The 56,828-nt window shown below is 70.4% G+C and carries 53 protein-coding genes and 1 tRNA gene (2 of these 54 only partly in view); 10 read left to right on the top strand and 44 right to left on the bottom strand.

All coding sequences use genetic code 11. The features are described from left to right. Both J2Z79_RS00560 and J2Z79_RS00555 read left to right on the top strand, forming a co-directional pair. Window positions 1–251, top strand: the final stretch of a protein-coding gene (locus J2Z79_RS00560; RefSeq protein WP_209464895.1) for a hypothetical protein. 3,448 nt of this gene lie to the left of the window's left edge; 251 of the gene's 3,699 nt are visible here — the last part of the coding sequence; its start codon lies beyond the left edge, outside the window; it ends in the stop codon at window positions 249–251. 4 nt (window positions 252–255) lie between these two features. Then, a complete protein-coding gene (locus J2Z79_RS00555) occupies window positions 256–939 on the top strand; it encodes an ABC transporter ATP-binding protein (RefSeq protein WP_209464894.1) in 684 nt (227 codons plus the stop codon). A 151-nt stretch (window positions 940–1,090) separates the two neighbouring features. Here the strand turns inward: J2Z79_RS00555 and J2Z79_RS00550 are convergent, their stop codons facing one another. From J2Z79_RS00550 to J2Z79_RS00530, 5 genes are all read right to left on the bottom strand, one after another. Continuing rightward, window positions 1,091–1,801, bottom strand: coding sequence for an HAD family hydrolase (locus tag J2Z79_RS00550; protein WP_342589394.1), 711 nt, complete (start codon window positions 1,799–1,801; stop codon window positions 1,091–1,093). Between the two features lie 12 nt (window positions 1,802–1,813). After that, entirely contained in the window at window positions 1,814–2,572 is a 759-nt protein-coding gene (gene scpB / locus J2Z79_RS00545) for an SMC-Scp complex subunit ScpB (protein ID WP_245301782.1), read from the bottom strand. Next, the gene (locus tag J2Z79_RS00540; protein ID WP_209464892.1) at window positions 2,569–3,348 is read right to left on the bottom strand and encodes a segregation and condensation protein A; all 780 of its coding nucleotides are present in this window, start codon (window positions 3,346–3,348) and stop codon (window positions 2,569–2,571) included. Before J2Z79_RS00540 ends, scpB begins: the two co-directional genes overlap by 4 nt. Before the next feature lie 84 nt (window positions 3,349–3,432). After that, window positions 3,433–4,059 (bottom strand): site-2 protease family protein, encoded by a 627-nt coding sequence (locus tag J2Z79_RS00535; protein ID WP_209464891.1) that lies wholly within the window; start codon window positions 4,057–4,059, stop codon window positions 3,433–3,435. A gap of 6 nt (window positions 4,060–4,065) precedes the next feature. Continuing rightward, window positions 4,066–6,729, bottom strand: coding sequence for a CBS domain-containing protein (locus J2Z79_RS00530; RefSeq protein WP_209464890.1), 2,664 nt, complete (start codon window positions 6,727–6,729; stop codon window positions 4,066–4,068). A 111-nt stretch (window positions 6,730–6,840) separates the two neighbouring features. Here J2Z79_RS00530 and J2Z79_RS00525 point away from each other — a divergent pair. The 3 genes from J2Z79_RS00525 to J2Z79_RS00515 all read left to right on the top strand — a co-directional run bounded on the left by J2Z79_RS00525 (window position 6,841) and on the right by J2Z79_RS00515 (window position 8,656). Beyond that, window positions 6,841–6,915: transfer RNA gene (locus tag J2Z79_RS00525), tRNA-Val, on the top strand. A gap of 71 nt (window positions 6,916–6,986) precedes the next feature. Continuing rightward, the gene (gene purE / locus J2Z79_RS00520; protein ID WP_209464889.1) at window positions 6,987–7,484 is read left to right on the top strand and encodes a 5-(carboxyamino)imidazole ribonucleotide mutase; all 498 of its coding nucleotides are present in this window, start codon (window positions 6,987–6,989) and stop codon (window positions 7,482–7,484) included. Further along, window positions 7,481–8,656, top strand: a complete 1,176-nt coding sequence (locus J2Z79_RS00515; protein ID WP_209464888.1) for a 5-(carboxyamino)imidazole ribonucleotide synthase — start codon at window positions 7,481–7,483, stop codon at window positions 8,654–8,656. Before purE ends, J2Z79_RS00515 begins: the two co-directional genes overlap by 4 nt. A gap of 129 nt (window positions 8,657–8,785) precedes the next feature. On the opposite strand, the gene J2Z79_RS00510 is transcribed toward J2Z79_RS00515, so the two are convergent. The 9 genes from J2Z79_RS00510 to J2Z79_RS00470 all read right to left on the bottom strand — a co-directional run bounded on the left by J2Z79_RS00510 (window position 8,786) and on the right by J2Z79_RS00470 (window position 17,272). After that, window positions 8,786–9,991 carry an ABC transporter permease gene (locus tag J2Z79_RS00510; protein WP_209464887.1) on the bottom strand — a complete coding sequence of 402 codons (1,206 nt, stop codon included), beginning with the start codon at window positions 9,989–9,991 and terminating at the stop codon, window positions 8,786–8,788. Then, entirely contained in the window at window positions 9,988–11,697 is a 1,710-nt protein-coding gene (locus J2Z79_RS00505) for an efflux RND transporter periplasmic adaptor subunit (RefSeq protein WP_209464886.1), read from the bottom strand. The genes J2Z79_RS00510 and J2Z79_RS00505 overlap by 4 nt, the downstream gene beginning before the upstream one ends. Before the next feature lie 100 nt (window positions 11,698–11,797). Further along, a complete protein-coding gene (gene lysA, locus J2Z79_RS00500) occupies window positions 11,798–13,129 on the bottom strand; it encodes a diaminopimelate decarboxylase (protein WP_209464885.1) in 1,332 nt (443 codons plus the stop codon). A gap of 150 nt (window positions 13,130–13,279) precedes the next feature. Continuing rightward, window positions 13,280–13,804: a stage V sporulation protein AE gene (locus J2Z79_RS00495; protein ID WP_342589385.1), complete on the bottom strand. Its 525-nt coding sequence runs from the start codon at window positions 13,802–13,804 to the stop codon at window positions 13,280–13,282. 179 nt (window positions 13,805–13,983) lie between these two features. Beyond that, window positions 13,984–14,133 carry a hypothetical protein gene (locus tag J2Z79_RS00490; protein ID WP_209464884.1) on the bottom strand — a complete coding sequence of 50 codons (150 nt, stop codon included), beginning with the start codon at window positions 14,131–14,133 and terminating at the stop codon, window positions 13,984–13,986. A 72-nt stretch (window positions 14,134–14,205) separates the two neighbouring features. Next, window positions 14,206–14,973 carry an RNA polymerase sporulation sigma factor SigF gene (gene sigF, locus J2Z79_RS00485; protein WP_209464883.1) on the bottom strand — a complete coding sequence of 256 codons (768 nt, stop codon included), beginning with the start codon at window positions 14,971–14,973 and terminating at the stop codon, window positions 14,206–14,208. 7 nt (window positions 14,974–14,980) lie between these two features. Beyond that, window positions 14,981–15,430, bottom strand: a complete 450-nt coding sequence (spoIIAB, locus tag J2Z79_RS00480; protein WP_209464882.1) for an anti-sigma F factor — start codon at window positions 15,428–15,430, stop codon at window positions 14,981–14,983. A gap of 31 nt (window positions 15,431–15,461) precedes the next feature. Next, on the bottom strand, window positions 15,462–15,800 hold the full coding sequence (gene spoIIAA, locus J2Z79_RS00475; RefSeq protein WP_209464881.1) for an anti-sigma F factor antagonist: 339 nt from the start codon (window positions 15,798–15,800) through the stop codon (window positions 15,462–15,464). A gap of 176 nt (window positions 15,801–15,976) precedes the next feature. Further along, window positions 15,977–17,272: a D-alanyl-D-alanine carboxypeptidase family protein gene (locus J2Z79_RS00470; protein WP_245301780.1), complete on the bottom strand. Its 1,296-nt coding sequence runs from the start codon at window positions 17,270–17,272 to the stop codon at window positions 15,977–15,979. 163 nt (window positions 17,273–17,435) lie between these two features. Here J2Z79_RS00470 and J2Z79_RS00465 point away from each other — a divergent pair, with 163 nt between their 5' ends. Then, the gene (locus tag J2Z79_RS00465; RefSeq protein WP_342589384.1) at window positions 17,436–18,200 is read left to right on the top strand and encodes an ABC transporter ATP-binding protein; all 765 of its coding nucleotides are present in this window, start codon (window positions 17,436–17,438) and stop codon (window positions 18,198–18,200) included. After that, window positions 18,197–19,750, top strand: coding sequence for a hypothetical protein (locus J2Z79_RS00460; RefSeq protein ID WP_209464880.1), 1,554 nt, complete (start codon window positions 18,197–18,199; stop codon window positions 19,748–19,750). Before J2Z79_RS00465 ends, J2Z79_RS00460 begins: the two co-directional genes overlap by 4 nt. Before the next feature lie 729 nt (window positions 19,751–20,479). On the opposite strand, the gene J2Z79_RS00455 is transcribed toward J2Z79_RS00460, so the two are convergent. Together J2Z79_RS00455 and J2Z79_RS00450 are read right to left on the bottom strand one after the other, a co-directional pair. Next, entirely contained in the window at window positions 20,480–21,064 is a 585-nt protein-coding gene (locus tag J2Z79_RS00455) for a protoglobin domain-containing protein (protein ID WP_209464879.1), read from the bottom strand. 45 nt (window positions 21,065–21,109) lie between these two features. Then, complete coding sequence (locus J2Z79_RS00450) at window positions 21,110–22,210, bottom strand: NAD(P)/FAD-dependent oxidoreductase (protein ID WP_209464878.1); 1,101 nt, start codon at window positions 22,208–22,210, stop codon at window positions 21,110–21,112. 123 nt (window positions 22,211–22,333) lie between these two features. On the opposite strand from J2Z79_RS00450, the gene J2Z79_RS00445 reads away from it, so the two are divergent. Next, entirely contained in the window at window positions 22,334–23,299 is a 966-nt protein-coding gene (locus J2Z79_RS00445; RefSeq protein ID WP_209464877.1) for a PepSY domain-containing protein, read from the top strand. A gap of 219 nt (window positions 23,300–23,518) precedes the next feature. Here the strand turns inward: J2Z79_RS00445 and J2Z79_RS00440 are convergent, their stop codons facing one another. The 18 genes from J2Z79_RS00440 to J2Z79_RS18720 form a co-directional block, all read right to left on the bottom strand. Continuing rightward, a complete protein-coding gene (locus J2Z79_RS00440) occupies window positions 23,519–24,700 on the bottom strand; it encodes a phosphopentomutase (protein ID WP_209464876.1) in 1,182 nt (393 codons plus the stop codon). 129 nt (window positions 24,701–24,829) lie between these two features. Continuing rightward, window positions 24,830–25,714, bottom strand: a complete 885-nt coding sequence (gene xerD / locus J2Z79_RS00435; protein WP_209464875.1) for a site-specific tyrosine recombinase XerD — start codon at window positions 25,712–25,714, stop codon at window positions 24,830–24,832. 234 nt (window positions 25,715–25,948) lie between these two features. After that, window positions 25,949–27,064 (bottom strand): alanine dehydrogenase, encoded by a 1,116-nt coding sequence (gene ald, locus J2Z79_RS00430; RefSeq protein ID WP_209464874.1) that lies wholly within the window; start codon window positions 27,062–27,064, stop codon window positions 25,949–25,951. Window positions 27,065–27,286: 222 nt separating this feature from the next. After that, the gene (gene spoIIM / locus J2Z79_RS00425; RefSeq protein ID WP_209464873.1) at window positions 27,287–27,931 is read right to left on the bottom strand and encodes a stage II sporulation protein M; all 645 of its coding nucleotides are present in this window, start codon (window positions 27,929–27,931) and stop codon (window positions 27,287–27,289) included. Window positions 27,932–27,987: 56 nt separating this feature from the next. Further along, the gene (locus J2Z79_RS00420; protein ID WP_209464872.1) at window positions 27,988–29,208 is read right to left on the bottom strand and encodes an endonuclease Q family protein; all 1,221 of its coding nucleotides are present in this window, start codon (window positions 29,206–29,208) and stop codon (window positions 27,988–27,990) included. Window positions 29,209–29,242: 34 nt separating this feature from the next. After that, window positions 29,243–29,761: an NUDIX hydrolase gene (locus J2Z79_RS00415; RefSeq protein ID WP_209464871.1), complete on the bottom strand. Its 519-nt coding sequence runs from the start codon at window positions 29,759–29,761 to the stop codon at window positions 29,243–29,245. Further along, on the bottom strand, window positions 29,758–30,843 hold the full coding sequence (gene buk / locus J2Z79_RS00410; protein WP_209464870.1) for a butyrate kinase: 1,086 nt from the start codon (window positions 30,841–30,843) through the stop codon (window positions 29,758–29,760). Before buk (J2Z79_RS00410) ends, J2Z79_RS00415 begins: the two co-directional genes overlap by 4 nt. 84 nt (window positions 30,844–30,927) lie before the next feature. After that, complete coding sequence (locus J2Z79_RS00405; RefSeq protein WP_209464869.1) at window positions 30,928–31,995, bottom strand: Glu/Leu/Phe/Val family dehydrogenase; 1,068 nt, start codon at window positions 31,993–31,995, stop codon at window positions 30,928–30,930. A 33-nt stretch (window positions 31,996–32,028) separates the two neighbouring features. Then, on the bottom strand, window positions 32,029–32,871 hold the full coding sequence (locus J2Z79_RS00400; RefSeq protein ID WP_209464868.1) for a bifunctional enoyl-CoA hydratase/phosphate acetyltransferase: 843 nt from the start codon (window positions 32,869–32,871) through the stop codon (window positions 32,029–32,031). Continuing rightward, window positions 32,868–33,953: a butyrate kinase gene (gene buk, locus J2Z79_RS00395; protein ID WP_342589383.1), complete on the bottom strand. Its 1,086-nt coding sequence runs from the start codon at window positions 33,951–33,953 to the stop codon at window positions 32,868–32,870. The genes J2Z79_RS00400 and buk (J2Z79_RS00395) overlap by 4 nt, the downstream gene beginning before the upstream one ends. Before the next feature lie 7 nt (window positions 33,954–33,960). After that, the gene (locus J2Z79_RS00390; protein ID WP_342589382.1) at window positions 33,961–35,034 is read right to left on the bottom strand and encodes a Glu/Leu/Phe/Val dehydrogenase dimerization domain-containing protein; all 1,074 of its coding nucleotides are present in this window, start codon (window positions 35,032–35,034) and stop codon (window positions 33,961–33,963) included. A gap of 889 nt (window positions 35,035–35,923) precedes the next feature. Continuing rightward, window positions 35,924–37,987, bottom strand: coding sequence for a sigma 54-interacting transcriptional regulator (locus tag J2Z79_RS00385; protein WP_209464867.1), 2,064 nt, complete (start codon window positions 37,985–37,987; stop codon window positions 35,924–35,926). Between the two features lie 107 nt (window positions 37,988–38,094). Then, the gene (gene spo0A, locus J2Z79_RS00380) at window positions 38,095–38,880 is read right to left on the bottom strand and encodes a sporulation transcription factor Spo0A (protein ID WP_209464866.1); all 786 of its coding nucleotides are present in this window, start codon (window positions 38,878–38,880) and stop codon (window positions 38,095–38,097) included. 110 nt (window positions 38,881–38,990) lie between these two features. Then, a complete protein-coding gene (gene spoIVB, locus J2Z79_RS00375) occupies window positions 38,991–40,337 on the bottom strand; it encodes a SpoIVB peptidase (RefSeq protein ID WP_209464865.1) in 1,347 nt (448 codons plus the stop codon). A 266-nt stretch (window positions 40,338–40,603) separates the two neighbouring features. Then, a complete protein-coding gene (gene recN, locus J2Z79_RS00370; protein ID WP_209464864.1) occupies window positions 40,604–42,394 on the bottom strand; it encodes a DNA repair protein RecN in 1,791 nt (596 codons plus the stop codon). A 16-nt stretch (window positions 42,395–42,410) separates the two neighbouring features. Beyond that, window positions 42,411–42,860: an arginine repressor gene (gene argR, locus J2Z79_RS00365; protein WP_209464863.1), complete on the bottom strand. Its 450-nt coding sequence runs from the start codon at window positions 42,858–42,860 to the stop codon at window positions 42,411–42,413. 130 nt (window positions 42,861–42,990) lie between these two features. Further along, complete coding sequence (locus J2Z79_RS00360) at window positions 42,991–43,842, bottom strand: NAD(+)/NADH kinase (RefSeq protein ID WP_209464862.1); 852 nt, start codon at window positions 43,840–43,842, stop codon at window positions 42,991–42,993. A 91-nt stretch (window positions 43,843–43,933) separates the two neighbouring features. After that, window positions 43,934–46,810: a helix-turn-helix transcriptional regulator gene (locus tag J2Z79_RS18720; RefSeq protein WP_342589393.1), complete on the bottom strand. Its 2,877-nt coding sequence runs from the start codon at window positions 46,808–46,810 to the stop codon at window positions 43,934–43,936. A gap of 195 nt (window positions 46,811–47,005) precedes the next feature. Between J2Z79_RS18720 and J2Z79_RS00350 the strand changes: the two genes are divergently transcribed. Together J2Z79_RS00350 and J2Z79_RS00345 are read left to right on the top strand one after the other, a co-directional pair. Beyond that, window positions 47,006–47,464, top strand: coding sequence for a hypothetical protein (locus tag J2Z79_RS00350; RefSeq protein ID WP_209464860.1), 459 nt, complete (start codon window positions 47,006–47,008; stop codon window positions 47,462–47,464). Between the two features lie 21 nt (window positions 47,465–47,485). Continuing rightward, entirely contained in the window at window positions 47,486–47,677 is a 192-nt protein-coding gene (locus J2Z79_RS00345) for a hypothetical protein (protein WP_209464859.1), read from the top strand. A gap of 78 nt (window positions 47,678–47,755) precedes the next feature. On the opposite strand, the gene J2Z79_RS00340 is transcribed toward J2Z79_RS00345, so the two are convergent. From J2Z79_RS00340 to nusB, 10 genes are all read right to left on the bottom strand, one after another. Further along, complete coding sequence (locus J2Z79_RS00340) at window positions 47,756–48,010, bottom strand: hypothetical protein (RefSeq protein WP_209464858.1); 255 nt, start codon at window positions 48,008–48,010, stop codon at window positions 47,756–47,758. Window positions 48,011–48,061: 51 nt separating this feature from the next. After that, window positions 48,062–48,805, bottom strand: a complete 744-nt coding sequence (locus J2Z79_RS00335; RefSeq protein ID WP_209464857.1) for a TlyA family RNA methyltransferase — start codon at window positions 48,803–48,805, stop codon at window positions 48,062–48,064. An 82-nt stretch (window positions 48,806–48,887) separates the two neighbouring features. After that, entirely contained in the window at window positions 48,888–50,828 is a 1,941-nt protein-coding gene (gene dxs / locus J2Z79_RS00330) for a 1-deoxy-D-xylulose-5-phosphate synthase (RefSeq protein WP_209464856.1), read from the bottom strand. Window positions 50,829–50,830: 2 nt separating this feature from the next. Then, entirely contained in the window at window positions 50,831–51,436 is a 606-nt protein-coding gene (locus J2Z79_RS00325; protein WP_209464855.1) for a hypothetical protein, read from the bottom strand. A 926-nt stretch (window positions 51,437–52,362) separates the two neighbouring features. Beyond that, window positions 52,363–53,256 carry a polyprenyl synthetase family protein gene (locus J2Z79_RS00320; RefSeq protein WP_209464854.1) on the bottom strand — a complete coding sequence of 298 codons (894 nt, stop codon included), beginning with the start codon at window positions 53,254–53,256 and terminating at the stop codon, window positions 52,363–52,365. 18 nt (window positions 53,257–53,274) lie between these two features. After that, a complete protein-coding gene (gene xseB, locus J2Z79_RS00315) occupies window positions 53,275–53,499 on the bottom strand; it encodes an exodeoxyribonuclease VII small subunit (protein ID WP_209464853.1) in 225 nt (74 codons plus the stop codon). Beyond that, a complete protein-coding gene (gene xseA, locus J2Z79_RS00310) occupies window positions 53,496–54,731 on the bottom strand; it encodes an exodeoxyribonuclease VII large subunit (protein ID WP_209464852.1) in 1,236 nt (411 codons plus the stop codon). The genes xseB and xseA overlap by 4 nt, the downstream gene beginning before the upstream one ends. A gap of 13 nt (window positions 54,732–54,744) precedes the next feature. Beyond that, a complete protein-coding gene (gene folD / locus J2Z79_RS00305; RefSeq protein ID WP_209464851.1) occupies window positions 54,745–55,608 on the bottom strand; it encodes a bifunctional methylenetetrahydrofolate dehydrogenase/methenyltetrahydrofolate cyclohydrolase FolD in 864 nt (287 codons plus the stop codon). A 19-nt stretch (window positions 55,609–55,627) separates the two neighbouring features. Further along, complete coding sequence (locus J2Z79_RS00300; protein ID WP_209464850.1) at window positions 55,628–56,599, bottom strand: Kae1-like domain-containing protein; 972 nt, start codon at window positions 56,597–56,599, stop codon at window positions 55,628–55,630. Beyond that, window positions 56,571–56,828, bottom strand: partial view of a transcription antitermination factor NusB gene (gene nusB, locus J2Z79_RS00295; protein WP_209464849.1) — the 3' portion only. Its footprint extends 204 nt past the window's final position; 258 of the gene's 462 nt are visible here — the last part of the coding sequence; its start codon lies beyond the right edge, outside the window — the gene reads right to left on this strand; it ends in the stop codon at window positions 56,571–56,573. The genes J2Z79_RS00300 and nusB overlap by 29 nt, the downstream gene beginning before the upstream one ends.

The raw sequence follows: 56,828 nt of genomic DNA, 5'->3' as shown, positions 1-56,828 counted from the left end.
CGCATCTGGCGCGGGATACCGGGTTTGCGCTGGTCCTGTACCTGGAGGAACAGGCAGGTCCCGAGGCGGTACGCAGGCTTCTGGAGCGGCTGGCCGGCCATCCGGTCGACCCCGTGGGGACCGGACCGGATGTTGAGCCCGCACGGGGCGCAAGGGCCCTGCAGGCCCTGGAGCAGATGACGGGCAAGCGCGTGGCGGAGCTGGAGCAGGACTTCCTGGCCTGGTGGAACCAGCGGATCGTGAGGAGGTAGTCCCATGGAAGGGTTGGCCATCGAGCTGAGAGGCGTGACCAAACGCTACCGGGGAGGCGGCGCCCAGGACCTGCTCATCCTGAACGGCGTCGACCTGGAACTCGAACCGGGCGGCAAGCTGGCCCTGGTGGGCCCGTCGGGCAGCGGCAAATCGACCCTGCTGTCCCTGATCGCCGGCCTCGACCTGCCCACATCCGGCACGGTGCGGACCGCCGGCGTCGACCTGACCAGCGCGCGGCCGGCGGAACTGGCGCGCTTTCGCTTCCAGCACGTCGGGATGATCTTCCAGCAGCACCATCTGATCCCGACGCTCACGGCCCTGGAGAACGTCATGCTGCCGTGTACGCCGTGGAAGGTGGACTACCAGCCCCGCCGGCGGGCCGAGGAACTGCTCACGCTGGTCGGGCTGAAGGACCGGATGGCCCACCTGCCGGCCCAGCTCTCCGGCGGCGAGCAGCAGCGGGTCTGCATCGCCCGTGCGCTGATGAACCGCCCCACCGTCCTGCTGGCCGACGAGCCCACCGGAAACCTGGACGAGGCGTCCGCCCGCGAGGTGCTGCGGCTGATCCTCGACCTGGCGGAGCAGTTCCGCATGGCGCTGCTCTTTGTCACCCACGACATGCAGCTGGCCCGCAGCTTCGGCCGTGTGGTCAGGCTCTACCAGGGAGTGCTCCATCCGGTGACGTAGGTCGGGACCATCGACGGCACGTCACCCGGGAGAAGGGTGCGTGCGGGGTGCGTCAGGACCGGACGCCCCTAAGGCGGATCACGCGCGAGAGTGAGCGCCTGCCCGCACCGGGCATAGGGCGCTCACTCCGCAATGGTTACCGGCCCGCCGCCTACACCGCCACAGGGAACCGCCTGGCCAACAGGGCCGGCAGCTCATCGATGCGCTCCAGGCGGACGTAGTTTGGATCGGCCTCGTCCACCTCCAGGTGGTCGTAGGCCCAGGTGTGCACGTCGAGGTGATAGGCGGTGACGCCCACCGCCAGCGCGGGACGGATGTCCGAGTGCCGCGAGTTGCCCACCACGAAGCAGCGCTGGGGGTCCCGGCCGCCCATGTACTCCCGCAGCCGCTCGGGCGTCTTCTCCAGGACGACCGCCTGCCGGTGGATCCAGGGGCTGAGGCCCGACTCGCGGATCTTCCGCCGCTGGATGGGCTCCTCGCCGGCGGTCCAGATCGTCACCTCGAACCCGGCGTCGTGGAGCCAGCGGAGCGTGTCGGCGGCCCCGGGCAGCAGCTCCTGCTTGGTCTCGTAAGGGATGGCGCAGAGCCGCCGCAGTTCCCGTTCGAGCTCCGGGTCAACGGACTTCCCGGCCCGATCGGCGAACTCCCGGCAGCAGGCCAGCCAGCTCGTCGCCAGCGACTCCTTCACCAGGCCCATCCGCCGGGCAACCTCGACGTCCAGCTCCGCGCCGCGCCGGGCGACCTCCGCCCGGTCGAAGCCTGTGTGGCGGGCGATGAGGTCGCTGGCCGCGTCCTCCACCTCCCGGAAGTAGCGGATGTTCTCCGCGATCGTGTCGTCCCAGTCGACGAACGCATGCCCCACAAAACCCAAGCGCTAGCCCTCCTCTGTACCGGCCCGGGAGGCCAGCCCCTCCGAGGCGCCTTCCCCCTCGTGCGCTGCCGATACCCCGCTCTCCGGCGCACCTGCCCCTTCGTGCGCTGTGGCTTCCTCAGCTGTATCGCCCGCCGCGACCGGCTCACCGTCTGACGCACCGTCCCCCCGGCTCGCGTCGCCCCCCTCACCCTCCGGCCCGTCCTCCGCCGCGCCGCCGGTCCGGGTGGGCAGGATCAGGCCGGGCTCGGACGTGTCGAGGGAGACCGGCGGCAGGTCGCTCAGCTCCTTCAGCCCGAAGTACTTCAGGAACTCCGGGGTCGTGCCGTAGAGGATCGGCCGGCCCGGCGCCTCCTTGCGGCCGACGTCGGCCACCAGGCGGCGCTCCAGCAGCGTCTCCAGGGCCCGGTCCACCTTGACGCCCCGCACCGCCTCGATCTCCGCCCGCGTGATGGGCTGACGGTAAGCGATGATCGCCAGCGTCTCCAGTGCGGCGTGGGAGAGCCCCCTGGAGCGGGGCTGCAGCAGCCGCTCCACGTACTCCGCCGCCTCGGGCCGGGTGGTCAGCACGTAGCCGCCGGCCAGCTCCCGGATGGCCAGCCCGCGCCCGGGCGCCTCGTAGTCTTTCTGCAGGTCCGCCATGAGGATGGCGGCGTCCTTCTCGTCCAGGCCGATCACCTCGGCGATGCGCCGGATCGTCAGCGGCTCCGGCGAAGCCAGCAGCAGCGCCTCGAGAATCATCTTGCCGTGGTTCCAGATCATTCGTCCCCGGGGCCTCCCTCGGCCTCATTCGTCTGCGATTCCGCGCGGCGGATCAGGATCTCGCCGAACAGGCGCTCCTGCACCACCGTCACCTTCCGCTGCCGCATCAGCTCCAGCAGGGCCAGGAAGGTGACCACCACCTCGAGCCGCGAGCCGCCGCGCGCAAACAGGTCGCGGAAGCGGATGCCCCCGGGCGAGCGGGCAAGGCGGAAGCGGATCTCACGCAGCTTCTCCCTGAGCGGGATCTCCTCCCGGGGCACCTCCCGCCAGTTCCACTCTTCCTTCAGCACTTCCTGGAACGCGCGCACCAGGTCGAGCAGGTCGAGCCCCTCCAGGGGAGGCGGCCCGCCGGGCTCCTCGACGAACAGCCCGCGCGTGTAGACCCGGAACATCTCCTGCTCCCGGTCACGCAGCTGCTCGGCCACGGCCTTGAACTGGCTGTACGCCACCAGCTGCCGCACCAGTTCCTCCCGGGGGTCGGCCTCCTCCTCGGCCTGGGCGTCCTCGACCTCCGGCCGGGGCGGCTTGGGCAGCAGCATGCGCGACTTGATGCCCAGCAGCGTGGCCGCCATCACCAGGAACTCGCTGGCCCGGTCGATGTCGATGTCGGCCAGGTCCTGGATGGCCTCCAGGTACTGCTCGGTGATGCGGGCAATGGGGATGTCGTAGATGTTCATCTCTTCCCGCCGGATCAGGTGGAGCAGCAGGTCCAGCGGGCCCTCGAAGTTGGCCAGGTGGACTACGTACGGCTCCGGCCGGGCGGTCAGCCGATCCACATCCGTTACCCCCTCTCGCGCCCAATACGCAGCGGTATCATGCAACCCATATATTTTACATGTTCCGCAACCTGCCTGGCAACGTCAGAGCAGGCGCCCGATCGGCCAGGCCACGAAGGTCACGGCACGGTAGATGGCGTTGTAGACCGGTGCCAGGTCGAGGATGTCGGTGGCGAACAGGATGATCAGCAGCAGCGGCCCGAACCGGTACAGGTTGTGAACGAGCTCGTGCGAACCCGCCGGCAGGAGGTACTGGGCGACGCGGAAGCCGTCCAGCGGCGGGATGGGCAGCAGGTTGAACCCCACCAGGATGATGTTCATCGTCATCGCGAGCCAGAAGGTCCCGCTGAGCACCGGGTGGGACCAGCCCAGCATCCCCCTGTTGGCCATGGTGTAGAGCAGCAGGAAGATCACGGCCAGGATGAAGTTCATCGCCACGCCGGCCAGCGACACGGCGATGTCGCCCAGGATGCGCGGGCGCAGCCGGGCGGTGTTCACCATCACGGGCTTGGCCCAGCCGAAACCGGCCAGCAGCAGGAGCAGCGTACCGATGGGATCCAGGTGGGCCAGGGGGTTGAGCGTCAGCCGCCCCTGCAGGCGCGGCGTGTCGTCCCCGAACCAGGTGGCCACCTGGGCGTGGGCGTACTCGTGGAAGGCGAAGCCGATCACGACCCCCGGAACCGACATCACGATCTGTTGCAGGTCAGACATCCCCGTTCACTCCTCCTGCGCTGCAAACCGCCTCGCCAGGGCCAGCTGCGTCTCGCGGTCGGGCGCGTCGCCGGAGAGCCGGGCCGACAGCACCCGCTGCAGGATCCGCCCCACGCGGGGGCCTGCGGGCACCCCCAGGGCCTGCACGTCGGCGCCGTTGATCTCCAGCCGCACGTGCCGCCACTCCCGCCAGTAGGCCGCCACGCGCTCCCCGCCGCCCAGCAGGACGAGGAGCAGGAGCCCTTCCGCCGGCCACTCCGCCAGCGCGGCCACGATCGAAGCGGCGTCGGCATGGGGCGCCACCATGAGGTCGTGTGCGATCCGCCAGCCGGCCAGGACCTGAAGGCACGCCTGGTTCTCCGCCCGCTTCAGCCTGAGCCGCTTGACGGCAGCCACCCCGGCCGAGAGCGGCAGGCGGTGCAGCAGGACCAGCAGCTTCACGAGCCAGAGCTGGCTCAGCCGACAAAGCTCGGGCTCCGCCTCGACCAACCCGTCGACCGCGTCCACCAGCCCCTGTACCTCGGGGTCCAGGGGCACGCCGGGCAGGAGGGCCTCCAGCACGCCCAGCTCGGCGAGCATCTGCAGCGCCCCGCCGCAGCCCTGCTCCTGCAGGAGCAGGAGCAGCTCGTTGCGCAGCCGCTCGCGGCTCACCCGGGCCAGGAAGCCCTCGGCGACGGCCGCCCGTGCGCACGCCTCGGTCTCGGGCTCCAGGCGGAAGCCGTACCGGTGGGCGAAGCGCACCGCCCGGATCAGCCGGGTCGGGTCCTCGACGAAGCTGAGGGTGTGGAGGATGCGCACCTGCCCTGCAGCCAGGTCCTTCAGGCCGCCGAAGAAGTCGATGAGCCCCGAGGGGCCGGACGAGCCCAGCCGGATGGCCATGGCGTTGATCGAGAAGTCCCGCCGGTACAGGTCCTCGTGCAGGTCGGCGTGCTCCACCCTGGGCAGGGCGGCGGCGTGCTCGTAGAACTCCCGCCGGGCCGTGGCCACGTCGATGCGGGACGGCAGGGCCGGGTCATCCGGCTCCAGGTAGATGTGCGCCGTGCCGAAGCGCGGCACCTCCTGGACCCGACCGCCCAGCTCGCGGGCCAGCGTGTGGGCGAAGGCGATGCCGTCGCCCTCCACCACGATGTCGAAGTCGAGGTTGGGCCGGCCCAGCAGCAGGTCGCGCACAAAGCCGCCCACGGCGTAGACGGCGACGCCCTCCTCCTCGGCCACGCGACCCACGGCCCGCAGCAGCGCCCGGATGCCGGCCGGCGCCGCCTCCACCGCCTCCCGGGCCATCTCCACCGCCCGGTCGCGCAGGTCCTTCGGGTCGTCGGGGGCCGCATACAGCCTCCTGTGCCAGCGGGGCGCCGGCGCGCCGTAGATCAGGCCGAGGATGTCCGAGCGGGTGATGATCCCCACCAGGTTCCCCCCGTCCACCACCGGTACCCGGCCGATGTCCCGCTCGATCATCAGCTCCTGGACCTCGTCCACCGGCATGTCGGGCTCCACCGTGATCACCCGGGACTTCATGACCGACTTGACCGGTGCGTGCTCCAGGCCGTGGCGGCGGGCCTTCTCCACGTCGCGCAGCGAGACGACGCCCACCAGGGCGCCCTCGCCATCCACGACGGGCAGGCCGGTGTGGCCGTGGCGGAGCATCAGCCGCTCGGCGTCGCGGATGGGCTTGGTGGCGACGATCGTCTTGACGGGCGCGGACATCACGTCCCGGGCCATGAGGGGCCGCTCGACGCCTGCGGGCAGTTCCGCCTCCAGGCGCCGGGCCACCTCGGCCAGGGGCTGTCCCTTCACCACGGCCGAGGCCGCCGCCGGGTGGCCGCCGCCGCCGAAGGCGCCCAGGATCCGGGCGGCGTCCACCCACGGGACCGATGAGCGGCCGATCAGGTGGACCCGGTCCTCCATGCGCACGGCGGCGAAGAGCGCGGGCACGGGCTCCAGCTCCAGCAGCCGGTGGATGACCAGGTTGAGCCCGCCCACGTACTCGGGCACCTCGGCGACCAGCAGCCGGATCCGGGCGCCGGCGACGTTCACCCAGCGCGCCCGGTTCTGCAGCTGCTGCAGCAGCGTCTGCTGGCTGGGGGTGAGCGAAACCTCCATGAAGCGGGCCGCGGCCTGCAGGCTGGCCCCCCGGGAGAGGAGGAACGCGGCGGCCCGGGCGTCCCGGTCCGTGGTGCCCAGGAGGCTCAGCGAGCCCGTGTCGGCGTAGATCCCCACCAGCAGCGCCGTGGCCTGGAACGGCGTGAGGGGCGCGCCGGCCTCCTCGATCAGCTCGGCGAGCAGCGTACACGTCGCGCCCACCTGCGCCCGGACCTCGAGCCGCCCCTGCAGGTCGTGGGCCTCGGGCGGATGGTGGTCGAAGAGGTGCATCTCAACGCCGGAGAGCGCCGGCCGGAGCGGGCCGAGGCGGGCCGCGTCGGCAGTGTCCACGATGATCGCCCGGCGCACCTGGGCGAGGTCCACGTCCTTCGGGGTGTAGACCCGCAGGTTGTACCGGTGCAGCGAGATGAACTCGGCCGCCATCGGGTTGGGCGTGCCGGGCAGCACGATGCGGGCCTGGGGGTAGAGCACCTGGGCCCCCACGGCCGCGCCGATCGCGTCGAGGTCGGTGTTGGTGTGGGGCACGATGATCTGCATCAGGTCGTCCGTCTCCCGGAAGCGCTGTCGCACGGCGCTTGATCTTGATCGGAGAGTATTCTGCTACACCTCGCACAAACCCTGCCCGCGATTTCCAGATGCCCTTGCGCAGCGGACGAGCTTGCGTTATAATGAGCAGGCACTGGGCGGTTAGCTCAGCGGGAGAGCACTTGCTTCACACGCAAGGGGTCACTGGTTCGATCCCAGTACCGCCCACCAGATTGCTGACAGCGGCCGACCGGGGCCGCTGTCAGTCGTTATGTCCGCCGAAGACGGGAGGTCAGCAGGAGATGGGGCAGATGGAGAAGGCGCGGCCGCTGGTTGGCATCATCATGGGCAGCCGCTCCGACCTTGAGACCATGCAGGACGCGGCCAGGGTGCTCGATGAGCTGGGCGTTCCGTACGAGATGAAGGTCGTTTCGGCCCACCGCACGCCGGACGCCATGTTCGCGTACGCCGAGTCGGCGGAGGGGCGCGGGCTGAAGGTGATCATCGCCGGGGCCGGCGGCGCGGCGCACCTGCCGGGCATGACCGCCGCGAAGACCACCCTCCCGGTCATCGGGGTGCCCGTGTTCACCTCCTCCCTGCACGGGCTGGACTCCCTGCTCTCCATCGTGCAGATGCCCGGCGGCGTCCCGGTCGCCACCGTGGCCATCGGCAAGGCCGGGGCCAAGAACGCGGGGCTCCTCGCCGCCCAGATCCTGGCGCTGCAGTACCCCGAGCTGCGGGCGGCGCTGGCCGAGTACCGGGCGTACATGCGCCAGATGGTGGAGGAGAGCCAGCCATGATCCTCCCGGGCGGCGTGGTGGGCATTGTCGGCGGGGGCCAGCTGGCCCGCATGTCCGCGCTGGCGGCCAGGGCGATGGGGTACCGGGTCGCCGTGGCCGACCCCGACCCGGACTGCCCGGCGGCGCCCGTCGCCGACCGGGTCGTCGCCGCGTCCCTGGCCGACCCCGATGCGGTGGCGCCGCTGGCCGACGTGGCGGACGTCATCACCTACGAGTTCGAGAACATCGATCCGGCCGTACTGGAGCGGCTGGCCTCCCGCCGGCCGGTTCACCCCCGGGTCGAGATCCTGCGCACCTGCCAGCACCGCATCCACGAGAAGCGGGCCATGGAGCGGCTGGGCATCCCCGTCGCCACCTGGCGCCCGGTGGAGTCGCCAGCCGACCTGGAGGCCGCCCTGGCGGCCGTCGGTCTGCCCGCGGTGCTGAAGACCGCCACCATGGGCTACGACGGCAAGGGGCAGGCGGTCGTGCGCACGCCCGCGGAGGCGAGGGCCGCGTACGCCAGGCTCTCCGGGCACGCGGCGGCCGAAGTCGGCCGGCCACTTGTGCTGGAGGGGCTCGTCCCCTTCGCCTGCGAGCTCTCCGTCGTCGTCGCCCGCAGCGCTTCCGGCCAGGTGGCCGCCTTCCCCGTGGCGGAGAACATCCACGAGCTGAACATCCTCGCCTACTCCATCGTGCCGGCCAGGGTCAGCCCGGCGACGCAGGCGGCCGCCAGGGACCTGGCGGTGCGCATCGCCGAGGGGTTCGGGCTGGTCGGGCTGCTGGGCGTCGAGATGTTCTGCCTGCCTGACGGCAGCCTGCTGGTCAACGAGCTGGCGCCGCGCCCGCACAACTCGGGCCACTTCACGCAGAACGCCTGCGCCACCTCCCAGTTCGAGCAGCACATCCGGGCCGTCTGCGACCTGCCGCTGGGGTCGGTGGACCTGCTCAGCCCCGTCTGCATGGTGAACGTCATGGGCGAGGACTTTCCCCTGGCCCCCGCCGCCGCGCTGGCGGACCCGCAGGTGTACCTGCACCTCTACGGCAAGCGGGAGGCGCGGCCGCACCGGAAGATGGGGCACCTGAACGTGCTCGGCCGCACTGCCGATGAGGCCCTGGAGCGGGCCCGTGCGGCCAAGGCGGCCATCAGGGGGGAGCAACCGCTGACAGGGTCATCCGCCGGGCTCAGCTGATCGCGGCCCGGCTCTATGGGCGTGGCGAATCCGCAGGGTAAGGAGACGATGCGGGGCGGTGCACATCGGTGCACCGCCCCTGATCTTCGTCCGCGCACGGCCTGCCCACCGCGGGCCGTACCCGGTGGCTTACTCGTACCGGAGCGCCTCGATCGGATCCATGCGGGCCGCCTTCACCGCCGGGTAGACGCCGAAGATGAGCCCCACGGCCGCCGAGAAGCCGAGCGCCAGCGTGACGGCGTACAGGTCGAGGGAGAGCGGCGCGTCCAGGTAGTTGGCCGCCACCGTCACCGGCCCGGCTGCGAGCAGGATGCCGATCGCGCCGCCGATCAGGCAGAGGGTGAGCGCCTCCACCAGGAACTGCATCAGGATGTCGCGGCGGCGGGCGCCGATGGCCTTGCGCAGGCCGATCTCACGCGTCCGCTCTGTCACGGAGACCATCATGATGTTCATGATGCCCACGCCGCCAACGACCAGCGAGATGCCGGCGATGGCCGCCATAACGCCCGTCACGATGGAGAGCACCTGGTTGAACTGGTTCATGAAGTCCGTCCAGATGTGCGCCTCGTAGCCCGTTCCCGGGTAGATGCGCTCCATGACCTTCACGGCCAGGTCCTTCACCGCGACCGGATCGGCGCCCTCGCGCACCCGCACCGTCAGGTGGTAGTAGCTGTTCTGCCCCGTGGCGCGGGTGATGTAGCTGCGGGGGATGTAGAAGTCGCCGCCCTGGCCCCCCAGCAGCTGTGACAGCATGCCCGTGTTGGGGGCGATCACGCCGATCACCCGGAAGGGGTAGCCGTTGACCATCAGCTCGATGCCCAGCGGGTCGACCCCCTCGCCGAGCAGGTAGGAGAGCCGGTTGGCCGAGACGACCATCACGCGGTCGCCCCTCCGGATCTCCTCCTCGGTGAACCAGCGGCCCGAGGCCAGCTGGATGTTGAGCAGCGATGCGGTGTCGGTGCCCGCACCGCGCACGTAGTCCCACTGCGTCTCCCGGTGGAAGGTGATCTGCACGCCCATGCCGACCTGCGGGTCGATCACCTCGATCTCGGGCAGCGCCTCCTTCAGGAGGGCGATGTCCTCCTCCCGGAAGGAGCGCTGCTGGGCCATCTGCTCGCCCTCCGGCGTCCAGCCGCCGGTGGCCAGGAGCTGGAACACGCCGCCGTTCATGGCGTCCAGCTCCGCCTCTACGGCCTGCTGGGTGCCCCGGCCGATCGCGATGATGGCGATCACCGACCCCACGCCGATGATCAGGCCCAGCATTGTCAGGGCCGAGCGCAGCTTGTTGGCCCAGAGGGCCGAGAGCGCCACGCTGAAGGTCTCCAGCAGGTTCATCGCGCCACGCCCCCCGTCAGGAGGCCGAGCGGCACCGAGATGGCCCGGCCGGGCACCACCCGGCCCCGGCGCACGCCACCGGGAACCACGCCGGGCCCCATGCCCGGGCCGAACCCGCCCATGCCGGGCATACCCTGGATGCGCACCACGTCGCCGTCCTGCAGCGTCTCAATCAGCCCGAAGGGCGCGGTGACGATCATCTCGCCCTCCTCGAGGCCGGAGACCACCTCGACCTCGCGGTTGGTCACGAGGCCGGTCTGGATCGGGCGCAGCTCCACCTGGTAGTCCTTGACGACCAGCACGTAGGCCTGCCCGCCCTCCTCCTTCACCGCCAGCAGGGGCACCACGATCACGTTCTCCTTGCGGGAGGTCTCGATGCGCATCTCCACCGACATGCCGCTCTTCAGGCGGCCATCGAGGTTCTCCACCTCGCCCCGCACTTCAAACGTGACGTTCTCACCCATGTACATGCCGCGGTAGCCGTCCATGCTCTGCGACGTCTGCTGGCCCACGCCGGTCACCACGCCCTCGAAGCTGGCCAGCGGCAGCAGGGCGGACGTCACCATGATCTGCTGCCCGGGCTCGAGGCTGTCCAAGTCGACGGCCTCCACCTGGCCCACCAGGGTCATCCGCTCCATGTCGCCCACGCGGGCGATCAGCGCACCCTGCTGCACCGGGTCGCCGTCCTTCGCGCCCACGGCCAGCACGGTGCCGGGCGCTGTCGCCTTGATCGTCATCGACTCCAGGTTGCCCCGCAGCTTCTCCAGGGTGGCCCGGGCGGCCTCCACCTCGGCCTCGGCCAGCTGGATCTGGCCCATGTCCGGGCCGCGCCGCAGGGCCTCCTCCGCCTCCTTGACGGCGACCTCGGCCAGCTTCACCTGGATCTCGGCCAGCCTGACCCGGGTCTCCTGGTCGTCCGCATTGAAGTCGCCGCCCGACAGGAGGGCGTCCAGCTCCGCCTGGGCCTCCGCCAGCTTGGTCGCGGTCTCGCGCGCGGTCTCGTCGTTCTTGCTCACAGCCCGCCGGTAAGCCTCCTCGGCTGCGCGGTAGGCGCGCTCGGCCTCCGGGTCTCCCGGCTTGGCCATGTAGGCCGCCTCCGCCGCGGAGAGAGCGGCCCGCGCCTCATTCACCGCCTGCTGCGCCTGGGCAGCCTGGTTGCGCAGCTGCGCGATCTGCTCCCGCAGGGCGGTGACCGAGCTGCTCTCGCCGCTGCCGCCGCCGGCCCGCGCCTTGGCCAGCTGGGTCTGCGCCTCGATCAGCTGGCGCCGCGCCTCCTGAACGGAGCGCTCCAACTGGAGCGGCGCGCTGTCCAGGTTCCGCCGCAGCTCCTCCAGCCGCCGCTCGGCCTGGAGCAGGTCGCGCTCCTTCGCCTTCACATCTTCCAGAAGCTCAGATGCGTCGAGCTCAGCGAGGATCTGGCCCTCCTCCACCTGCTGGCCGACCTCCACGTGCAGGGTCACGCGCGGGCTGGCCAGGGCGGCCTTGTACTCCTGCAGGTTGCCGGCCTCCACGGTGCCGGGCGCGAAGACCTCCTGCACCAGCATGCGCCGGCTGACGGTCTCCACCTGCACCACGGGGGCTCCCTCCGGCCCCATCGCCTCGATCATCCCAGCTGCGGGCGCGCCGAAGAAACGCTTGTAGCCGAACCAACCGCCGCCTCCCAGCACCGCCAGTATCACAACGATGACCACAATCTTCCGCTTCAAGGGGTTCACCTCATTACGCAGCCTGTCAATCCTTAGACCGGTTGAGGCGCCCCATTGGTTCCGTCTTCCGGCGCGGAAAGGCGGGGGTCCGGCAGCAAGCTCACCGCGGGGCCCCGGCCCGCAGCCGCTCGGGCAGCAGGTCGTTGGCCGCCATCTCGGCGAAGCTCTCACGCCGCACCACCAGGTCGGCCCGCCCGTCGCTGACGAAGACGACCGCCGGCGTGGGGAAGCGGTTGTAGTGCGAGGCCATGGAGTAGTTGTAGGCGCCGGTGGCGAAGACCGCGAGCAGGTCGCCCGGGGCCACGTCGGCCGCCACGGGCACGTCGGTCAGCAGCACGTCGCCTGACTCGCAGTACCGGCCGACCACCGTCACCCTGCGGGTCCGCTCCGAACCCAGCTTGTTGGCCACGGCGCACTCGTACTCGGCGTGGTACAGCGCCGGCCGGATGTTGTCGCCCATGCCGCCGTCCACGGCCAGGTAGGTGCGCACCCCGGGGATCTCCTTGATGGTCCCCACCGTGTAGAGCGTGGTGCCGGCCTCGGCGACGATGGACCGCCCCGGCTCGATGATCAGCTTCGGCAGCGGCAGCCCCCGCTCGGGCGCCCCGCCGCGCACGGCCGCGCTGAGGCAGGCAACCAGTTCCTCCGGCGGTACCGGGCGGTCGCCCTCGACGTACCGGACGCCGAGCCCGCCGCCCATGCTCAGCTCGGACGCGGTGAACCCGGTCTCCGCCCGCACCGCCGCCGCCAGATCCAGCATGCGCTGGACGGCGATGCGGTAGCCCTCCAGGTCGAAGATCTGCGAGCCGATGTGGCAGTGGAAGCCCGTCAGCTCCACGTGGGAGAGGCGGAGGGCCTCCCGGGCGGCCTCCAGGGCAAGGCCCCCGGCGATGGGGATGCCGAACTTGGAGTCGAGTTGGCCCGTGCTAATGTATTCGTGGGTGTGGGCTTCCACTCCGGGGGTCACCCGGAGCAGGATACGCACCGTCCTCCCCCGCTCGGCGGCCATGTTCTCCAGCAGGTGCAGCTCGCGGGTCGAGTCGACGACGAACCGGCCGACCCCGACCTCCATGGCCAGGCGGATCTCCTCCGGGCTCTTGTTGTTGCCGTGGAAATAGGTCCGTTCCATGGGGAAGCCGGCCTGCCGCGTCGTGGCGATCTCGCCCCCCGAGACCACGTCCAGCGACAGGCCCTCCTGCTCGGCCAGCGCCGCCATGGCGGTGCAGAGGAACGCCTTGGAGGCGTAGGCCACGTCGAAGTTCGGGTAGTGCTGCCGGAAGCTCTCCACGTAAGCCCGGCAGTTCCGGCGGATCAGCGCCTCGTCCATGATGTAGAGCGGCGTGCCGTACTCCCGGGCCAGGTCCACCACATCCACCCCGCCCACCGTGAGGTGCCCCAGCGCATTCTGTGCCGCAGTACCGTAGAAGTGCATCGCGCATTACTCCTCCTGGGATGACGGCAAGCCCTTAGCGTTGCCTCTCGAATAATTTTACCCACAATAACACCCCGTGTTCCTCGCTGTCAACGCGCCCACCCGACGGGCACAGCAGTACGGCCCGGGCGCCTCTCCGGCGTCCGGGCTCTACTCGGTGTTGACATTGGCTCGCTCCAGGATGGCCTCGATCGCCCGCGTCGTGATCGCACACCCGTGTTCGAGACCGTCCGCCCCGTCCATCTTGCCGGGGTCGCCGATGCCGACGATCAGCGGAACGTCCAGGCGGCGCAGCACGTCGACCGTGTCGCCGCGCAGCACGCCCCGGGAGCGGGGCCTGCCGTCCTTGTCCACGGGGCCCTTCCGAATGCGGCCTTCGCTGTCGACGGAGAGGTCCACCTCCACGCCGCGGGCCCTGCGGGTGTTCGAGGCCACCGCGACGATGCCGAGCACGCGGATTTCCGGATGCCGGCAGAGGTAGGCCAGCGCCTCCTCCCCCGGCCCCGTTCCCGGGTTGCCCCTGTCGTCCACCATCACGAGGACGGGATCGTGCACCGCCTGCTTGATGAGCTGCACCAGCTCCGGACCGCTCAGGGGCGTCGGGTTGCCCGCGGAGGCGGAGATGCAGCGCAGCTTCAGGCGCCTGGCGGCTTCCTCCGCGGCCCGTCTGGCCACCTGGTCGCCGTCGGTCAGGAGGATGACGCGGACCGGAGGCTCCAGGCGAATCCCCCCTTGGTTCGTCGGCAGAACAGGATGCCCGGGGGCCCGTGCATCGGTCCGCCAGCCGAGCCGGTGGGCGGTTGCCGCGCACCTGCAGCCCCCGGGCCCCTAGCATCTCCCCGGCGGCGGCCATCCTATGCAGCGACCCAGACCAGGGTGGCGCCCGGGGGCGGCGGGGCCGGTCTGACGGCGAACCAGTACCAGGCGCTGACGGCGCCGGCCAGGAGCAGGAGGAGCGCGGCGAGCACCCAGCCCAGCCGCCGCTGCTGATCCACTCTGAGCATCGCACTGCCACCTCTGGAACTAGCATGCCCGCTGCGGGCCGGCGCCCGCCCGGCATCATCACATCCCAGACCTCACAGTGCCGCGTTTACGTGCTTCCGAATGCGGTCCAGGGCCCGCCGCTCCAGCCGGGAGACCTGTACCTGGCTGCAGCCCAGGATGGAGGCGACCTCCGTCTGCGTCTTGTCGCGGAAGAAGCGGAGCAGGATCACCATGCGCTCGCGCTCGTCCAGCTGCTCCAGCCCCTCCCGCAGGGCGACGCGGTCGAGCCAGAGCCCCTCCCGGTGGCCGTCTCCCGCCGCCAGCTGGTCGAGGAGGTAGATGGGGTCGCCGTCGCCCTCATGCACCGTCTGGTGGATCGACGCCGGCGGCCTGACGCCGTCCAGGGCCTCCACCACCTCTTCCGGCGCCACGCCCAGCTCTGCGGCGATCTCGTGGACGGTCGGATCCCGCTGCAGCTCTGCCGCCAGCTGCTCCCGCACCTTCCGGGCCTGGACGGCCAGCTGCTTCAGGCTGCGGCTCACCCTCATGGGGCCGTCGTCCCGCAGGTGGCGGCGGATCTCGCCCATGATCAGCGGGACGGCGTAGGTGCTGAACCGCACGTCGTAGTTCAGGTCGAACCGGTCAATCGCCTTCAGGAGGCCGATGCACCCGATCTGAAACAGGTCCTCGGGGTCCGCGCCCGAGACGCTGAACCGGGAGACCAGCGACCGCACCAGCCGGAGGTTCTCCTCCACCAGCCGGTCGCGCGCCTCCTTGTCCCCGGCGCGGGCACGCGCCAGCAGCCGCCTGACCTCCTCGTCAGGCCAGCCGCGTTCCTCAAGGTTGCTCGCACGCGCCATGGCCGCATCAGCTGCCCCTGGCCGCGGCCACGTCCCTCGCCGACGGCCGTTTGAGCATGGTGACGCGCGTGCCCCGGCCCACGGCGGACTCCACGTGCACCTCGTCCATGTGCGCCTCCATGAAGGAGAAGCCGAGCCCCATCCGCTCCGGGTCCGAGGTGACCGCCGCCTGCCGGGCCAGTTCCACGTCCTCGATGCCGCGGCCCTCGTCCGCGACGACGATCTCGAGGGTTCCGTCGTCCAGCGTCGCCTCCATCCGCACCATGCGCCGGGCGTCGCCCCGGTAGCCGTGGACGATCGCGTTGGTGACGGCCTCCGAGACCGCAAGCTTCACCTCGTCCACCTCGGCGACGGTGAACGCCCCCTGTGCCGCGACCATCGCCGCCATCAGGCGCGCCACGCCCACGTTCTCCGGTATGGCGGCCAGCTCCACGATGACCCTGTTGTGGGTGACCATAGCCTATCCCCCCTTGCCGATGCGCTCCCGCCTACCCCGCTGAAAGCGCGTCACGCTCCGACCTGAACTCGTCCATGGTGCGGAAGATGCCGGACAGCTCCAGCGCAGGCCGCACCTGCGGCGGCACCCCGATAATGCCCATGCGCCCGCCCTCGCGGCTGATGCGCCGGTAGCGGCCCAGCAGCGACCCCAGGAAGGCGCTGTCCACGAAGGTGGCACCCGCCAGGTTGACGTACAGGTGGCGGACCGGCCGCCGGTCCAGGATCTCCTCCACGGCCTCCTTGAACCGGGCGGCCGCCACCAGGTCGAGCTCGCCGGTCAGCCGCACGACCAGGCTCTGCCCCACCAGTTCGCACTCCATCGCCGCCATGGTGAGTCCCCCCACTGCGATTCTCGGCGGCACACGCGAGCCGCCGCGTTTGGCGGTATGTTCTTTGTCGTCCTTGCCATTTCCTCCCTGATCTTCCATCCTTTCGGTCAACAAGATTCGACAGGATGCGCGCGAAAGGGCCCGCCGTCCTCGACGGCGGACCCCTCTGACCGCACTCAGTCGAAGCTGAAGATCCCCCGCACGGTGTGCACGACGGACTGCCAGAGGTTGGCCTTGCCCACGGCCACGGGCGAGACGAGGTCCATGCGGGCCACCTCCTCGTCGCCCAGGCTGGCCACGATGTGGCCGATCACCTGCCCCTGCTGGACCGGCGCCGCCACCTGCCGCGGCAGCTTCACCTCCCACCTGACCTTGTCCTGGGAGCCCTTGGGCACGCTCACCCCGAAGGCCGAGCGGGGCACGGGCTCGATCTCCGGCACGGCGCCGCGGGCCACCCGCACGGGGCCGAACTTCTTGCCGGCCGGCGCGATCTCCACGGCGGTGTAGTTGGCGAAGCCGTAGTCCAGGAGCCGCGCAACCTCGATGTTCCGCTGCTTGGCGCTCTCAGAGCCCATCACCACGGCGATCATGCGCGTGCCGTCCTGCACGGCCGTCGCGGCAAGGCAGTACCCCGCGGCCTGCGTCCACCCGGTCTTCAGGCCGTCGGCGCCCTTGTACCAGGTGAGCAGCTTGTTGTTGTTCCACAGTTGGAACTTGGGGCCGTTCTTCCGCCAGGGCACGTTCAGCTCGGCGCCGTAGATCGACGTCAACTTCACCAGCTCGGGGTAGTTGAGCACCGCGTACCGGCTCATCAGGGCGATGTCGTACGCCGTGGTCAGGTGCCCTTCCGCCGAGAGGCCCGTCGGGTTCACGAAGTGGGTGTTGTTCATCCCCAGCTCCCTGGCCTTCTTGTTCATCAGCACGGCGAACGCCTCCGCGGAACCGGCCACGTGCTCGGCCACCGCCACGGCCGCGTCGTTGGCGGAGCCCACGGCCACGGAGAGGAGCAGCTCCTCCAGCGTGAAAGTCTCCCCCACGTCGGCGAAGATGGTCGTGCCCGGCTGCCGCTTGGCCTCCTCGGAGATGGTCACCTGGTCCGTCAGCTTCACCTTGCCGTCACGCACGGCGTCGAACGCCACGATCAGCGTCATGATCTTGGTGATGCTGGCGGGGTTGCGGCGCTCGTGGGCGTTCTTCTCGTAGATCACCCGACCGCTCAGCGCCTCCATCAGCACCGCCGACGGCGCGGTCAGCTTCACCGGGCTGTCCTGTCCCGACTCCGGCGCAGCGGCGGATGCCTCCTCCGCCTCGTCCAGGTCGTCGGCCGCGCGGTTGTGCCGGTACAGGTGGTCGCCGTCCTCCACGCCGATCGCCGGCGGCCATCGCTCCATGCCGGCCGCCGGCCTGGCGGCCGCCAGCGCAAGGGCGGCGCACAGCAGCGCCGCAAAGCAGCGCACAACGTTCCTCCGCATTGATTCCTGCCTCCTCGAACAGACTCTGGTTGTAGTCTGCCCGAGGCGCATGTACACTTGCGTCATGGCCCCATCAACCGCGTGCGATCGGACCGAACCCTGCCCGCGCGCGCTTTCGTCGGAACAGTAGTCCGTACTCTACCCACGTGGAGTGACGCGAACCGTGGCCACCACCCCGGCGATCTTGCTCGAAAACCTGACCAAGACCTACGGCGGCTTTCCGGCCGTGCAGGGGCTCAACCTCTCCGTGCGGCCCGGGGAGATCTTCGGCTTCCTCGGCGCCAACGGCGCCGGCAAGACCACGACGATGAAGATGATGGTCGGCCTGCTGCCCCCCACCTCCGGCCGCGTGCGCATCCTCGGGCACGACGTCTGGCAGGAGCCGGCCAAGGCGAAGCGAGCGATCGGCTACGTGCCCGACACGCCGATCCTGCACGAGCTCCTGACGGCCCGGGAGTTCCTGTGGTTCATGGCCGACCTCTACGGCATGAGCCGGGCCGAGGGCAAGGCGCGGGCGGAGGAGCTGCTCGCCCTGATGGGCCTCACCGCCCAGGCCGACCGGCTGATCCGCGACTTCTCGCTGGGGATGAAGCGGAAGATGGCCATCGCCACGGCCCTGCTGCACCGGCCGCGCGTGCTGCTCCTCGACGAGGTGACCAACGGACTTGACGCCCGCGCCGCCCGCGAGGTGAAGGACCTGGTGAAGGCCTGGGCCCGAGAGGGTGTGGCCGTCGTGCTCACCACGCACATCCTCTCGATCGCCGAGGAGCTGTCCGACCGCATCGGGCTGATCCACCGGGGGCGGCTCATCGCCAACGGCACCGCCGCCGAGCTGGCCGAGCAGGCCGGGCGCCCGGGGGCCAGCCTCGAGGAGAGCTTCCTCGCCCTCACGGGCGACGAGCTTCCGGAGGAGGCGGATCCGGCATGAACGGCGTGCTCACCCTCTCTCTGGCCATCGCCCGGTCTGGCTGGCAGGCCAGCTGGAACCGCATGTTCCGCTTCTCCCGCATGAAGGCCGGCCTGATCTGGCTGGCGCTGCAGGGCCTGGCTGCCTACTTGGTCGCGCGGCGGGCCCCCGCCATGGCCCCGGATGCCGCCGAGGCCGGCCTCGTGGGCGCCGTGGCCCTGATCGCGGCGCAGATGGGCTGGTTCGGCATCATGGGCGGCTTCTCCCGGGGACAGGCCCAGCTCTACCAGGGCCTCCTGGTGCCGCTCTTCCAGCTCACCCCGGCCCGCCCCCTTGCCTTCCTGCTGGGGCGGGTGATCGAGTCGCTGCCCACCCGGCTCTGGACGACGCTGCTCTGGGCCTGGGCCTACTCCTCCATCGTGCCCCCTCCAGGGCGGTGGCCCGCCCTGGCCCTGCTCTGGCTGGTGGGGGCGGCCGCGGGCGTGGTGGCGCACCTGGCCGGCCTGCTGCTCCTCACCTTCTGGGGCCGCTTCCACCCCCGGACGATGCGCCACGGCAACACCATCTTCGGCGTGCTCACCATGGCCCTGATCACCGCGGCCATCATCTACCTCAGCTCGGGCGGCACCGCCACGGAGCTGGCGCTCGTGATGCGCGAGTCGCGCCGCGCGGTGCTGACCACGCTGACCGCGGTGGCCGGCGTGCCCGGGCTGCTGCTGGCCGCCACCCTGCTGGTGCGCCCCGAGTGGGTGGAGGAGCACTACCGGCAGGGGCTCTACCGGGTGCTGGAGCTGAACGAGCAGGACACCGACCGCCCGGGGCGCTCCTTCTGGCTGCCGCTGCGGGGCGACGGCGTGCTGCGGGCGGTGCTCTCCCGGGAGTGGCTGCATCTCGCGCGGTCGAAGATGACGCGCACCCAGCTCCTGATCTTCGTCGCCGGCGCCGTTGGCGTCTGGTTCGCCGGGCGGGCGGCCGCGGGGCAGCCCGCGGCGCGGCTCGTCGGATCGGTCGGTGCGCTCTCGCTCCTGGCCTGGTTCAACGCCTTCGGCCACTGGGTCTCGCGGGTCTTCCAGCAGGAGCGTGTGACCATCGCCCTCTACCGCCTCGCAGCGGTGCCCACGCCACGGCTGATCGCCGCCAAGCTGATCGCGGTGGCGGTGCCGTCGGGGCTGCTGGTGGCGGTGGCCGTCGCAGTGGGGAGCGTGGCGGCCCGCCTGTCCCTCGCCGGCGCCGTCGCGCTGCTCCTGCGGACCGAACTGGCGCTGCTGTTCGGCGTGATGGGCGGCTTCGGCGCGGCCGCGGCCTTCGCCAGCCAGGACCCGGAGGAGCCCGAGGCGCCCGGCGCCCCCCAGGCCGAGCAGGGGGGCTCCGCCCTCGCACAGTCCAGCGCCTGGTCCGCCCTGGCCCGGACGATCGGGCTGACGCTCTCCACCGCCCTGCCCCTCTGGGCGGCGGCGGGCACCCCCTGGTTGCCGGCCCCGGCTCCTTTGGCGTGGGCGCTCGCCCTTGGGCTGCCCCTCGCCCTCCTCGTCGGCGGGGTATGGGTGATGCTCCGCACCTGGCGGTGGTGAAGTCAGTCTTGGGCCGGGGTCCGACGCAGCGGACCCCGGCCCGTTTGCTGTCACGCTCGCCTTGAAGACAGAGCAGCTTCGGTGAACGGGACCACCACCACCCGGTCCGCCAGCACGATGAACAGCTGACTGCGCCCGAGCCGGATGCCCCGGATCTCCGTCCAGGTGCCAGGTATGCTCCGCACCCGTGAGGTGGTTCCTTGGCCTGGTAGCCGGGGAGCGCTGGGTCGACCTCGTCCCTGCCGCTGATGAGAAGCTCGTAAGCGATTGTCGCCCGGTACGCGCGATCCCAGCTGGCCCTGCGGGCGGCGCACGCCCACAGCTCGTCTGCTGCCCCGCGTTGCAGGAGATCCCGCACATCCGGAGCCATTCCTGCGACCCCGTATCGGCTTGCGCAGTCGGCCACGGATGGAAGACCGCCCGAGGTTGCGGTCGGCCTCGCCCGATGCGAGGACAGCGCCGCCTGACCTGACGGATCTGCCGCAGGCCTGCCGGGCAGTGCACTGCAGGCTGCCAGCAGCATGGCCAGGAGCCAGATGGGGCTCTGCCGTGTGACGAGGGTTCGCGTCATCTCGGCACCTCCGCATGTCATAACGACGGAGCCTCGGTCGAGGTCACGGCAGGGGCGTCACGCGGGATGTCGTGTCGCAACAGCACCGATGGGCCACCTCGCCGCGGTTGCGAGGTGGCTCACAGCGCTGTGCAGAACCGGGCGGCTTGCCCTCGTGCTCAGAACTCACCCGGCTTCACGTACGGCTGGCTCCAGAGCGCGACGGAGAGGAGCACGGCCTTCAGCCACGCCTCCCACATCTTCTCCACCTCTTCGGGGGAGTGGCCCTTTCGCGCCAGGAAGGGCTTCAGCGTCGCGACGATGGGGTAGATCAGGGGCACCATGTACCGGTAGTGGATGTGCGGCAGTGCGGGCGCGGCGTCGGTCCGGTTCTTCTTCGTGTGGTGATGGCGCAAACCAATCTCGTACTGGTAGTTGAGCCAGTCCTGGTCGTAGTTCGCCTCCGCGGTGTCGATGATCCACTGCTGGAACCGGGCAAACGTCCGGGCCAGGTAGTCCTGCAGCGGCATGCCGGCGGGGGTGCTGTAGTAGCGGATGAGCTGCGGCTGGGAGCCGACGAACTCGTACCACTTCTCCACGATCTCGGCCGTCTGGTCGGCCAGGATGGCGAGGGACATGCGCAGGTATCTCACATCCTCGTCGGTGAACATCGCCGTCGCCTTCATCCACTCGAACTCCCGCAGGCTGACAGGCGACTGCGGCACCAGCGGCGTTCCATAGGTGTAGCCAGGAAGCCTCTGCATGGGCGCTCCACCTCCCATTTCCCTGGCACAATCCTATGCCTCTCGTCACGAGGGCCCCACCTCGGCCGAGGGATCCTGGGTCACGGGGAGGTGGGCCATGGCTGTCCCGACCAGGTCGAGCAGGTTGAGGGGCGAGCGGATGAGCACGCTGCCGACGCCATGGCCCGTGAGGCCGACCAGCCGGTCCATCTCCCGGTCCGTCCAGGCGTTCACGTACAGCCGCAGCCGCATCATGTCGCTGTAGAAGTGGTCCCAGCGCGCGGCAAACCGGTCGAACGCCTCATCCCCCAGCGCGATCTTCCGGGCCGCCAGCACCCCGCTCTGCAGTGCGCTCTGCTGGCCCGTGATCCCCAGCGGCTCGATGAACCCGCCGGCGTTGCCCACGAAGATGACGTTGCCGACGACGCGTTGCTTGACGCGGCCGATCTCGTAGCACTCCAGCTTGAACTCGTCCTCGATGCGCTCCCAGAGGTGCCCCTGCTCCTGCCGGAACCGGGTCCAGTAGGCCTCCACCGCCTCCTCGGAGGAGTCGGGCACGCCGAGGCCCACCGAGGCCATGCGCTCGTCGAAGGGGGCGATCATCGCGTACCCTGTCCCGGCGTAGCGCGTGTTGAAGTAAAAGTGGAGCTCCCCCGGGTTGAAGTCGCCGATCACATTGGCGCCGCGGATGTACCAGGCGATGTCCCGCTGCCACAGGCCGAAGTGCTTCGGCCACCTGGGCGAGCCCGTGGCCACGACCACCCAGTCGTACGCCGTCGCGAGCTCCTCCACGTCCGGGTTCTGGTCAAACCGGACGGGCGAGCGGCAGTGGCGGAGCAGCTGCTGCTCCAGCGAGCGCGCTTCCGGGCCGCGGGTGGTGGTGTAGCCCACGTGGCCCCGGATGAGCGTGTCCCGGGACTGGGAATGCAGGACCAGCCTGGTGATGTGGTTGGCCGGGTTCAGCGGCAGGTGCAGCTCCTGCCGCAGCGTCTCGAAGACGTCCTTGCTCGGCTCGGTGGAGAGCGATTCCAGCATGGTCTCGACGGTGTTGAACATCTTCCCGACCCGGTCGCGCTTCTCGAAGACCTCGCACTCGTGCCCGAGCCGCTCCAGCTCGTGGGCGCAGGCCAGGCCGGCCAGCCCGGCCCCCACGATCGCAATGCGCATTCCAACACCCCCCGGGAGTAGGGTGTCCGATACCCTCGCGTTTACCCGCCCTGTGCAGGCGCTCGAAACGTCACTGCCGTTCCCGCCGTCAGACTGGTCAGGATAATCTGGAGGGAGTCTGCAATGCGACGCATCCTGGCGCTTTCCCTGGCGCTGTCCCTGGCCCTCCTGTCCGCCTGCACGACCGCCACGCCGGCTGACCTTCCGGCTGCCGGCGGCACCGGGCGAGGCGCGGGTGAAGAACGGGAGCCGAGGCGCCCGCAGCTCGTCGAACACCGTCTGGGCGAACTGCGGCGGGTGGAGCACGGCGAGGGTTTCGTTCTCCTACTCCCGGCACATCCCACGCTGACCGCCACGGTCAGCGGGGCGGAAGCGGTCCACTGGCTCCTCTACCAGGACACCGATGGGCGCTCGAACCGGGATGTCCCTCTGGCGGTCCTGGATGGCGAGGCGGTTGGTCCGCACCGTTGGGAGCTCAACTGGACCGACGCACCGGCCGAGTCGGTGCGCCTCGTCCTCTGCGCCGTTCCCCAGGGCGACTTCCCGGCCGGCGAGGAGGTGCCCCGGGTGGGCGGCCGCCCCTGTCTGGGACTGCAAGACACGCGGGTGCTGGTGCTCGGGCCGGACGAGTCGCCCTATCTCACCGAGGAGCAGGCGGTGGCCAAGGCCCGACTGATCGAACCGGACGGGCCGTGGGTGGCCAGGTTCGAGGAGGCCTACACCCGCTTCGGGTCGGAGGACGCCCGCGGGCGGCCGGCCTGGGTGCTGGAAGCGCTCTACCCGTACGGCAACCGCATCACCGTGGCCATCGACGCGCTGACCGGCGAGCGCATCGCGGTCGTGTGGGCCGAGCCGCCGCACTTCGGCGGAGAACCGACCCCGCTCAGCCGGGAGGAGGCGGTTGCGGCCGCCCTAGAGCAGCTGGGCGACAGCGACCTGCGGCTGTTGGAAGCAACCTACACGGAAGAGTACGAGTGGCGCGGCCACACCTACTTCGCCTGGGTGCTCCGTCTGGCGCCGGGCAGGGACGAGGGGAACGAGATCACCGCCGTCATCCACGCCTACACCGGCACCCTGCTCACGCCCTGAGGGGGGTAATCCATGGGCCCCATCCGCCGGGGGATCTGGCTTGCGGTCGCCCCGGACCTGACGCTGGCGGCCTGCGCCCCGGCGAAGCCGGGTTCTCGCCGTGCCTGAGCGTGCCGGACCAGCGGGAGACGTGTGCCGGTCGGCGACGTCTGCCATGTCGATTCGGTGATCCGGTGCGGACGCGCTAAGGAGCGCCCCGCACAGGGGCGCTCCCTCCATCTACTTGAGAATCTCCTCCGCAAAGCTCTTGCCATACCCCGTGCCGGGAACCCCCACCAGGTCGGCCACGGTGGCGCCCAGGTCGGCCAGCGAGGCCCGGGTGCCCACGTCCGCCCCGGCCCGCACCGGCTCGCCGCAGAGCAGCACCGGCACGTACTCCCGGGTGTGGTCGGTGCCCGTGTGCGTCGGGTCGTTGCCGTGGTCGGCGGTGACCACCAGCACGTCCCGCGGGCCCAGCTTGGCCATGATCCCGGGCAGGGCGGCGTCGAACTCCAGCAGGGCCTGCGCGTACCCTTCGACGTCCCGCCGGTGGCCGTAGAGCATGTCGAAGTCCACCAGGTTGGCGAAGAGCAGCCCCGGCTCCTTCCGGTCGAGGCACTCGTGGATCATCCGGATACCGTCGGCGTTGGACTTGGTGTGCTCGCCCCAGGTGATGCCGTGGCCGGAGAAGATGTCGCCGATCTTGCCCACGGCCAGCACCGCCAAGCCGGCGTCCCTGATCTCGTCGAGGATCATCCGCGGCGGCTCCAGGGCGTAGTCGTGCCGGTTGGCGGTGCGGGTGAAGTTCGTCCGGTCGGTACCCACGAAGGGGCGTGCGATCACCCGGCCCACCCGGTGCGGCGGGCGCAGCAGGTCCCGGGCGACCTCGCATACGCGGTAGAGCCGCTCCAGCCCGAACCGCTCCTCGTGGGCAGCCACCTGGAAGACCGAATCGGCGCTGGTGTAGACGATCGGCCATCCCGTGCGCAGGTGCTCCTCGCCCAGCTCCTTGATGATCTCGGTGCCGGAGGCCACCTTGTTGCCCAGCACGCCGGGAACGCCCGCCCGGCGGCAGAACTCGGCGATCAGGTCCTCCGGGAAGCCGTCGGGGTAGGTGCGGAACGGCGCCTCGGGCCGGATCCCCACCATCTCCCAGTGGCCGGTCATCGTGTCCTTGCCGTGCGAGGCGATGGCCATGCGGCCGTACGCCCCGGCCGGCTGATCCGCAGGCGGGGTGCCCGCGATCTCCGTCAGATTCCCCAGCCCCAGCCTGCCCATGTTGGGCAGCGGGAGGCCGCCGCGCCTTCGGGCGATGTTGCCCAGGGTGTTGGAGCCGGCGTCTCCCCACTCGGCCGCGTCGGGCATCGCTCCGATTCCCACGCTGTCGATGACGATCAGGACGACTCGCTCAACAGGTGCCATGTACCCTGCTCCTTTATCTGGACTTCCTGGCCCCACTATACCACCTTGCGCGGGCGCGGAAAAGACGGGCCGTCCTGACGGCGGCCCGCCCGGCGCGGTCGGTTGCGGGGGCTCCGGCGAGCCCGCAGGTCACGCCCGCGGATGCGTGCGGGCGTAGACCTCCTTCAGGCGGCCCTTGGTGATGTGGGTGTAGATCTGCGTGGTGGATATGTCCGCGTGGCCCAGCATCTCCTGCACGGACCGCAGGTCTGCGCCGTTCTCCAGGAGGTGCGTGGCAAAGGAGTGGCGCAGCGTGTGCGGCGTGATCTCCTTGTCGATGTGGGCATCGTCGGCATAGCGTTTTACGATCTTCCAGAAGCCCTGGCGCGTGAGCCGGTGGCCGTGGTGGTTGACAAAGAGCGCCTCCTCCTCCCGGTCCTTCACCAGCTTGGGACGCCCCGCGTCCAGGTACTCGCGCACGGAGTTGATGGCCAGGGTGCCCAGCGGGACGATGCGCTCCTTCGACCCCTTGCCCGTGCACCGTATGTATCCGGTATCCAGGTTGACGTCCGGCACGTTGAGCGAGACCAGCTCCGAGACCCGGATGCCCGTCGCGTACAGCAGCTCCAGCATCGCCCGGTCCCTCAGGCCCGCAGGCTGCGACGGGTCGGGCTGCGCCAGCAGACGCTCCACCTCGGCCACGCTGAGGACCCGGGGCAGCCGCTTCTCCAGCTTCGGCGACTCCAGATTGGCGGTGGGGTCGGTCTTGATCCGCTTCTCCCGGACCAGGAACTGGTAGAACGCCTTCAGCGCCGCCAGCCTGCGGGCGATCGTCGCCGTGGCCTTCCCCTGCTTCTGCAGGAAGCGCAGGTAGTTGATGATGGTGGTGCGAGAGACGGCGTCGAGGTCTGCTTCTTCCTCCCCGAGGAACTGGGAGTACTGGCGCAGGTCGCGGCCGTAGGACTCCAGCGTGTTGCTCGCCAGGCCGCGCTCCACACTCAGATAGGTGATGAACTCATGGATCAAGTTGTTCATGTCGCATCCCCTTCGCGCCATTAGTGGTAATCATTCTCTCGCATATTGGGGAGGATTATGCGTCAGACCTGACCGATTTTGTCAATTCCACGGAATCGGGTCCATCCCCTCCTGCTCCCGGCCCTGGGGACCGCCCCCGCGGTGACCCCCGCACCTTCACTTTATGACGACTCGCCTCCCCCTATGACGATGAGGGCCCCGCATCCGTCGGATGCGGGGCCCGCCGGCCGCTCGCTACAGCAGCTTGTCCAGCTCCGTGTACTCCAGCCCGTGGGCCTGGGCCACGGCCGGATAGGTGACGTGCCCGTCCACCACGTTGGCGCCCTTAGCCAGGGCCGGATCCCTGCGCAGCGCCTCCCGCCACCCGAGGTTCGCCAGCTTCAGCGCGTACGGCAGCGTGACGTTGGTGAGGGCGTAGGTCGAGGTGCGCGGCACGGCGCCCGGGATGTTGGCCACGGCGTAGTGCACCACGCCGAAGCGCTCGTAGACGGGGTCGCGGTGCGTCGTCACCCGGTCGATGGTCTCGATGGAGCCGCCCTGGTCGATGGCGACGTCCACGATGACCGAGCCCGGGGTCATCTGCTGCACCATCTCGGCGGTCACCAGCTTCGGGGCCCGGGCGCCGGGGATCAGCACGGCGCCGATCACCAGGTCGGCCTTCTTCACCTCCGAGGCGATGACGTACTCGTTGGAGACCCGGGTGTGGATCCGGCCCCGGAAGATGTCGTCGAGGTAGCGCAGCCGGTCGGCGTTGATGTCGATGACCGTGACCTGGGCGCCCAGGCCGACCGCCATCTTGGCCGCGTTGGTGCCCACCACGCCGCCGCCGATGATGACCACGTTGCCCGGGGCGACGCCGGGCACGCCACCCAGCAGCACGCCGCGGCCGCCGTGGGCCTTCTCCAGGTAGTGGGCGCCGATCTGCACGGCCATGCGCCCCGCCACCTCGGACATCGGGGTGAGCAGCGGCAGCGACCCGTCCGCCAGCTGGACCGTCTCATAGGCGATGCCGATGGTCCGCCGCTCCAGCATCTGGCGGGTCAGCTCGGGCTCGGGAGCGAGGTGCAGGTAGGTGAAGATGATCTGCCCCTCCCGCATCAGCCGGTACTCGGGCGGCAGGGGCTCCTTCACCTTGACGATCATGTCCGCGGTCGCCCAGACCTCCTCGTTGGTGGAGACCACCCTGGCGCCCGCAGCCACATACTCAGCATCGTCAAAACCGGAGCCGCGGCCGGCATCGTGCTCCACCAGCACCTCGTGGCCGGCCTTCACCATGGCCGACACGCCGGCCGGGGTCATGGCTACGCGGTTCTCATAAGCCTTGAGTTCCCGTACAACGCCTACCTTCACTGCGCTCTCTCCTTCCGCGTCCGGCAACGCTCGTGCGCCGGAACCAGCTTTGAATATCCCTGCGAAATAGACCCAGATTTGCACTACCTACAAGGATTATCACATGCGCCGACGGTGGGAACAAGCCCCCGATTCTCGTGATTGCCAACTATCGCACACCGGAGGACGCAGAGGCAGCGAGGCGCACCGACAGGGCGAGAAGTCCCCCGAAGCGGCCGTCCGTCACATCCGCACACCGGCCACCAGGCGAACCAGGTGCGGCGAGATGAACCCCTCCACCAGCGCCGCGGCCACGAGCAGCGCCGCGGCCGACAGCAGGGTGTTGGAGTAGGCGGCGAGCGCCCCGTAGTAGCCGGAGAGCCGGCGCCGCACCTGCCAGGACGTGGCCACCTCCAGGGCGAACCCCACCGACGCGGAGGCCGCCAGGATCAGCCCCGGGACCTCGAAGACCGTCTGGGGCAGGTGGCCGGCCGCGGCCAGCAGCACGCCACGGGTGCCGAACTCGGCCGTCAGGTAGGCCACCGCGAAACCGGAGATGAACCCCCGCAGCAGCGGCAGGGCCATCACGGCCACGGCGCCCACCAGCGAGATCGACAGGACCCAGATCAGCGAGACCTGCCGGGCCTGCCTGAGCAGGGCGTCGCGCACCAGCGGGCCGGTCTCCGGCGCCGGCGCCTGCCCGAGCACCCGCACCGAGTCGGAGAGCTGCCGCGTCAGCTCCAGCCGGGTATCCGCATCAAGGCTTCGCAGCGCAAGCGCCCCGAACAGCAGGCCGATGACGAAGAGGCTCGCGTGCAGCAGCACGACGCCGCCCCGCTGAATGACCAGGTCCTCCAGGTTCCGCCTCCAGGCCTCGTAGAGATGCATGCCCGTCCCACCCTTGCCGCCAGACTCACGGGGAGTCTATGGGACAGGGCGGGTGATTATGTCACGGCATCGGGGTCAGGCCCCGCCACGCGACCGTAGATGCCGCCGGCCCCGGACTCGATGGCCAGCCGCCCCTCCCGCGCCAGCACGACCAGGCGGGCCAGCTTCGGCCCCACCACCTCCGCCAGCTCCTCCTCGCCCGCCTCGTGCAGCACGGCCATCTCGGTGCCGAATGCCGCCAGCAGCCGCTCGAGGCCCCGCCGGCCCAGGCCGGGCACGAAGCTGAGGGGCACCTGGTGCACGTAGGGCGGGCGCGGCCGCTCCGCGCGGGTGAAGCGAGGCTCCTGCCAGGCGGCGTAGTGGCGGATGCGGTCCAGCACCCCGAGCACCACCCGGTGGGCTGCGCCCTCCGGGCAGCCCAGCGCGGGCGGGTCGCCCTCGACCCGGCGCCCGCAGGTGAGGCAGTAGGTGCGGTGGTACTTGCCGAGGCGCGGGTCCAGGCCGTAGTTGGCCAGGATCCGCCGACCGCCGACGCCCCGGAGGGCCAGCAGCAGCTCGTCGAAGCAGGGCTCTGCCACCAGGAGCTTGTTGTACTCCCGGCCGATGGCGCCCAGCGAGTGGGCGTCCGAGTTGCTGAGGTAGGGGAAGCGGGTCAGCTCCGGCAGTTCGTCCGCCAGGGGGGTGTCGGAGGAGAGGCCGAGTTCCACGGCACCGACGGCTCCCCAGAGCTCCGGCGGGATCACCTCGGAGATGGCCGGCGCTGCGCCCAGGGCGGACTTGTGGGGCGTGAAGATGTGCGCCGGGACCACGATGCCGCCCAGGGCGGCCGTCACCTCCACCACGTCTGCCGCGGTCGTGCCGTGATGGCGCTGGGTGGACAGGCGCCGGTTCTTCACCCGCCCTGCCTGCCACCCGGCGAATGCCCTCAGGGCATCGGCGCCCCGGAAGTAGCAGAGCAGGTGCACGGGCCGGCCGCCGTGGACCACCTCCACCTCGGCGCCGGGCAGCAGCGTCACTTCGTCGTAGGCGAGGCCGCCGCCGGGGTGTTCCACCACGCGCCCCTCGGCCAGCAGCCGCTCCAGGTCCTGCAGGGCACCCTCCGTGGCGGCGTCGATCACGCCCACGAGCCGGATGCCCTTCCGGTCCCTGGCTTCGGCCAGGATGTTGGCCAGCGTCAGCGACCGCGCGGCGGAGATCTTCACCCCGCCGCCGGGGTCGCCGGCCCAGCCCAGGTGGACGTGCAGGTCCGCGTAGACGGTCTGCAGCGTCGCCGGCACCCCACTGCCTCGCGTCGAGACGGTCTCCGGCTTCTCAGCGGCCCCGGTGCCGTGCATAGAGCAGCACCCCCGCCAGCGTCTTCGCGTCCCGCAGCTCGCCCGCGACCGCCATGCGCAGCGCCTCGTCCAGGCTCAGCCGCACCAGGGTGATCTGCTCGTCGTCGTCCATCGGCAGCCGCGACGGCGTCAGGTCCTCGGCCACGTACAGGTGCAGCTTCTCCGTGCAGAACCCCGGGGCGCTGTAGAACTCCGCGAGCTTCGTCATCCGTCTGGCCCGGAACCCCGCCTCCTCCTGCAGCTCCCGCTCCGCCGTGGCGGCCGGGTCCTCGCCCGGCTCGCACGTGCCGGCCACCAGCTCCAGCAGCTCCTCGCCGGCCGCGTACCGATACTGCCGCACGAAGAGCAGCTCGTCGCCGTCGACCGCCAACACCACCACTGCTCCCGGATGCGCCACCACGTCCCACGCGCGCTCGCGGCCGTCCAGCTGCACCGTGTCGCGCCTGACGGTGATCACCCGGCCACGGTAGACTTCCTCCTGCCTGATCAGCTTCACGCCCTGGCCTCCTCGTACTCCAGCGCCGGCTCCTCGCCCCGCAGCACCCGCAGGGCTCCGGCCGCCAGCGCCCCCATCTCGTCCTCACCGGGATAGACCGCCACGGGGGCGATCCAGCCCACCTGGTCGGCGATCCAGCCCGTGAGCAGTTCGGAGTGGGCGAGGCCCCCGGTGATCACGATGCGGTCGACATGACCGTCCAGCGCCACCGCGGCCCGCCCGACCTCCTTGGCCACCTGGTAAGCGAGGGCCTCGTAGACGAGGCGCGCCGACTCGTCCCCCGCTGCGACGCGCGCCTCGACCTGACGGGCGTCGTTGGTGCCCAGGTGGGCGACGAATCCCCCCTCGCCGACCAGCATGCGCCCGATCTCGCGCAGCGTGTGCCGCCACGAGAAGGCCAGGTGGATCAGCCCGAGGGTGGGCAGACCCCCCGCCCGCTCGGGCGACATCGGACCGTCGCCATCCAGCCCGTTGTTGACGTCGACCACCCTGCCGCGCCGGTGCGACCCGACGGTTACGCCACCGCCCAGGTGGACGACCACCAGGTTGAGCTCCTCGTACCGCCGCCCCAGATCCGCCGCCACCCGGCGGGCCACGGCCTTCTGGTTGAGGGCGTGGAAGACCGACCGGCGGGGCATCTCGGGCAGCCCCGAGAGGCGCGCCTCGGGCGCCAGCTCGTCCACCACCACCGGGTCGACGATGAACGCCGGCACGCCCCCCGCGGCCTCTGCGATGTCGTGGGCCAGCAGCGCCCCCAGGTTGGAGGCGTGCTCCCCGTGCTCTGCACGCGCCAGCTCGTCCAGCATCGCGGCGCTCACCCGATAGGTTCCGCCGGGAATCGGACGGAGGAGCCCCCCTCGCCCCACCACGGCCGAGAGCGAGCTCAGCCCCACCTGGTGCGCCTCCAGGGCGGCGAGGATCAGGTCGCGCCGGAAGGCGAACTGGTCGGCCACCTGCCGGTAGCGGGCCAGGTCCGCTGCGCTGTGGCGGAGGGTGTCGGTGAAGAGCGGCTCTTCTTCGTCGTAGACCGCGATCTTCGTGGAAGTCGAACCGGGATTGATGATCAGCAGCCTGTGGTGCAAACTCCCACGCTTCCTTTCGCTTCGGCTTCGCCGTCGGGCAGGAACGGGGAGGGGGAACCGCCCCCCTCCCCGGGCCAGCGGCCGCTACTCGGCCAGGTAGATCCGGTTGAGCTGGTGAATCCGCTGCATGCGCTCCTCGGCCATGACGTCGGCCGCCTGGGCCGTGCTGATGTTGCGCTCCTGCGAGATCTGGAAGACGCGCATCAGCTTGTCGTAGATCTTGGCGACCCGGGCCAGGGCACGCTCGCGGCTGTAACCCGCCGGGTGGTACTCCTCGGCCACGTTGATCACGCCGCCGCCGTTGATGACGAAGTCCGGTGCGTACAGTATCCCCCGCTCCCGCAGCATGTCGCCGTGCCGCGGCTCCTTCAGCTGGTTGTTGGCCGCACCGGCGACGATCTTGCACCGGAGCTGCGGGATGGTCTCATCGTTCAGGATCGCGCCCAGGGCGCAGGGGGCGAAGACGTCGCACTCGACCTTGTGAATCTCCCCGGTGCCCACGACCTCTGCGCCGAACTGCTTCGCCGCCCGGTCGACGACCTCCTGGTTGATGTCGGCAACCACCAGCTTGGCGCCGGCCTCGTGCAGGTACTCGCAGAGGGCCCAGCCGACCTTGCCCAGACCCTGGACCGCCACCTTCCGGCCCTTCAGCTCCTCGGAGCCGAAGACCCACTTGACGGTGGCCTTGATGCCCTGGAAGACGCCGTAGGCGGTAACCGGCGACGGGTCGCCCGACAGCTCGGCCCGGCCCGCGGCGTGGTCGGTCTCCATCAGCACGTAGTTCATGTCCTCGACGGTGGTGCCCACGTCCTCAGCCGTGATGTACCGGCCGCCCAGCGACTCGACGAACTTGCCGAACGCCCGGAAAAGCTCCTCGGACTTGTCCGTGCGCGGGTCGCCCCACAGCACCGCCTTACCGCCGCCCAGGTTAAGCCCCATGGCGGAGTTCTTGTAGGTCATTCCCCGGGAGAGCCGCAGCACGTCGGTGATGGCGTCTTCCTCGCGCTCGTACTTCCACATGCGGAGACCGCCCAGCGCCGGGCCCAGGGTCGTGTCGTGGATGCCGATGATCGCCTTGAGACCGGTGGTCTTGTCGTAGCAGAAGACTAGCTGCTCGTGCCCGTACTGCGCCATCTGCTCAAAGATTCCCATGCGATGACCTCCTTACTAGATGCTGCATAGTCGTCAGGCAAAGGCGGCGAGTACCGCCAGTGCGATCGAGTTCAGCTTGGCCGCGGCCGAGTCAGACCGGGAGAGCAAGACGATCGGGCAGCGGGCGCCCACCACGATCCCGGCCGAGTCCGCCCCGGCGAGGCAGACCAGGCCCTTGTACAGCACGTTGCCGGCTTCCAGGTCCGGCATGAGCAGCACGTCGGCCGCACCGACCACGGGTCCGGAGACGCCCTTGGTCGCCCCCGCCTCGGCGGAGAGCGCGAGGTCCAGCGCCAGGGGCCCCTGCACCACGCACTCCCCCAGCTCGCCCCGCTCCGCCATCTCCTGAAGCGCGCGGGCGTCGACGGTTGCGGCCATGTCCGGGTTGACGGTCTCCACGGCCGCGATCACGGCCACCTTCGGACGCGGGTTGCCCAGGGCGTGCGCCACCTGCACCTGGTTGCGCAGGATGTCGGCCTTGCGGCTCAGGTCGGGTGCGACGTTGAGGGCGATGTCCGTGATGTGCAGCAGCCGGGGCCAGCCGGGCACCTGCACGACGCAGGCGTGGGAGAGCGCCCGGCCGGTGCGCAGCCCGGTGTCGCGGTTCAGCACGGCCCGCATGATGTCGGCGGTCTGCACCAGGCCCTTCATCAGGAGCTGCGCCTCGCCGGACCGGACCGCGGCCACTGCGGCGTGTGCCGCCTCCGCCGGGTTCTCCCGCGCGAAGCGAAGCCCGCGCACGAGGCCCAGCCGCTCGGCCTCGGCCACCGCCTCCTCGACGTGGGGGTCGGTCGCCTGGGCCACGGCCATGGTGAGCGGCCGGCCCGCCACCTTCTGCTGCGCGGCCGGAATCAACTGGTCAAGGGATGTAATCATCGGTACGTCAAGGCCTCCTCCTCGCCCCGGAGCACCCGGAGCGCACCGGCCGCCAGGGCCCGGTTCTCCTCGCTGCCGGGGAAGCGCATCACCGGCGCGATCCAGCCGACGCGGGCCGAGATCATGCCGGTCAACCGGTCAGAGTGTGCGAGCTCGCCGGTCAGCACCACCGCGTCTGCCCGCGCGCGCAGGGCCACGGCCATGGCGCCGATCTCCCGGGCCACCTGGTAGGCCATGGCGCTGTAGACCAGGTCCGCCTGCTGGTCGCCCTGCTCGATGCGCCGCTCCACCTCCCGCCAGTCGGCGGTGCCCAGGTGGGCGATCAGACCGCCCTCGGCGGTGAGCTTGCGAATCAGCTGCCGCTCCGTGTACCGGCCCGAGAAGCAAAGGCGCACCAGGTCGCCGGCAGGCAGGCGCCCGGCCCGCTCCGGGGCGAAGGGGCCGTCCTCCAGGGCGTTGGTGGCGTCCACCATCCTCCCCCCCTGGTGGGCGGAGACGGAGATGCCTGCGCCCAGGTGGGCCACGACCAGGTTTGCCTCAGCATATGCCTTGCCGAGCGCAGCCGCCGCCTTCCGGGCGATCCAGCGCATGTTCAGGGCATGGGCCAGGCTGCTGCGGCGCAGCTCCGGCAGGCCGGTCAGGTGGGCCTCGGCCCGCATCTCGTCCGTGGAGACGGGGTCGACGACGAAGGCGGGGATCCCCAGGGCGTGGGCGATGCCGTAGGCGAGGATGCCGCCGAGGTTGGAGGCGTGCTCGCCCTGCACCCCGGTACGCAGGTCCTCCAGCATGGCCCCGTTGACCGCGTAGACGCCGCCGGGAACCGGCTTCATCAGGCCGCCCCGGCCCACCACGGCCCGCAGGCTTTCAAGGGGAACGCCCGCATCCCGCAGGTAGCCGGTGATCCGGTCCCTGCGCATGAGAAACTGGTCCCAGATCCGCTCGAACCGCGCCAGCTCCTCCCGGCTGTGGACCAACTCCGCCGCGAGCCGCTCCTCCTCGCCGTCGAAGAGTGCGACGTGCGTGGCTGTGGCGGTGGGATTGATTACGAGGATGCGCGGGGCGTCGGCCGACACCGTGGTCACCTGCCTCTCATTCGGGCGTGTAGATCCGCCGCAGCCAGCCGACGCGCTCGATGCGACGCTCGGCGAGCCGGTCGGCGGCCAGGTAGGCGGGGATTCCCTCCTCCTGGCTGATGGCGAAGATCTGCAGCAGCAGATCGTAGATGGCTGCCGTCTTGCGGCGGGCCCGCTCCGGGTTGTAGCCCATGATCTCGTCCGCGACCTGGATCAGGCCGCCGGCGTTGATCACGTAGTCGGGTGCGTACAGGATGCCCCGGTCGTGCAGCATCTGCCCGTGCCGCATCTCCGCCAGCTGGTTGTTGGCGGAACCGGCGACGATGGCGCAGCGGAGCCGCGGGATCGTCTCGTCGTTCAGCACCCCGCCCAGCGCCGAGGGCGAGAAGATGTCGCACTCCTGGTCGTAGATCTCCTCCGGCGCCACGCCCTCGACCTCGGGGTGGGACGCACAGACCTCGGCGATCCGCTCGGGCCGCACGTCGGTCACCGTGACGCGGGCGCCCTCTTCCAGCAGGTGCTCCAGCAGCCGCCGGCCGACCTTGCCGAGGCCCTGGAGCGCCACCCGCCTGCCCTTCAGGGAGTCGTCGCCCCAGCGGAAGCGGACACAGGCCTTCATGCCCTTCCAGACGCCGTACGCGGTGAGAACCGCGGTGTCGCCGGACCCCCCCTCCTCCTCGGGAAGGCCGACGAACCACGGCGACTCCTGCTTCGCCCAGACGAAGTCCGCCTTGTCGGTACCGACGTCGGTGCCGGTGACGATCCGGCCGCCCATCGTGCCGACGAAGCGGCCCAGGGCACGGAACAGCTCCTCCGATCTCTCCGTGGCCGGGTCGCCCCAGATGACGATCTTGCCGCCACCGTGGTTCTGCCCCGACGCCGCGGACTTGTAGGTCATCCCTTTGGCCAGGCGCAGGGCGTCCTCCAGTGCGGCCTCCTCGCTCTCGTAAGGCCACATCCGGCATCCGCCCAGGGCCGGGCCCAGCGTGGTGTCGTGGATCGCGATGATCGCCCGGAGACCCGTTGTCTTGTCATAACAGAAGACGACCTGTTCGTGACCGTCACGGATCATGCGCTCAAACACGCCCACAGCGGGATCCCCCCTTCGGTCTGCTGGTGCGTGGTGCCACCCAGTTCCAGGTGCAACATCTGTGCCAACGGGGTTCTCGTGCACGGGAACAGTGTAGGCGCATGATGGGCGGAGACCCGCGGCCCGCGGGATCGCAAGCGGGTGCGCATTCTTCTGCAAGCGTCTGCAGAATGCTGCCTGCAAGTGTTTGCCGAGTCGCGGCCACCCCTGCCAGTTAAGAGTATACCTCTACTGGATGGTTCGGGGTGGACATTGGCGTGCGGCAACCATGCGCCGGGCGTGGCTGAGGCCGGCTCATGGCGTTTCCGTTACGTGGCGGCCAGGGGCCGCCAAGGGGTGTGTTCCTGCAGACTGGAGGGCTGTCCAGCAGCCCAGAGCTAGTCGGACAAGACTGGTCTCGGCCCCTGGAGGAGTCGTTCAAACGCAAAGTGTAACTCCATGAGCCGCGCCCGCGCTGGGTGTGGCTCATGGAGTTTCAGATACAGTTTGGCGAGGCGCCCCCGAGCAATAGGGACTGCGAGCTGAAGGGCAGTCGAGCAGCCCAGATCGGATCGGAGACGGATGGTCGCGGCTCCTGGAGGAGTCGTTCAAACGCAAAGTGTAACTCCATGAGCCGCGCCCACGCTGAGTGTGGCTCATGGAGTTTCAGATACAGCTTGGCGAGGCGCCCCCGAGCGATAGACACTGCGAGCTGAAGGGCAGTCGAGTAGCCTGGATAGGGATCGTAAGCATCTGGTCACCGATCCTGCGGGACTCGTTCAAACCCAAAGTGTAACTCCGTGAGCCACACCCCCGTTGAGGCTGGCTCACGGAGTTTCAGTTGCGCCCGGACAAGCTGCCTTCGCGTGGAGCGGCGGCCGGACCCCGGCTCGGATGGGGCTCTCCTTCCCTACATCAACCCGTATCGCTCAAGCTTGTAGTACAGCGTCCGCGGCGCGATCTGCAGCCTGCGCGCCGCCTCCGTCTTGTTCCCGTTCGTCTCCGCCAGCGCCCGCATCAGCGCAGCCTTTTCAGCCTCGGCCACCACCGCGTGCAGCGGCTCCACCGGGCCGCTTCCACCGCCCGCCGGCGCCCGCACCGTCTGGGTGGCCGCCGGGCCGCCCAACGGCGGGAGGAAGCGCCGCTCTATGGTCGTGTCGGTCATCGCCATGGCGATCATCGCCCGGCCAATGATGTTCTCCAGCTCCCGCACGTTGCCGGGCCAGTGGTACTGGCGCAGCACCTCGAGGGCGTCGGGGGCGATCTCGCGCACGTTGCGGCCGTACTCCTCGTTCAGCTTCTGGATCAGATGGTCCACGAGGCGCGGGATGTCCTCCTGCCGGTGCCTGAGGGGCGGGATGACGATGGGCACCACGTTCAGCCGGTAGTAGAGGTCCTCCCGGAATGTGCCCCGGGCGATCATCTCCTCCAGGTGGGCGTTGGTGGCGGCGATCACGCGCACGTCCACCTTCACCGGCGTGGCCTCGCCGACCCGCACGATCTCCTTCTCCTGCAGTACCCGGAGGAGCTTCGCCTGCAGCCCCATCGGCAGCTCGCCGATCTCGTCCAGGAAGAGCGTGCCGCCGTCGGCCTCCTCGAACAGGCCGCGCTTGCCGCCCTTCTTCGCGCCGGTGAAGGCGCCCTCGGCGTAGCCGAAGAGCTCCGACTCCAGCAGCGACTCCGCTATGGCGGCGCAGTTGACCCGGATGAAGCGCCCCCGCCTCCGGCTCGAGGCGTTGTGGATCGCGTGGGCGAACAGCTCCTTGCCCGTGCCGCTCTCGCCCCTGAGCAGCACGGTAGCCGGCGTCTCCGCCGCCCGGCGGGCCTGCTCCACCGCCTGCTGCATCACGGGGCTGTCGGCGATGATCTCGTCGAAGGTGTAGGTCGAGGTGAGCCGCCGGATCAGCTTCCTGTGCTGCTCCAGTTCGGCCGACAGGCGGGCGATCTCCGACACGTCCCGGATGACGCCCACCGAGCCCTTCAGCACGCCGTCCACCAGGATCGGGGCGACGTTCACCACCACCTCCCGCTTGCGCGGGCCGACGCGCAGCGGCACGTTCCGCACCGGCCGCCGGGTCCGGAGGACCTGCAGGTGCATCGATTCCTGGCTCGGATCGATGTCCACGGTCGCAGGCTTGCCGATCACCTCCTCCGGCCGCAGTCCGGTGAGGGCGGAGTAGGCGGGGTTGACCATCCAGCCGATGCCCTTCTCGTCCACCACCGAGATCGCGTCCTGCGTGGAATTGAAGATGGCCTCCAGCAGTACCTTCATCTCCCGCAGGCCCGAGATCTCCTCGGCCAGGGCCTTCACCTCGCTGATGTCCCGGAAGACGGCCACGGCGCCGACGACGTGCCCCTCCTTGTTCCGGACGGGCACCCGGTTGGTGACGATGGTCGTCTTGCCGACCTCCTGCTGCTGGTTCAGCTCGGCCCGGCCCGTCGCCAGCACGACGTGCAGCCGGGTGTTGGGGATCACGTCCTCCGCCCGCCGGCCGAGCACCTGCTCCCGGCTCACGCCCAGCAGCTGCTCTGCCGAGCGGTTGCAGAGCGTGACGACCCCCTCGGCGTTGACGGCGACGATCGCGTCGTGAGTGGAGTCGAGCATCACGTCCCGCTCCAGCTCCTTCTCCTCGAGGGCCCGGAGCAGGCGGTGGCTCTCCTCCACGAAGCTGAGGATCAGGTTCATGGCCAGGCCCTCAATGACCACGGCCCGGGGCCACTTCAGGCGCTTCAGCTCCTCGTCCAGCCCGTGCTGCCCCGTGGCGTCCACGATGATATCCACCTCGGGCAGGCAGACGAGGCCCGTGTAGTCGCACGTGGTGGGAATGCCGAGGCTGGCCGCCAGCGCCAGGCCCGGCGCATCCGGATTCCGGTCGGCTACGCCCAGCACGCGCACGCGCCGCGACATCTTCAGCAACGCGTTGAGCAGCGACGAGCCGCCCTTCCCAGCACCGATGATTACCACGTTCAGCATGGGCGACACCTCTGCTTGCATGCAATTGCAGACCGTTTCGCTTCAACGCCTGCAGTTTCCTGCACAAGGCGTTGAAGAGACCCTGCCCGGAGGCAGGGTTTCGGTGCTCAGCTCGCTTTGGAGTCGGCCCGCAGCCGGTCGGCGACCAGGGCGATGAACTCGGAGTTGGTGGGCTTGCCCCGGGAGCGGTCCACCGTGTGGCCGAACATGTTCCGGAGCCGGTCGGAGGCCCGGCACCAGGCCAGTTCGATGGCGTGCCGGATCGCCCGCTCCACCCGGCTGGCGGTGGTGCCGTTGCTGCGGGCTACCGCCGGGTAGAGGCCCTTGGTGACGGCGCTCAGCAGATCGGGCTGCTGCAGCACCAGCAGGATCGCGTCGCCCAGGTAGCGGTAACCCTTGACGTGGGGCGGGATGCCCAGGTCGCGGATCAGGTGGTTCACCTCGTCCAGGGACCGCGCCCGCACCTGCACCCGGGGTTCCATCCGCATCGGCACGGGCGCCGGCAGCACCCGCCCGGCGGCCAGCTGGCGCACCCGCGCGCTCAGCAGGTCGAGGTCGAAGGGCTTCACGATGTAGTAGTGAGCGCCCAGGTCCATCACCTTGCGGGCGAACGACTCCTGGCCGAACGCGCTCAGCATGAGGATCTTGGGCCATGACTTCGGCTTTGCCTGGTTCAGCTGCTCCAGGACGCCGATGCCGTCCAGGTAGGGCATGATGATGTCCAGAATCACGACGTCAGGCTGGGTCTCGATAATGGCCGGCACCGCCTCAAGGCCGTTGTGCGCCACGCCCACCACCGCAATGTCGGGCGTGGTGGCAAAGTACTCCTCCAGCAGCGCGCAGAACTCCCGATTGTCATCGCACACGAACAGCCGGATTCGGCCCGCAGACATGGCATCTGACCTCCATAGGGATCATCGGCACGGGAACCCGGGGAGCCGCCTGATGGGACACGAATACCCCATCATGTTACATATGTAAGCATATAGGTGTTACAGCCTCGTTACCGCGCCCGAGCGGCACCAGGAAACCCCCGGGAGGAATCCAACTCCCGGGGGTCCACAGCGCCGGTCTCGGTCTTGAGGATGCCCGCCTCCTGGAGCATCCACTCGATCAGCACCCCGTAGCCGCGGGTGGGATCATTGACAAACACGTGCGTGACCGCGCCCACCAGCTTCCCATCCTGGATGATGGGGCTGCCCGACATCCCCTGCACGATGCCGCCGGTCGCCTCCAGCAGCCGGGGGTCGGTGACCTGGACGATCATGTTCTTGCCCTCGGCCGTGGGCTGCCGCATCAGCCGCACGATCTCGATCTGGAACCGCTCGATCTTCTGCCCGTCCACCACGGTGAGCATCTCGGCCGGCCCTTCCTTCACCTGACTGGCCATGGCGACGGGGATCGGCTCCGGGTAGAGCGGGTTGCGCACTGCGCCGGAGAGCCGCCCGAAGATGCCAAACCGGCTGTTCTTCTCGATGACGCCCAGCCGCGGGCCCGACTCCAGGTTGTTCGTGATCTTCTCACCGGGAGAAGCCCGCTTGCCCTTCTGAATCCGGATCACGTCAGCGGCGGTGATCTGGCCCTCAGCGAACTCGAACGGCTTCTTGCTCTCGCTCTCGGCGATCACGTGGCCGAGAGCGCCGAACTTGCGGCTGGGCGGGTGGTAGAAGGTGAGCGTGCCGACGCCGGAGGCGCCGTCACGGATGTACAGCCCGACCCGCCACCGGCCGGAGTCCTTCTCCTTCACCGGCTGCACGGTGCGCTCCATGCGCTCGCCGTTGCGCCGGATCTGAACGGTCACCGGCCGGCCCTTGCGGGCCGCTTCCTGGAACAGGTGGGCAGCGTGCTCCTCCCCGCGGACCGTCCGGCCGTCGATCGCCAGGATGGTGTCGCCCACCTGGATGCCGGCCTCCCGGCCCGGATGGTGCACCTGGCCCTCCTCGTCCCGGACGGCGGCGAAGCCCACCACCACCACGCCGTGGCTCTGCAGCCGCACGCCGATGGAGTGCCCGCCGGGCACCACCCGGATCTGCGGTACCACGTCCACCGTCATCCGGCGGACCGGGATCAGCCCGAACAGCTTCACGTCGATGGTGTAGCGGCCGGTCTGCTCGGCGGCCAGCTGCAGCGGGGTGCCGCTGCCGGCCAGCGACAGGCCCGAGCCGCCGGCCGTCTGCACCGCCGTGCTGAACGGGAGTCCCAGCGACAGCTCGTGGGCGTACCCCTGGGGAAGCCGCATGTGGTCTGGCAGGGTAACGAAGGCGCGGAACTCAGGAGTCGCGGAAACGGTGAGGATCAGGACGACCAGCAGAAGGCCGGCGGCCCTCCGCCACATTTCCCGGGATGACATCGGGGCGTCCCTCCCTGGAGCTTCTCTTCCCCAGGGCGGCCCCTTTCTCCGCTGCGTCTCGCACTTCTCCAAAGAACGGGCGGCGTAGTTGACCTCGCCGCCTCTGTGCACATTAAGTTACCCAGGCGCCCGCCGGATTATGCAACCTTCGAATCAACATAATCGGGCCCGCCGCAACGGGCCCGATAATTGACAGGCAAGCGACGCCGGCGGAGCGAGCGGCACAAGCGCCACAACAGCGCTAGTATGCGTCGTTCCGCGGCGACTTAGAGCGACGCAGCCGCCTGGCGCAGCGACGCCTTCAACTGCTCCGCCGCGCGGATCATGTCGCGCGCCGCGGCCATGGTGTAGTGCGACACCTCCGCGCCGCCGATCATGCGCGCGATCTCCTCCGCGCGCCCGTCCTCGTCCAGCGGCTGGCACCGGGTCGTCGTCCGTCCGCCTTCCGTCGCCTTCTCGATGCGGAAGTGCCGGTCGGCGAGCGCGGCCACCTGCGGCAGGTGCGTCACGCAGAGCACCTGGCGGTCGCCGGCGATCAGCGCAAGCTTCTCGCCCACCGCCTGTGCGGCGCGGCCGGAGATGCCGGTGTCCACCTCGTCGAAGACCAGGCTCGGGATGTTGTCGACCCTGGCCAGGATCGCCTTCAGCGCCAGCATGATGCGGCTCATTTCGCCGCCGGACACGATCTTTGCCAGCGGCTTCACCGGTTCGCCGGGGTTCGGCGAGAACAGGAACTCCACCCGGTCCCAGCCCCGGGCGGTGACCGAGCGGTAGCTGGGCTCGGCCGGGCTCTCGACCGCCACGACGAAGCGGGCGTTCGGCATGCCGAGGTCGGCGAGTTCCTGCGCGACCCGCTCGCCCAGGCGGCCGGCCGCCTCCCTCCGGGCCGCGCTCAACGCCGCCGCCAGCGACTCGGCCTCCCGCCCCAGCGCCGCCTCCTGCTCCGTAAGCTCGGCGATCAGCTCCTGGCTGTGCTCGAGCCGCTCCAGCTCCTTCTCGACTTCTGCGAGATACGCCAGCATCTCCTCGACGGAGTCGCCGTACTTCCGCTTCAGGGTCGCCAGCTGGTCCAGCCGGGCCTCCACCTCGGCCAGCCGCCGGGGGTCGAGCTCGACCCGCTCCTGGTAGTCGGCCAGCAGATGGCTGGCCTCCTGGGCGTGCACCAGCGCGGCGGAGACCATCTCCACCGCCTCCGCCAGCCCGGGGTCCAGCCGCAGGGCGTCTTCCAGCTCGGACCGTACCCGGCCCAGCAGGTCCACGGCGCTCTCCCGGCCGCCGTCGCCCTCGTAGAGGGCGGCGTACGACTGGGCGGCCACCCGCTTGAGCCGTTCGGCGTTGGCCAGCAGGCGGTGCTCGGCCTCGAGCTCCTCCTCCTCGCCCGGCCGCAGGCGAGCGGCCCGCAGCTCCTCGACCTGGAAGCGGAGCAGGTCCTCCCGCCGGGCCCGGTCGCGCTCGTCGCCCAGCAGCCCCTTCAGCTCCGCCTGCACGCCGTGCAGCCGCTGCACGACGCCGGCGAGCCGCGCCCGCAGATCCGAGAGATCGAGCCCGGCGTAGCGGTCCAGCAGCTCCAACGGCTTGCCCTCGGTCGTGAGGAGCGAGCCGCCGTACTGGTCCAGCAGGTCCAGGTGCTTCTCCGCCTGCAGCAGCGACTGGTGCTCGTGCTGGCCGTGCAGGTCCATCAGCCCCTGGGCGGCCTCCCGCAGCATGCCCGCCGTCACGGTCCGGCCGTTGAGCCGGATTGCGCCCCGCCCGTTCCGGGCGATCTCGCGCCGGATCACCAGCAGCCCGTCCTCGTCGACCTCCACCCCGATGCGGCGCAGCGCCTCAGCGCTCTCCGGCGCGTCGACCAGGTCGAAGACTGCCTCGACCACGGCGCGCTCCTCGCCTGCCCGCACCACGTCGGCCGAGGTGCGGCCGCCCAGTACGGCCTGCACGGCGTCGAGGATGATCGACTTGCCGGCGCCCGTCTCGCCCGTCAGGACGTTCAGGCCCCCGGTGAACTGCAGGCGCACGTGGTCGATCAGGGCGAACTGCTCGATCGCGATCTCGATCAGCACGCGCCGCCCCTCCCCGCTACCGCATCAGGCCCCGAAGCCGCTCCGCAACCTCCGGGGCGGCGTCGGCCGGCTTCACGGCCACGAACACCGTGTCGTCACCGGCCACGGAGCCGATGATCTCCGCCACGTTCAGGTGGTCGATCGCCGCGGCGACGCCCTGCGCGGTCCCGGGCAGCGACTTGATCACGACCAGGTTGCCGCTGAAATCGATGCTCAGGACGGACTCCCGGAAGATGCGGCGCCGCTTGTCCCACGCGCCGATGCCCACCTCCTCGGGCAGGGCGTAGCGGTACCTTCCGTCGGGGGTGGGCACCTTGTTGAGCTGAAGCTCCTTGATATCGCGGGAGATCGTCGCCTGGGTGACGGGAATGCCCTCCTCCCCCAGCGCCGCGGCCAGCTCCTCCTGCGTCTCGATCACCCGGTTCTTGATCACTTCCAGGATCTTGGCCTGTCGTCGTGCCTTCATGGCTGTCACCTCATCACGCCAGTCGGGTCCGCCCGCCGTGCGGCTCCCGTTTCTCCTGCCGATTCGGCGGCGCACCTGCAGATCCCTGCATATTCATCCGGTAATCATGCATATGCAGGCCTGCATCCCGCTAAACACCGAAGAGCTTCTTCCGCAAGACGTCGTAGAACTGGTACCCCGGCAGCCGCACCAGCCTGGCCGGGTACGGGGCTCGCCCCACCCGCACCACGTCACCGGGCACGAGGGGGAACGGATCCGAGCCGTCGGCGGAGAGCCCCACCTCGCCCGGGCTGGAGACCACCCGGATCGCCAGCGGCACGTCGGCGTTGACGACCATCGAGCGGGCGCTGATGGTGTGCGGGCAGATCGGGGTGATCAGAAAGCAGTCGACCGTGGGCTCGACGATCGGCCCGCCCGCCGAGAGCGAGTAGGCCGTCGAGCCGGTGGGCGTGGCGACGATCACGCCGTCGGCGGGGTAGCGGGCCACGGTCGTCTCGCCCACCGAGACCTCCAGGTGGACCATGCGGGCGCGCGGCCCCTTGGAGATGACCGCGTCGTTGAGCGCGGAGAGCGCGGCCGCCAGCAGCCCGTCCCGCTCCACCATCGCCCGCAGCATCACGCGCTCTTCCAGCACGTACTCGCCGGCCAGGACCCGATCCAGGCGGGCCAGCGCCTCGCCGTTCTCCATGGCGGTCAGGAAGCCCAGGTGGCCGGTGTTGATGCCCAGCACGGGCACGCCGTACGGCGCGACCCGCTGCACCGCCCGGATCAGCGTGCCGTCGCCGCCCAGCACGATCACCAGGTCGGACTGGGCCCATCCCGGGCCCTCGGGCACCGCCAGGTCGGGACGCCCCAGAGGCGCTGCGGCGGACGGGTGCAGCAGGACCTCGGCCTTCCGTTCCTCCAGCCACTGCAGGATCTGTGCGCCGGTCTCAAGGGCCAGGGGCTTGTCGACGTTGACGACGAGCGCGACTCTGTGCATCAGGGCGAGGCCTCCCCCCGGGGGCAGTCATCTCGAGTATTATTCGCTTCCTTCCTCATCCTTCCTCTTGCGCTCCCCGGAAGGTGAGAGGTCAGCCCACCAGCCCCTGCCGGATGGCGTAGGCGACCAGCGCAGCCCGGTTGGACACGCTGACCTTCAGGAAGATGTTGCGCAGGTGCCGGTCCACCGTCTTGGGCGAGATGTAGAGCCGGGCGCCGATCTCCTTGTTGGTCAGCCCCGCCGCCACCAGCGTGATCACCTCCACCTCACGCTCGGTGAGGCCGTCGGGCAGCGCCCCCTTCGGGGCGCCGGGCTCACCGCCGGGCGAACCGCCCGGCGGCCCGTCCGCCGAGCCGCCAGGCACGGCGAGGCTCACGGCCACCTCTTCGGCGGCGCTCCCGCCATCCTTCCGCAGTACGGCCCTGACCTCGGCGAGCAACTCCCGGGCGGCGCGCAGGTCCTCGGCCGCCCCGGGAAGGTCCGGAAGGCTCGTCGCCCGCTCCCGCCGGATCAGCACCTCCGCCATCCGGAACCGGGCCTGGGCCGCGAGCGCCAGTGCCTCGTCGAAGTGGCGTGCGGCGTCCTCCGGCAGGCCCCGGTGCGCGGCCAGCACCCCCAGCGCCACGTGCGCCTCGATCTGCTCCAGCGTGGAGCCGGCCTCGCGCGCGGCCGCAAGTGCCTCCGAGGCGGCGGCCCAGGCCTCCTCCAGCCTTCCCTCCGCACGGTGCAGCGCCGCCCACCCCAGCCGGACGACGGCGCGGAAGATGGGTGCAGAGGGCAGCGCCGGCCAGCCTTCCGCAGCCTGCAGCCAGGTGCGGGCGGCCGCGGCGTCGCCGCTCTCCAGGAAGTACCGCGCCTTCAAGGCGTGGGGCAGAACCATCAGGTTGTTGCCCGAGGGAACGGGATCGTCGGGGCGCTGGGGCGGAATCAGCTGGATCAGCTGGCCGGCGCGCCCGACCTCGCCCAGGTCCAGCAGGACGCGCACCGCGTACCACATCAGCGTGCCGCCGAAGGCGACGTGGTTGCGCTCCACGCCCTCCACCACGTGGTGCAGCGCGGCCCGCCAGTCGCCGCGGAAGAAGTGATAGATGCCGCACAGCGAGTGCCCCGGGGCCACCAGGGTCGTGCCCGTGCGCTCCCAGGCCTCTTCCTCCAGCCGGCCCAGCTGGCTGGCGAGGGCGTCGATCTCCTCCGGCCTGCTGGCATCGCCCACCAGCCGGACCAGGACCTCATTGGACCGCAGCATCAGCGCCTCGCGATAGGCTCCCTTCGCAAGGGCCGCGTCGGCCCCCTGCCCGCACAGCGCCGCGGCCTCGTCCAGGCGGCCGCCGATCAGGGCGAGGGAGAAGCCGGCCCGCAGCAGCCCGACGTCTACCGCACCGGGTGCGATGCGGCCGCGCACGCTGCGGAACACGGCTTCGGCGGCGGCCAGCTCCCCGCTGGTCGCCAGGCTCAGGATGAGGGGGAGCGCGGCCCTGGGGTATCCCGCCACGGAACCGAACAGCTCGCGTTCCAGCCGCTGATACTCCCGGTCGCCCAGCAGCCGCTCCTGCTCGGGCATCAGCGACTCTGCCCACTGGCGGCAGCGCGCGTCGTGCCGGAGGTGAGCCAGCGTCAGGCGGAAGAAGCTGGCCCAGATGGACGCCGCGGCGTCACCGCAGGACTCCGCCTCACGCCAGGCCGACTCGGCCCGGTCGGGATCGTCCCACATCAGGCACTGCCCCAGCTTCAGGAGCAGCTCCGGCCGCCGGGGGTCGCCGGGCTCCGCCATCTCCAGCGCCTGGGCGTAGCGCCTCGCCGCCCCGGCCTCCGCACCCGTCCCCCTGGCGCGGTCTCCCGCCTGCACCAGGTAGTCCACCGCCCGGGGGTCTCCGGCCCGGTAGAGGTGGTGGGCGACCACATCCGGGTCCGCTCCGCGCTCCGCGGCCAGGGCCTCGCCGATCCGCCGGTGCCAGCGGCGCCGCCGGGCGCCGATCAGCCGCGCCAGCAGCGCCTCGCGGTAGAGCGCGTGGTCGAAGGCAAAGCCGATGCCCTCGCCGTCCACGGGCGTGATCACGTGCCTGGACACTGCCTCCTCCAGCGCCCCGGCCAGCGCGTCCTCCTCCACGTCCACCACCCGGGCGAGCAGGTCGAAGGAGAACCGCTCCCCGCAGACCGCCGCGGCCTCGAGCGCCAGCTGGGCCGCCGGCGAGAGGCGGGTCATCTTGGTGTCGATGGCCTGCTGGATCGTCTGCGGCAGCGGATCTCCGGGCCGGAGGATCTGCCCTGTGCGGGCGAAGGCCTCCAGCAGCTCCCGCACAAAGAGGGCCAGGCCCCCGGTGCGGCTCCAGACCAGGGCCGCCACTTCGGGATCCCCCGCCGCCTCGGGCAACACCACGGCGATCAGACCCGCCACGTCCTCCCGGCTCAGCGGCGACAGCAGGACCCGGTGTGCCCCCGTGCGCGCCAGCTCGGGCAGGAGCCGCCAGAGCGGGTGCTCCCGATCGAGCTCGTCGGTGCGGTAGGTGGCGATCAGGAGCACGGGCGCATCCATCAGCAGCGGGGTGATGTGCCGCAGCAGCGTCAGGGAGGCCTCGTCTGCCCAGTGCAGGTCCTCGATCACCACCACCACGGGGCCCCCGCCGCTGGCCAGCCAGTGCACGAGCGCAGCGGCCCGGTCCCGGGCGCTCCAGTTCCCGGGCGCCTCGCCGAAGGGCGGCGGCAACTCCGCCGGCACGGGGCCGTGCTCCCGGTGCAGCCGGTTCACCACCTGAACGAATGGGTCGTAGGGGGGTGTCTCCCCGGGACCGGGGCAGAGTCCGACGGCCCGCCTGACGCCGCCGGCCCGCTCCAGCGCGGCCGTCACCAGGGCCGACTTGCCGGCGCCCGCCTCGCCGCCCAGGAGCACCAGCCCTCCTCTGCCCGCACGGGCGTCCTGCAGGTGCCGCGCCAGCACTTCCAGCTCCTCGCCTCGCCCAACAAATGGAATCGCCGTCAGAACGCCGTCCCCCCTCTGGCCCCGGACGCCTTCCTTCTTGCTTATATCGTATTATTTGCGTTATTCCCCGTCCCCTCCTTGTGCGGCAGCGGCGGAAGTGCAATTGCGCGGGGACACACCGGCGCCGGCAGGCGTAGACTGGGTACAGCACGTGGCCACCGATACCGCGAGAGGAGGCGCGTACCCGTGCAGACCAGCATCGCACCGCTCCCCGCCGCCACGCCGCAGCTCCCGATGGCGTCGCCGGTCGCTACATACACCGACGCAGCCCATGCGGCCTGGCCGCGCATCGCGCCCATGCCAGGCCCGGCCGCGCTGGGGCCCGATGGCGTCCTCGGCGGGCGAGGCACGGGCGTTCCCGGCGTCGCGCTGGCGCCTGTCCCTGCCGTCGCGCCGCCGGCGGCCCCGGGCGGCCCTCACCCGCTTCCGGGCCTTCCGCCCTGCCCGCTGCCGTGGGGCTTTCCCAATCCGTTTGCGATCAGCGCCCTGGTGCTGGTGCCCCTGTCCGCCGGCCCCGTCCCGCAGCCGCCCGGCACCGTCACCGCGACCGGACCCCGCGGCTACCTGCCGGGGCTCGGGTACTTCGACCTGGACGGTGCGCTGGCCGGCGCGGCCCCGGTCACCAACCTCCCCGGGCGGGCATAGGCTGGTCCGGGGGGATTGATGATGTTCTACGGCTGCGGCAAACCCTTCGGATTCGGCAAGCCCTTCGGATTCGGCAAACCCGGCTTTATCGGGAGCCCCTTCTTCAAGAAGCCGTTCTTCGGCAAGGGTTTCCCCGCCACCAAGGCCTCCGGTTACAACGCCGCCGTACCCAACTCCACCGTGATCACGACGCCCTTCCCCGGTGGAATCTAGGCAGGCGGCGCCGCCCTCAGGTACGCCGCGAGCCCTCCTGGCCGCACGGCCGGGAGGGCTCGTTCGCATGCACGGTGACTACGCGTCCTTCGTCTCGCCCTTCGCTTCGGCCTTCGCCTGCTCCGCGGGCCGCTCGGGGAAGGGCTTGGGCTTAATGGCCTGAGGAGAGAAAAGCTGAATGAAACCGCACGTCGGGCAGCCGAGCATGACCACCGGCACGGCCGGCCCCGGTACGGGCTGATTTTTCTCATTCAGGGCCAACGGCGTCCAGACTCCGGGAACCTGGGCTAGCTTCTTGTTACCGCAGTGTGCGCATTCGACTTCCACGGACACGGATGCACCTCCTCACCTTCATGATTCCCGGTTTGCCGGCGCGCCTCCTCCTCAGCGGGGTAAATCCGCTGCTGGCGCAAACCAGGCCAGGAACTCCCGGTTGCCCTCGGTGCCCGTGATGGGGGAGTCGATCACCCGCCTGGCCACGAGCCCCAGCGCGGCCGCCGCGCCGAGGACCCTGTCGACCGCGCGCCGGTGCTGGCGCGGGTCGCGCACGATGCCGCCCTTGCCCACGCCGGCGGGCCCCACCTCGAACTGCGGCTTGATCAGCGCCACGATCTGGCCCCCTGGCGCGAGCAGCCTGGCCACGTGGGGCAGCACCAGCGTCAGCGAGATGAACGAGACGTCGACGGCGGCCAGGGCCGGCGCCTCCGCCAGGTGCGCCACCTCCCGGATGTCGGTCTCCTCCATCGCCACCACCCGCGGGTCCGCCCGCAGGCTGGGGTGAAGCTGGCCGCGCCCGACGTCCACCGCGTAGACCAGGCGGGCGCCGCGCCGCAGCAGGCAGTCGGTGAAGCCGCCGGTGGACGCGCCCACGTCGAGGCAGACGAGCCCCGCAGGCGAGAGGCCGAAGGCGTCCAGCGCCCCCTCCAGCTTCAGCCCGCCCCGGCCCACATAGCCGATGGGATCGCCGCTCACCTCCAGGCCGTCCTCGGGCCCCACCTTCCGGGAGGCCTTGGTCACCACCTGGCCGTTCACCCGTACCATCCCCGCGGCGATGGCCTCCTGGGCGCGCTCCCGCGAGGGGGCGAGCCCCCTGGCCACCAGGGCGACGTCCAGCCGCTGCTCCGCCATGTGCTCCCTCCTCCTCCGCGCAAGAGGCGGAGCCCCTCCCACCGGGGGAGGGCGCTCCGCCGCAGAACTCATCCGCCCGCCGTCAGGGCTGCCCGCTGCCGGCGGCCCGAGCCCCCGGCCGCCGCCCGGACCGGCGCCGCCCGGGGTGGGTGGCCAGGTCGGAGCTCAGCTGCAGCACCAGCTCCTCGGCCTCCCGGGCGATGCCCTCCGGGGTCAGCCCGTACTGCTCCAGGAAGTGGCCCGGGCTGCCGTGGTCGACGAACTCGTCGGGGATGCCCATGCGCACCACGCGCGCGTCCACGTGGTGCTCAGCGAACAGCTCCAGCACGGCCGATCCGAACCCGCCGGCCAGGCAGGCCTCCTCCACGGTGACCACGGCACCCACCTGACGCCCGGCCCGGATGAGCAGCTCGGCATCCAGCGGCTTGACGAAGCGCGGGTTGATGACCATCGCCGAGATCGACTTCTCGGCCAGCAGCCGCGCAGCCGCGAGGCAGACGGGCGCCATGGTGCCCAGCCCGACCAGGACGACGTCGTCGCCCTCCTGCAGCACCTCGGCCCTGCCGATGGGCAGCGCCTGCAGCTGCTCGTCCAGCGCAACGCCCTGGGCCTTGCCGCGCGGGTACCGGAGCGCCGCCGGGCCGGCGTGCTGCACGGCGGTGTAGAGCATGTGCTGCAGCTCGTTCTCGTCCTTGGGCGCCATGACGACCATGCGCGGGATCGCCCGCAGGTAGGCCACGTCGAAGACGCCCTGGTGCGTCGCCCCGTCCTCCACCAGGCCGCCGCGGTCGATGGCCAGGGTGACGGGCAGGTCCTGCAGGGCGACGTCGTGGATCACCTGGTCGTAGGCCCGCTGCAGGAACGTGGAGTAGACGGCGAACACGGGCCGCATGCCGCCCTTGGCCAGGCCGGCGGCGAACGTCACGCCGTGCTGCTCGGCGATGCCCACGTCGAAGTAGCGGTCGGGGAACTCCCGGGCGAAGCGGGTGAGGCCCGTGCCCGAGGGCATGGCAGCGGTGATGGCGCAGACGCGGCTGTCCTGCGCCGCCAGCTTTGCGATCGTGTTGCCGAAGACCTCGCTGTAGGTGAGCGACCCCGGCCGGGTCCTCCCGGTGGCTACGTCGAAGGGGCCGCCGCCATGGAACTTGTCGGGCAGCTCCTCGGCGTAGGGCACGCCTTTGCCCTTGGTCGTCACCACGTGCACCACGGTGGGCCCGGGGTAGGCGCGCGCCTGCCGCAGGGCGTCCGTCAGCGCCGGGATGTTGTGGCCGTCCACCGGCCCGAGGTATGTGAAGCCCAGGTCCTCGAAGAACATGTTGTGCACCAGCAGGTGCTTCACGCCCTCCTTCAGCCGGTCGACCAGGTCCAGGGCCTGCGAGCCGACGAAGGGGATCTGCCTGAGGGCCTCGGCCACGTCGTGCTTGACCCGCTGGTAGGACGGCCCGGTGCGGATGCGGGCCAGGTAGTTGGAGATGCCGCCCACGTTGGGCGCGATGGACATGGAGTTGTCGTTGAGCACGACGATCAGCTTCGTCTTGTCCTGCCCGGCGTGGTCCAGCGCCTCGTAGGCCAGTCCGCCGGTGAGGGCTCCGTCGCCGATCACCGCCACCACGTCGTACTGCTCGCCGGCGAGGTCGCGCGCCTTGGCCATGCCCACCGCCGCCGAAATCGAGGTGGAGGCATGGCCCCAGTGGAAGTGGTCGTGCACCGACTCCCGCGGATCGGTGAACCCGGCGATGCCCCCGCGCTGGCGGAGCGTGTGGAACTGGTGGTAGCGCCCTGTGAGCAGCTTGTGCACGTAGCTCTGGTGCGATACGTCCCACAGGATCTTGTCATGGGGGCTGTCGAACACCAGGTGCAGGGCCAGGGTCAGCTCCACGACGCCCAGATTGGGCGCGAGGTGGCCGCCGTTGCTGGCGACGGTCTCCAGGATGACCCGCCGAATCTCCGCCGCCAGGCCGGCCAGCTCGGCTGGAGTCAGCCCCTTCAGTTGCTCCGGACCGGTCAGGTCCCGCAGGTACATCGCTACGAGTTCCTCCTTCGTCCGTTCTGGGAGGACCGGCCGCCCGTAAGCGAGCGGCCCGTAAGCTGTTCAAACCAGTAGATGATCCGGCCCGCGACCATCACCACGGTCGTGGCCCGCGTGATGGCGAACGTCTTCCCGGCGGCCTTTCCGCCCACCGTGAGGCCCGAGATGAGGCCGATGATCAACAGGCCGAGCAACCGCTCCGTCCAGGCGCCGCCCTCAAGGGCCATCGCCAGTTTCAGGGCCACCGTTGCACCGGCGGCACCGGCCACTGCGCCGGACACATCGCCCACCACGTCGTTGCAGAAGCTGGCCACGGCGTCAGCGCTGCGCACCAGCCACAGCGCCTGCCTCGCCCCGGGCACCTTCTTCGCGGCCATGGCGTTGAAGGGCGGCAGTTCGGCGGCCGTGACGCTGGTTCCCAGCATATCGAAAACGATACCGACGGCGACGAGCAACAGGACGATCAGGATGGCGATGGCGGCGTGCACCCGGTTGAGGGCGACGCTCGAACCCCAGTTGACCAGCAGCGCCAGCACGAAGGACAGCAGGCCGACGCGGACGGCTCGTCGCCACCCGGGTAATGGCGGAGGCTCCTTGGCCATGTTTGCGAAACGCTCCCGCTGCACAGACTAGATCGGAGGATGGAGCCCTGTCGGGCCGAGTGCAGTGAGCAGCATCCCCCGAACGGCTCTCTTATTTCGCTACTAACATATCACCTTTTGGGCAGCGGCGCCAGCGCCGACCCCAAAAAAGGGGGTAGGCGCAGCTTTGGGGACCCGGACATCACAAAAGGCGGCTGCCCTCCGGGCACCCGCCTGCGTACGCCAATAAACTTATGGGTGGCAGCCTGGCAAGTAAATCTTGCGGCTTAGGTCCAGCAGGCTTTCCCCATGGCCTCCGCAGCGTCGCCGCCACGGCGGTTTCCCTTTATGGCCAAGCTGCCGTGTTGCCATCGGCAGGGCTGGATTGCCACTTAGTCCGCACTTTAATCCTTGCCAGACCTCTTGCGAACAGCCTAGGAATTTTCTTCGACAACACACCTTTTCCTAGCCTCTTTTGCAGGTGGGGTTTCGGAAGCCATCGCCCCTGTCATCTGCTGGCCGGCGTCCGACTGGGGGTTTCGGGCCCGCAGGCCCACTGCTTCGTCCGCCTCACCCACTCAAGGCAGGCTACACTGCACCCAGCACCTCACCATGTTTCGGTACCGCATGCAGGTGTTCACTGCACCGTAGCCGCGTTGCTCACGTTGGTGCAACCGCCACGTGTGCAGGCCTCCACGGAAAGAGGGTCGTCGCCCGCATGCCGTTGCGGATCGCCCTCAATCCGGCAGCGCCGGACCGTACGGCCCGGTTGGCTGTATCCCCAGCACCAGCCCCCGATTGGGCATCGGCGGCCAGCACCAGAGACCTCATCGATGTGCCTTTGACGGATTTTTAGGCCCGCCTTCAGAAAAGGTAGTACTGACTAGGATACTGCGCCACCCATAATACGAGCGAACGCGTCTGTCACCAAGGAATCATAGCACCGATCAGGTCGCCCGGTCAACGACATATTTTGCCAGACCTTGGAGAACCCAGCCATTGGCGCCGAACGGCGCGATCGCCTCCAGCGCCCGCTGCACCGCCGCACGGGCGCGCTCCTGTGCACCCTCGAGGCCGTGCAGCGTGACGTACGTCGACTTCTGCTGCCGGGCGTCGCGGCCGACGCCCTTGCCGGTCAGGGCTGCGTCGCCGGCCACGTCCAGCACATCGTCCCAGATCTGGAACGCGAGGCCGAAGTGCGCCGCGAAGTCGTCGAGCCTGGCCACGTCGGACTCGGCGGCGCCGGCCAGCACGCCGCCGAGGCGCACCGCCGCACGGAACAGCGCGCCCGTCTTCAGGGAGTGGATGCGCTCGAGCTGCTCCTCTCCCGCCTGCCGGCCCTCCCACTCGAGGTCCTCCACCTGGCCGCCGACCATGCCGGCCGCACCGGCGGCTTCCGCCAGCTCGGCGATGGCGCGCAGGGCGCGGGCCGGACCGACCCGCTCAACCCGGCCCTGCTCCGCCATCACGGCGAAGGCCCGGGTGAGGAGCGCGTCGCCGGCCAGCACCGCCATGGCCTCGCCAAAGACCTTGTGCGAGGTGGGCCTGCCGCGCCGGAGGTCGTCGTCGTCCATGCAGGGCAGATCGTCGTGGATCAGGGAATAGGTATGGATCATCTCCAGCGCGCATGCGGTGGGCATCACGTCTGCGGCGGAGAGGCCGAACATCTCCGCCGCGGCGATCACGAGGATCGGCCTGAGCCGCTTCCCGCCGGCCAGCAGGCTGTAGCGCATGGCCTCAACCAGCCGGGGCGGGCTGCCGGGGCAGGCGCTGTACTGGTCCAGCGCCTCCTCCACGGCCGCCCGCCTGTCGGCCAGGTAGTGTCGCAACTCCGGGTTCAAGGGTCACTCCTCCCCGTGCTATTCCGGCTCGAAGGGGGCGGTCACCGCCTCGCCGTCCCGCTCCAGGAGCTGCTCGATGCGGGCCTCGGCCCGGTCCAGAAGGGCGGTGCAGTGGCGCGTGAGCGCGATGCCCTCCTGGAAGAGCGCAAGGCCCTGTTCCAGGGGCAGGTCGCCCGTCTCCAGCTCCCTGACCACCTGCTCCAGCCGCCGGATGGCCTCCTCGAAGCTCAGGTTCTCGGTCATTCCGTCGCCTCCCCCGCGTCTTCGATCTCTTCCACCTGGCAGCGCAGAGATCCTTTATGCAGTAACAGGTGAAGCCGGTCGCCGGGCTGCACCTGCGTGGCCTCCTTGATCACGCGCCCCTCGGACGTGCGGGCGATGGCGTAACCCCGGGAGAGCACGGCCAGCGGCGACAGCGCCTCCAGCCTTCCCGCCAGCGCGCCCAGGTCACGCCGCCGGGCCGCGAGCAAGCTGCCGCCCAGGTACTCCAGCCGCCGCGCCAGCTCGTCCAGCCGCTGCCGGTCCTGCATCAGCCGGCCCTGGGGGCGCTGCAGGACCGGGCGCTCGGCCAGGCCCCGGAGCAGGATGCGCTTCCGCTCCACCGTGCGGCGGGCGGCGGAGGCCAGGCGGATGCGCAGGCCGTCCACCACCCCCAGCAGCTCGGAGCGGGAGGGCACCACCAGCTCAGCGGCGGCCGAGGGCGTCGGCGCCCTGAGGTCCGCGGCGAAGTCGGCGATGGTGAAATCGGTCTCATGGCCCACGGCGGAGACCACCGGGACCGGGCAGGCGCGGATCGCACGGGCCAGGCCCTCGTCGTTGAAGGCCCAGAGGTCCTCCAGCGACCCGCCGCCCCGCCCGATGATGATCACGTCCACCTCCGGCACCCGGGCGACGAGCGAGAGGGCCCTGACGAGGCTCTCCGCGGCCCCCTCCCCCTGTACCAGGGCGGGGGCCAGGACCAGGCGGAGGCCCGGGAAGCGCCGCCGGGCGACGGTGATCATGTCGCGGATCGCCGCCCCGGTGGGCGCGGTGACGAGGCCAACGGCCCGGGGCAGCCGGGGCAGGGGGCGCTTCAGCGCCTCGTCGAAGAGCCCCTCGGCCGCCAGCCGCCGCTTCAGCTGTTCGAACTGCAGGTGCAGCGCCCCGAGGCCCGCGGGCTCCATGGCAACGGCGTAGAGCTGGTAGACGCCGTCCCGCTCGTAGACCGTGACGTTGCCCTGCACGATCACCTGCATGCCGTTCTCGGGTCGGAAGCGCAGCCGGTTGGCGTAGGAGCGGAACATGACCGCCCGGACCTGCGAGTACTCGTCCTTCAGCGTGAAGTAGATGTGGCCCGAGTGGTGCCACTTGAAGTTCGAGATCTCCCCCTGCACCCAGACCGACTGCAGCAGCCGGTCGTCGTCCAGCATCCGCTTCACGTAGCGCGTCAGCTCCAGGACCGTCAGCAGCAGGCGGTCGCGCTCGCCTCCCCGCATCGGCTCCACTCCTTCACGACTTGCCGGTCTGCATCCGCGCGGCCTTCACCGCGTTGGCCATCAGCATGGCGATGGTCATCGGTCCGACCCCGCCGGGCACCGGCGTGATCAGGCCGGCGACCTCCGCGGCGCTGTCGAAGTCGACGTCGCCGCGGATGCGCTTTTTGAACCCCGGCACGGGGTTGATGCCCACGTCGATCACGACGGCGCCGGGCTTGACGTACTCGCCGGTGATCATCTGCAGCTTGCCCACCGCCGCCACCAGGATGTCGGCCCGGCGGCAGGTCTCCGCCAGGTCAGGCGTGCGGGAGTGACAGATGGTGACCGTGGCGTGCCTGGCCAGCAGCAGCGCCGCCATCGGCTTGCCCACGATGTTGGAGCGGCCGACGACCACCGCGTGCTTGCCCTTGGGGTCGACACCGTAGGCCTCCAGCAGCCGCATCACGCCCGCCGGGGTGCAGGGCACGAGCCCGTCCTGCCCGGTCCAGAGGCGGCCGACGTTCTCCGGGTGGAAGCCGTCCACGTCCTTCAGCGGGTCGATCAGCCGCACGACCGCGTCCATGTCGAGGCCCTTCGGCAGGGGCGACTGGACGAGGATGCCGTGGATGGCCGGGTCGCGGTTCAAGGTCCGCACCAGGTCCGCCACCTCTGCCTGCGTGCTTGTGGCGGACAGCCGGTAGAGAACCGAGTGCATGCCCAGCTCGCGGGCGGTCCGCTCCTTGTTGGACGTGTAGACCTGGCTGGCGGGGTCGTCGCCGACGAGGACCACGGCCAGTCCCGGCGTCACGCCGGCCGCCTTCAGCTGCTCCACCTCCCGCCCGACCTCTTCGAGCACCTGGGCCGCAACCTGCTTGCCGTCGATGACTGCTGCGCTCACGCTATCGCCTCCGTTTCCTCTATCCCGTCACGCCGGCGGCGCCCGCGATCTCCCGGGCCAGGAGGGCGGTGCCCACGGCGTTATCGGTGCTGTACTGAGGCTGGGCAAAGGCCAGGCGCGCCCCGACCGCGGGGTGCTCCAGCCGCTGGCGGAGCCGCTCCCGCAGGATCTGGTTCGCGGCGACCCCGCCGACGACGAGGACCTCCCTCAGACCGGTCTCCTCCATGGCGTGGAGCAGCCACTTCTCAAGGCTCCTGGCCACCGCGTGGAGGACGGCCAGCGCCAGGTCCGCCGGCTCAGCCTTCCCCACCAGCCGCTGGGCTGCGCTCTCCGGGCCGGAAAAGGAGAGCGTGTAGCCCCGCACGGCGGAGGGCAGCGCAACACGACCCGGCACGCCCGAGGCGGCCAGCCGCTCCAGGTGCGGGCCGGCGGGGAAGGGCAGCCCGAGGGCGACGCCCACCCGGTCGACGAACTGGCCGGCGTGCAGGTCCTGCGTGCCCCCCAGCAGCTCCTCCGCGAACCCGCCCGGCCGGCGGGTGACCCGGACCAGCTCGGTGGTGCCGCCCGAAAGGTGGACGGCCAGGAACGCATGCCCCTGCGGCGGCTTGTCGGCGGACCAGAGCCCCGCCTGGATGTGCATCTCCTGGTGGGTCGTCGGGTAGAAGGGCACGCCGAGGGCGGCGGCCAGGGCGCGGCCGAACCCCTCGCCGACCCGGAAGGGCGGCAGGTAAGAACCCTCGACCGGACGGGGCTTCACCGAGGCCGCGACGGCGGCCACCGCCCGCCCGTGGGTCCGCAGCACGGGCTCGGCCAGCTGCGGCAGGGCGTTGAGGTGGGCCCACACCGCCTCCTGGGGCGCGACGCCCCGCTGGCCGAGTGCAACGGCCAAAGGGCGGCGCTGGTCTTCCAGCAGCCGCCCGGCCTCGTCCACAAGCGCCAGCGAGCATGTGTAGTAGCTCGTGTCAATCCCGAGAAAGAGCCTCGTCTGCACTGGCAGCACCCTTCATTCCGCGGATGACCGAACCGAGGATCCCATTAATGAAGCGCGACGAATCGGCCGTGGAGAAGGCCTTGGCCAGCTCCACCGCCTCCGCGACCGCGACGCTGTCGGGCACCTCGGGGAGGTGTGCGATCTCGTATACGGCCATGCGGAGAATCGCCCTGTCCACGCCGGCCATGCGCTCCACCGACCAGTCCTTGGCGTAGCGGGCGATGAGCCT

It is taken from the genome of Symbiobacterium terraclitae (assembly GCF_017874315.1).
GTDB lineage: Bacteria > Bacillota > Sulfobacillia > Symbiobacteriales > Symbiobacteriaceae > Symbiobacterium > Symbiobacterium terraclitae.
Note: the sequence above shows the minus strand (reverse complement) of the source record. Positions and strands in the feature narration are given on the sequence as shown.

Excerpts from the sequence above, each read along its gene's own strand:
- J2Z79_RS00470 (WP_245301780.1), bottom strand. The coding sequence starts at position 17,272 with ATGCGGAGGAACGTTGTGCGCTGCTTTGCGGCGCTGCTGTGCGCCGCC.
- J2Z79_RS00555 (WP_209464894.1), top strand. The coding sequence starts at position 256 with ATGGAAGGGTTGGCCATCGAGCTGAGAGGCGTGACCAAACGCTACCGG.
- spoIIM (WP_209464873.1), bottom strand. The coding sequence starts at position 27,931 with ATGCATCTCTACGAGGCCTGGAGGCGGAACCTGGAGGACCTGGTCATT.
- spoIVB (WP_209464865.1), bottom strand. The coding sequence starts at position 40,337 with ATGTCATCCCGGGAAATGTGGCGGAGGGCCGCCGGCCTTCTGCTGGTC.
- J2Z79_RS00360 (WP_209464862.1), bottom strand. The coding sequence starts at position 43,842 with ATGCACAGAGTCGCGCTCGTCGTCAACGTCGACAAGCCCCTGGCCCTT.
- J2Z79_RS00490 (WP_209464884.1), bottom strand. The coding sequence starts at position 14,133 with ATGCTCAGAGTGGATCAGCAGCGGCGGCTGGGCTGGGTGCTCGCCGCG.
- J2Z79_RS00460 (WP_209464880.1), top strand. The coding sequence starts at position 18,197 with ATGAACGGCGTGCTCACCCTCTCTCTGGCCATCGCCCGGTCTGGCTGG.
- J2Z79_RS00325 (WP_209464855.1), bottom strand. The coding sequence starts at position 51,436 with ATGGCCAAGGAGCCTCCGCCATTACCCGGGTGGCGACGAGCCGTCCGC.
- scpB (WP_245301782.1), bottom strand. The coding sequence starts at position 2,572 with ATGATCTGGAACCACGGCAAGATGATTCTCGAGGCGCTGCTGCTGGCT.
- lysA (WP_209464885.1), bottom strand. The coding sequence starts at position 13,129 with ATGCACTTCTACGGTACTGCGGCACAGAATGCGCTGGGGCACCTCACG.
- dxs (WP_209464856.1), bottom strand. The coding sequence starts at position 50,828 with ATGTACCTGCGGGACCTGACCGGTCCGGAGCAACTGAAGGGGCTGACT.
- sigF (WP_209464883.1), bottom strand. The coding sequence starts at position 14,973 with ATGGCGCGTGCGAGCAACCTTGAGGAACGCGGCTGGCCTGACGAGGAG.
- J2Z79_RS00385 (WP_209464867.1), bottom strand. The coding sequence starts at position 37,987 with ATGCTGAACGTGGTAATCATCGGTGCTGGGAAGGGCGGCTCGTCGCTG.
- xseA (WP_209464852.1), bottom strand. The coding sequence starts at position 54,731 with ATGCGGGGAGGCGAGCGCGACCGCCTGCTGCTGACGGTCCTGGAGCTG.
- J2Z79_RS00400 (WP_209464868.1), bottom strand. The coding sequence starts at position 32,871 with ATGATTACATCCCTTGACCAGTTGATTCCGGCCGCGCAGCAGAAGGTG.
- J2Z79_RS00445 (WP_209464877.1), top strand. The coding sequence starts at position 22,334 with ATGCGACGCATCCTGGCGCTTTCCCTGGCGCTGTCCCTGGCCCTCCTG.
- J2Z79_RS00515 (WP_209464888.1), top strand. The coding sequence starts at position 7,481 with ATGATCCTCCCGGGCGGCGTGGTGGGCATTGTCGGCGGGGGCCAGCTG.
- spoIIAA (WP_209464881.1), bottom strand. The coding sequence starts at position 15,800 with ATGGCGGCGATGGAGTGCGAACTGGTGGGGCAGAGCCTGGTCGTGCGG.
- xseB (WP_209464853.1), bottom strand. The coding sequence starts at position 53,499 with ATGACCGAGAACCTGAGCTTCGAGGAGGCCATCCGGCGGCTGGAGCAG.
- J2Z79_RS00345 (WP_209464859.1), top strand. The coding sequence starts at position 47,486 with ATGTTCTACGGCTGCGGCAAACCCTTCGGATTCGGCAAGCCCTTCGGA.
- argR (WP_209464863.1), bottom strand. The coding sequence starts at position 42,860 with ATGAAGGCACGACGACAGGCCAAGATCCTGGAAGTGATCAAGAACCGG.
- J2Z79_RS00535 (WP_209464891.1), bottom strand. The coding sequence starts at position 4,059 with ATGTCTGACCTGCAACAGATCGTGATGTCGGTTCCGGGGGTCGTGATC.
- J2Z79_RS00450 (WP_209464878.1), bottom strand. The coding sequence starts at position 22,210 with ATGCGCATTGCGATCGTGGGGGCCGGGCTGGCCGGCCTGGCCTGCGCC.
- spoIIAB (WP_209464882.1), bottom strand. The coding sequence starts at position 15,430 with ATGGTCACCCACAACAGGGTCATCGTGGAGCTGGCCGCCATACCGGAG.
- J2Z79_RS00510 (WP_209464887.1), bottom strand. The coding sequence starts at position 9,991 with ATGAACCTGCTGGAGACCTTCAGCGTGGCGCTCTCGGCCCTCTGGGCC.
- J2Z79_RS00455 (WP_209464879.1), bottom strand. The coding sequence starts at position 21,064 with ATGCAGAGGCTTCCTGGCTACACCTATGGAACGCCGCTGGTGCCGCAG.
- J2Z79_RS00440 (WP_209464876.1), bottom strand. The coding sequence starts at position 24,700 with ATGGCACCTGTTGAGCGAGTCGTCCTGATCGTCATCGACAGCGTGGGA.
- xerD (WP_209464875.1), bottom strand. The coding sequence starts at position 25,714 with ATGAACAACTTGATCCATGAGTTCATCACCTATCTGAGTGTGGAGCGC.
- J2Z79_RS00335 (WP_209464857.1), bottom strand. The coding sequence starts at position 48,805 with ATGGCGGAGCAGCGGCTGGACGTCGCCCTGGTGGCCAGGGGGCTCGCC.
- purE (WP_209464889.1), top strand. The coding sequence starts at position 6,987 with ATGGGGCAGATGGAGAAGGCGCGGCCGCTGGTTGGCATCATCATGGGC.
- spo0A (WP_209464866.1), bottom strand. The coding sequence starts at position 38,880 with ATGTCTGCGGGCCGAATCCGGCTGTTCGTGTGCGATGACAATCGGGAG.
- J2Z79_RS00405 (WP_209464869.1), bottom strand. The coding sequence starts at position 31,995 with ATGGGAATCTTTGAGCAGATGGCGCAGTACGGGCACGAGCAGCTAGTC.